Origin of the sequence: uncultured Algibacter sp. (genome assembly GCF_947495675.1) — a bacterium.
GTDB lineage: Bacteria > Bacteroidota > Bacteroidia > Flavobacteriales > Flavobacteriaceae > Algibacter_B.
On sequence record NZ_CANLZX010000012.1, the window covers coordinates 1 to 57671 of the forward strand.

Genomic DNA, 57671 nt, shown 5'->3' on the forward strand with positions numbered 1-57671 from the left:
CATCAACACCGTCATCGTTGGTATCAGTCATACCTGTACCATTACCACTTGGTGCAATATAGCCAACTGTTGGTTGAGCTTCTACATTATCGGGTATACCATCGTTATCACTATCTATATCTAGATGATCTGGCAATAAATCTCCATCAGTATCTTGAGTCTTTATTATACTTACCAAATCTATAGCTGCTCCACTATATGGATCAGTAGGTGTTGCATAAAAGCTTAATGTGGTTTGTGTAGTAGTTGCTACAAAAGTATTCTGATATTTATTCCAAATTTTTGGACCTATTATATTAGTAGCACTTGGGCCCTCTGCAACGAAATTTAACTTCTCACTTATTAAAGGCGTATTTGCAGAATCGAATACTAATAAATCTAAATCAACAATCCAACCAGATTGATAACCGATATCTTCACCCCAATAAAAAGTCAATGTATATGTCTCTCCTATATCAGTATTAATGGTTTGTGTTAATGTATTATTTATTCCCCCAACAGATGAATTACTACCTAAAACATCTACAAATTGCTTACCATCATATGCATTTGCAATAGTTCGCCCAGGAAAAAAAGAAGGATTACCACCAGCGACCCATCCATCACAATTTTGGTCGTAATTCCAACCATATAGTTGGTTTGAATTAATAGGCGCACCAATATAAGTACCCCATGAATCTGCATTTCCTGAAAATTCAGCATCATCAGTAAAATCTTGTGCCTCAAACGAACCATTAACAATAATGTTTGCTAGACCTTCATCTGTATCTAAAATTCCATCATTATCATCATCTAGGTCACATAAATCTCCAATACCATCGCCATCGCTATCTAAGTAATTAGGATTATTAATATTACAAGGGTTACATTCATCCGCTTGCTGTGAGTTATCTTGACTAGAACCAGCACCTTGACCGCCACTAGCTAAAACAGGAACCCCGTTAGCATCTTCTGCACCATTAATTTCATTATTAACATCTAAATTATCATAACCTATTTGGCTATTTGGTGCATCACCTTCAAGCGCATCAGGGCAGCCATCATTATCACTATCTAAATCAAATTTATTTGGAATACCATCAAAATCGGTATCACATTGAATAAGAATATCGTGAAATATTGCTCTTCCTGATGATGATGATGTAGTGTTGCTATCATTTAAACCAAACACATAATTACCCGTACTATAACTATCATGGTATTGAATAAACCAGTTTGAAGGTAATCCACTCGATACTAACCCCGCAGGGTTTGATGGACTATAAGTAACATAAGTATCTGAAGGTGTAAAATCTAACGAATTTGTTTTAATTATAGCGTTACCAGGGCTAATTTGATTATATGCTAGAGATGTTGAATACCCTTGTACATCATAAAAAGTACCAGACGAAGATCCGTCTATATCTCTTAATATAGTAACTACATATGGCAAAGTTGCTACGTTAGTAGTTCCAGATTCTACAATGGTTAAACTATATTCAATAAATGGGTTTTCTTGTGGGTTTGCTCCATTAAATCTTAATGCTCCATCTGAGGTTCTAATATGTAATGAACCTGTTGGGATATTTTCATTTAAAATTTCAACTAATACATCATAATTTTTACCAGCATAGCTTAAAGCATTTACTTTTCTAAGTATATCTCCAGTTTTTAAATCTGTGGCATTACCAGATTCTACGATAAGTTGATAAGATAAAACCCAAGTTGGAGAAAATGCACACTCTTCAGTATCTAAAATACCATCATTATCATCATCTAAATCGCAAAAATCTCCGAAACCATCATTATCGCTATCTAAATAGCTTGGATTATTTATATCACATGGGCTACATTCATTGGCTTGTTGTGTATTATCTATACTTGTACCAATACCTTGGCCCCCGCTGGCTAAAACAGGTACTCCATTAGCATCTTCTGTACCCAAAATTTCATTATTAACATCTAAATTGGCATAACCAATTTGACTATTTGGTGCATCTCCTTCTAAGGCATCTGGGCAACCATCATTATCGCTATCTCTATCAAAACGATCTGGAACACCATCAGAGTCTGTATCTTTATCAATACATTCTAAAAAAATTCCAAATGAAAGCCCTTGTTTTCCTGAAGGTTCGCTTTCTATAAAAACATCTAAAATACTTGCGTTTCTTGTTATAAACATTGGTGCAGTTACTGCACCATTAATTCCTTTTCCTACTACAGTATCTGTACCAAGCCCAGTAATAGGGTAATTAGAACCAACACCATAATATTCTAATAATGCCCAATTACCGCCATTAGTTGTTAAATGATATTCTTCATCATTCTCACTAGCTAACCCAGCATTATTAACATCTGTAGTTTCTGCATCAGCAACCACTAAATCAAGTTCCAGACCAGTAGAAGATGTTATTGTAACTGTAAAATTAGCTGATATGCCAGATTGAACATCATTATATATTGATAAGTTTCCTGCGGAATCGCTTGCATCGTAATATTGCCATAGTTGAGCACCTGTCCAGGTTCTCATGCTTTTAGCTAACATAAAATTTGCATCTGCATTTGCTGCAGAAAATGTTGCCGTTGCTATTGAGCCATCTGGTAATGTAAAGTTTTTTGTATCTCCGTCTTGAATTCCATCATTTAAAATGCCAGACCAATCTAACCAAAAGATATTATCTACATAAGTTCCTGGTCCATTTCCATTTCCATCATTTAAATGAGAACAATCCATTTCATCTTCATCTAAAATACCATCATCATCATCATCTAAATCATCTATATCGCTGTAACCATCATTATCATTATCATTAAGTGTAAGAATAAATACTTTCCCATCGCCATGATCGTTTGTAGAGCCTGTTAATCTAACCTTAGTTATAACTGAACCATTTGGAGCAATATCATCCAAATAAAACAAGGCAATTCCTATATTTGAACAATTAGTATTTACAACTCTGTCGCTTAACCAATAATCTGATCCAGAAGTTGGTGGGGTTATAGCACCCGGTGTTCCCATATTACCTGGGCTACCCGTACCTCCAAAACCCCATTGTGTTGTTGTTTCGTTTATAAAAGTCTGCCCTAACGATTGTTCTGCACCTCCTGATGCAGGAATTCCAAAGAGTTCTATGTGATAACAATTATTTGCATTTCGTTCTGTTATTGCTATTATACTACTAGAACTAGATATTACACCATTGCTATAAGATAAAGTTTGTCGTTGTGCGGTTGTAGTAGAAGAAACGGCTGTATAATTGTCACATACATTTGCGCCATTACCAGTAGCCCAGAAAAAATGATTTAAATTAAAGTCTTGAAATGCTGCTAAGGCTGACGCATCCCATGTTCCGCTAGCACTAGTAGTCTCAACAACTGCTGCATTTTTTTGTATTTTATTAAAACTATGCCCCGAAGACCCCAATTGTGTTAACTCATAACCTGATGGTAAATTATAATTATCATAAACCAAATCATTAATAACAATACTTTTTATTGTTGCTGGTTGAGTAGGACTTGTTTGAGAATCACTCCACCTAAAGTTTACGCCAGTTTGTATGCTTGGAGCATTTGTTTGACTAAAACTAATAGTTAACTGAAAGCATACTATTAAAACACTCAATAATAATTTAAACTTCATATTTAATATGATTTGGGATATCTAAATATTATATGTTCTTATTCTTATTTCTACTAAAAATATTTATTACAATAGTTTATTAATCGCCTTACACAATTAATAATCAATTATTTAACCATAAATATTACTTTGAAATAATGCTTGAGGGAAGAAAATTTCAATTAAAATACCGCAAAACAATGCGATATTAACAAATGTTAAAGACAAAACTAGAACAAAAAATCGATAAAAACAATAAAAAATCGGATAAAACACATAATAATATATAAATTGCGTACTTTTTGTATGCTTTAGACTACTTATAGAGATTTCTTTTAAATGAGAAAATTAAAACCTAAACAATTAAGCCAACTAAATCTTCAATTTTTGAAATTAACTGAATTTTAATAACGGTATTTTTTAAAGATATTTTATTGTATTTGGACACAAAAATGGTAGAAAACCCTAATTTTTCTGCTTCTAGAATTCGTTGTTCAACTCGCTGAACAGGACGAATTTCACCAGATAAACCAACTTCTGCAGCAAAGCAAAAATCTTTTTGAACTGCTACATCCTCATTTGAGGATAAAATAGAAGCTACAACAGCTAAATCTATAGCAGGATCATCTACAGTAATACCACCAGTAATGTTTAAAAATACATCTTTTGCACCTAGACGGAAACCTGCACGTTTTTCTAAAACTGCCAAAAGCATATTTAAGCGTTTTGCATTAAATCCTGTTGCACTTCTTTGAGGTGTACCATATACTGCGGTACTTACTAATGCTTGAACTTCAATCATAAGTGGACGCATACCTTCTAAGGTGGCTGCAATAGCATTTCCTGATAACTCTTCATCTTTTTTTGAGATCAATATCTCTGATGGGTTAGAAACTTCCCTTAAACCTGAACCTTGCATTTCATAAATACCTAATTCATTAGTAGAACCAAAACGGTTTTTGTGTGCTCTTAAAATTCTAAAAACATGGTTCCTATCGCCTTCAAACTGCAAAACAGTATCAACCATATGCTCTAATATTTTAGGCCCAGCAATATTTCCATCTTTAGTAATATGCCCAATTAACAATACAGGTGTTGCTGTCTCTTTAGCAAATTTAATAAGCTCGGTTGTACATTCTTTTATTTGTGAAATACTTCCAGAAGACGACTCTATATAATCACTATGCAAAGTTTGTATAGAATCAATTATAACTATATCTGGCTCTAAAGTCTCTATTTGTTTAAATATATTCTGCGTTTTGGTTTCGGTTAAAATATAGCAATTGTTATTTTCTGGATTAATTCGTTCTGCACGCATTTTTATTTGCTTTTGGCTTTCTTCTCCAGAAACATACAGCGTCTTATAAGGTAATTTTAATGAAATTTGAAGTAGTAATGTACTTTTACCTATTCCAGGCTCGCCTCCTAATAAAGTTAAAGAACCAGGTACAATTCCGCCACCTAAAACACGATTGAACTCTGCATCAAAAGTATCTAATCGAGGTTCTTTAGATGTATCAATTTCATTAATACGTAATGGAATAGATGCTTTTTTTACTTTGGTAGTTGGTGATTTCCAGTCACTCTTTTCAGGTTTTTGAATAAGCTCTTCAACAATGGTATTCCATTCTTTACAAGCATTGCATTGCCCTTGCCATTTTGCAAATTGTGTACCACAGTTTTGACAAAAAAAAGTTGTTTTTACTTTTGCCATTAATACCCAAAATCTTCTTTAATTAAATCTGCCTTTTCTAACATTAAATCTTTTGTAAGTCCTGCTATTTCACCTAATGTATAGCCAGATTGATATGTTCGCATAGCTTTTTTAGGTTCTCCAGTCTCCTCATAAAAACGAGCAATATAATAGGCTCCTAAAAGAGTTTCAGGATAGGCTTTTCTTGCCATTTTACCTAACTCTTCATAATATTCGTATAATTCATTTTTCTCTATTGCTGCAGATATAGCTTTAAAATCGTTTATTAGTACTTTTTTATCGATATTAAACAAATCTGAAATAGTTTGATATTTTTCTTGAAGATATAATACTGGCGAAATTTCTAATTCAAGAATAACATCTTTATACTCTTTTTTTGAAATAGGTTGAAAAACTTGGAAAATATTTTCAAGGGCACTAGGTATTGCATGAGCTGGGACTGAATAATGAGATGGACCATCGAAACTATCAAACTTAAATATTAAGCTTTCGTTTTCAATTGCAGAAATATCTGTATTTAATGCATCTGTCATTTGTTTTACAGATTTAGCATCATTATTTGTATTAGCTAAATAGTAAAATATTTTTGATTTAATTTTCCCTATAGCTTCTGGAATATATTCAATCATATTAGGTGCTAACTCTGGACTAATTGAAATATAGGCCTGAAACAAAGGTTGTGGTTTAAGTAAATAATAATTAATAAAATTTGCTGTTTCACCGTGGCCAACAGCTACTCTAAAATTTCCTGCCCTATATGTTTTTTCTATATATGGCATCAATTCTAAACCTATAAACTCAAAAAAAGCAGCACCGGTTTCTACTGGCAATGAATTTTGTTCTGAATACATACAATCATCAAAACGTTTGTCTATTTGATTAATACCAACAACAATACAGGCTGGCATATCTTCCCAATAGGAATAATAATCTACATTTCCAGCTACGGCTTCAAACATATAATCACCATCTAAAACTATAAAAATTGGATATGTTTTATCTATATCATTATTATAACCTCGGGGTAATTGAATTTTTATTTGACGCTCTTCTCCTAATTTTGAAGATTGAATTGTTTCGTATTTAACCTGTGCTTCTATAAAATTAAAACCTAAAAAAAGAAGCAAAAAGTAAACAAGAGTATTTTTCATTTTTTAAAGTGATTTGAGTTTTATTAATGGCAAGGTAAGAAATTAAGGTAGAGATTAAAAGCAAAGTTATTTTAAGCTAAAAACTTTTAATTGTCTTTTAAATTCTTGTTTCTATTAAATATTGGTAAATAAAGTAGTGATAATCCGCCAAAAATAACAATGAGTAATGTTTGCGACGACCAAATAATCCAACCAAATGCTCGACTTGGATCTTCTGGTATAAAAAATAAAGAAGTAAAAACTAACACAATCGCCTCTGGATAAGACCCAATCCCACCATTAGTTGCTGCAATACTAAAGCTAGCTGCAATAAAGCCAATTAAGATAGCTGAAAATGGAATATCACTAATCTCTTGTAGAGAATAAGTTGTAATATAAAACATGAGTACATACATAGCCCAAATAAAAAGGGTATGAAATATAAAAGCCCATTTCTTTTTCATTTTAAATATGCTTAAAGCACCTTCAATCAAACCACCCACAAAGCCTTTAATCTTTAAAGCTATTTTAGAATTACTAATTTTTATAAATCTTAAAAAGAAAAGAATTAAGACTGTTAAACCAAGTAATGCAATTCCTATTTTTAATGGGTCGAATTTTTCTACTAAAAAACCATAAATAAAATCGAATTGAAGAAAAAGTGTAACTGTTATTATACCCAACATAACAATCATGTCTGCAATACGTTCTGCTACTATTGTACCAAATCCTTTTTCAAAAGGCACACCTTCGTAATTTGTAAGAATTGAGGCTCTTGCTACTTCACCAGCTCTTGGTATGGTATAATTAATTAAATAAGTTGCAAAAACAGCCATAATACTATTGCCTAACTTAATGTTATAGCCCATAGGCTCTAACTGAAATTGCCAACGATATGCCCTAGACAAATGACTTAGCAAACCAAAAAACATTCCGAAAAATATATAAGTATAATCTGCTTTTTTAAAATATTTAACAAGCTGCTCGATTGAAATTTGAGATAGTGAATACCAAACTAAAAAAACTCCCAATAATAATGGGAGTGTAATTTTTAATATGTTTTTTGTCTTTTTATTCAACGTCTATAATAATAGATTAGTTGCTTCATCTGGGAAAACTAAAGATGGTTTAAAAACTTTCGCTTCTTCAATATCCATAAAAGCATACGTAATAAGAATCAAGGTGTCGCCAACCGAAACGCGTCTTGCTGCAGCCCCATTTAAAGTAATTTCACCACTTTTACGAGGTCCAGGAATACAATAAGTTTCCAGACGTTCTCCATTATCGTTATTAACAATTTGAACTTTTTCACCTTGTATAATATTGGCAGCTTCCATTAAGTCTTCGTCAATAGTTATACTACCTATATAATTGAGTTCTGCACCTGTGCATTTAACTCTGTGAATCTTAGATTTTACTACTTGAATTTGCATGTGGCAAAGATAATTAATTTAAAGCGATATTATCTATAAGTCTAATATCGTCTGCATATACAGCTATAAATGCTCTATATGTTTTTTTGTTTGATTTTCGTTTAATTGGCTTTAAGGTATTGGCGTCTGCAATAATGAAATATTCTAATTCTAGAATATCGTGTTTTGCAAACTGATTTTCAACCCATTCCATTACTTTATTAGCACTTTTTGTGCCAAATTTTTCTTTGGCTGTTTTTAATATTTTATAAATAAAAGGTGCTGCTATTTTATAATCTGGTTTAAGCCTCGTATTTCGGGAGCTCATAGCTAATCCATTAGCTTCACGATGAATTTTGCAACCCACAATTTTTACTGGTATATTATACTTTTCTACGAGTTTTTTGATAATGGCTAATTGTTGAAAATCTTTCTCACCAAAATAGGCCTTATGAGGCTTTACAATTTCAAAAAAACGTTTTACAATAGTTCCTACACCATCAAAATGACCGTGTCTAAATTTGCCTTCCATTTCAAACTCTAAACCATCAAAATCAAATTTTTGAGATATTGTCTTTCCTTCATAAATATCATTAACAGTAGGAGCATAAACCAAAATATTGTTTTTATTTACTGTTTTAAGTAACTCAACATCAACTTCTAAAGTTCTAGGATACTTCTCTAAATCTTCTTTGTTGTCAAACTGTGTTGGGTTTACAAAAATGCTAACCACAACTTTATCATTTTCCTCTAAAGCTTTTTTTACTAATTGTAAATGCCCTTGGTGTAACGCACCCATTGTAGGCACCATACCAATAGTTAGTTTTTTAGCTTTTAACTCATTAATAGCTAATGTAATTTGTTGTTTATCTGAGTAAATTTCCACTTTTTAATAAAAAATTAACGCTTGCAAACTTAAGATTTTACAATCAATTAGCATAAAATTTTGTACTTTTGCGTGTTTTTTATTTTGAAATTTTAAAAGTATTACTGCAATAAAGCAAGCTTTTTCAAAATTCCTTTTTTAAAAAGCATACCAATAATTGCTATTAAACAGCTTTATTTAAAGTCAACAAAATCAAACATATGAAAGATAAGAGGATATTATATGTATCATCTGAAGTAGTGCCTTATTTACCTGAAACTGAAATTTCTTCAGCTTCTTTTGAAGCACCAAGATTGGTTAATCAACAAGGTGGGCAGATAAGAATCTTTATGCCTCGATACGGGAATATTAATGAAAGAAGACATCAATTACATGAAGTTATAAGGTTGTCCGGAATAAATTTAGTGATTAATGACTTAGATATGCCTCTAATCATTAAAGTAGCCTCAATACCAAAAGAACGTATACAGGTTTATTTTATTGATAATGATGAATATTTTAAAAGAAAAGCCACATTAACAGATGAAGATGGAAAAATGTTTTCTGATAATGATGAACGTGCAATTTTCTTTGCCAAAGGTGTTATTGAAACTGTAAAAAAATTAAACTGGGCTCCAGACATTATTCACGTTCATGGCTGGTTGGCTTCATTATTACCACTTTACCTTAAAGAATATTACAAAGACGAACCATTATTTAACGAAAGCAAAATAGTTACTTCTATATACAATCAAAGCTTTGACGATACGTTAAACAAAGACTTGGTTAACAAAATTAAATTTGACAATATTGAAGAGGACGCCATTAAAACGCTTGAAGAGCCATCATACAACAATTTAATGAAAATTGCTATTGATTATTCTGATGCATTAATTGTTGGGTCTGAAAATATTCCAGAAGATTTAAATTCGTATTTAGAAGCAGCCAATAAACCTATTTTAGAATATAAAAGTAAAGACGAATTTGGTGAAGCTTATACAACATTTTTTAATGAGACTGTTTTAAGCTAAACTTTTTAAATTCGTTCAATATTATATGAAAAAGATATATAAAGCCCTCGAATTACCTGTAATTTTTATTCTAATTTTAATATCTTTTATTGCTTGCGATAAGGATTTTAATACTATAGATAGTGATGTTTTAGGAAATGAAAACGCGAATTTTTTTTCCGACTCCTCTGTTATAAAAATTTCGGCATACAATAAAAAATTAGAAGCACTTCAAATTAACAATTTAGCTTCAAATTTATTAGGCGTATTCAATGATCCTGAATATGGCAAAACTACAGCTAGCATTGTTACACAGGTAACACCAAATTCTTTTAATGAAAATTTTGATGTTAATCCTGTAATTGACTCTGTAGTTTTTAATATCCCCTATTTTAACACAGCAATAAGCATAGAAGATGATGGAACCACAACTTACCAATTAGATTCTATTTACGGGGATTTAGATTCAAAAATTAAACTTACAATTTATCAAAACAAATACTATTTAAGAGATTTTAATCCATCTGATATTAACACCTCTCAGAATTATTATTCAAAAACTGAAAATCTTTTAGATGCCACTCACAATTATGCTTTAAACGGCAGTCAAGAAATAGATTTTGACAATCATATAGGCGAAATTATTATTGACACAACATTTACCCCTTCTGCAAATGAAATAGTTTTAAAAACTGGTGAAAGTGATAATATTGTTTATACGAGATTAACACCTGCATTTAGGGTTAGTTTCAATGATTTAAATGATGATGAAGACGAAATAGCTTTTTGGCAACAAACTATCTTAGATAAAGCTGACGATGAAGTATTAAGCAACTCAAACAACTTCAGGAATTATTTTAGGGGCTTATATTTTAAAGTTCAAGAAGAAGATGATAATGGTAATATGTTTTTAATAAATTTAGAATCTAATGATGCTAACATTACTATCTATTACACAAAAGGTGAGGATGGAAGCAGAATTCAAGATGAATATGTTTTAAACTTTACTGGAAATAAGCTAAATACATTTATTAATGAATTCAATGTTCCATTTGCAAACGGTGACATGGATAATGGTGACGAAACTTTATACCTAAAAGGTTTAGAAGGCTCAATGGCTATAGTTGATTTATTTGGACCAGATTTAAATGGTGATATGGTACCTGATGAGTTAGACGAATTCTTAAAAGACTACAGAAAAACTGATGATATTACTGGAGAATATGTTTATGATGAAAATGGTGATTATGTTTTAAAGAGACTAATTAATGAAGCTCATTTAACAATTTACGAAGATGAGACTAAAGTAACAAACAGCATAAATGAGATTAATGGAGAGATTTATCATAAATATGATCGTATTTATGCTTATGATATTAAAAACAATTCAACAACAATTGACTATACAGTAGATCCTTTTGAAAATAATGTAGCCATTAGCTCAAGAATTTTTAGTCTTGGTCAAAGAGATAGTATTTCGCCAACAAAGGCAAAATATAAAATACGTTTAACAGAGCATCTTAATAATATTATTCAAAATGATTCTACAAACTATCAATTAGGATTGGTATTATCTACTAATGTTAACTATACAAGTAACTCTGAAGTTTTAAATAGTACTGATAATGTAACAGCAGTTCCTTCTGCATCTATAATATCTCCTAGAGGTACTATTTTGTATGGTAGTAATGAAAATGTTAATGATGATCGAAGGTTAAAATTAAAAATATTTTATACAGAATCTAAAGAAAATTAGACGATTACACATTTTTAGTTATATTAAATCATTAGTAAAATTAACTTTATCGTATAAATATTATAGTTCATATAATATTTAACTGTCATTAATATTTTTTTTTCATATTTGCTTTGAATTTAAAATAACCCCAAAATCAAAAACAAATAATTATGTGTGGAATTGTTGGATATATAGGACATAGAGAAGCATACCCAATTATAATAGAAGGTCTTAAACGACTTGAATACAGAGGTTATGATAGTGCTGGAATTGCTTTATTTGATGGTACAGACCTTAAAGTGTCTAAAACCAAGGGTAAAGTAGCCGATTTGGAAGCCCGTACTGAAAAAGAAATTTCTAAAATTGGAAATGTTGGTATTGGTCATACACGTTGGGCAACTCATGGTGTACCTAATGATATAAACTCTCATCCCCACCTTTCTAATTCAGGTGAATTAGTAATAATACATAATGGAATTATAGAAAATTACGATTCTCTTAAACAGGAACTTATATCTAGAGGTTATACATTTAAATCTGATACAGATACCGAAGTTTTAATTAATTTAATTGAAGACGTAAAAAAACAACAAAAGGTAAAACTTGGCAAGGCTGTTCAAATAGCCCTTAATCAAGTAATAGGTGCTTATGCTATTGCTGTATTCGACAAAAACAAACCAGAAGAAGTTGTTGTAGCTCGTCTTGGAAGCCCCTTAGCTATAGGTATTGGTGAAAACGAAGATGAATTTTTTATTGCAAGTGATGCTTCGCCTTTTTTAGAATATACAAAAAACGCCGTTTATCTTGAAGATGAAGAAATGGCAGTAATAAGATTTCATAAAGGTATAAAAGTTAGAAAAATTAAAGACGATTCATTAGTAGACACTTATGTTCAAGAACTTCAAATGAATTTGGAGCAAATAGAAAAAGGAGGTTACGATCATTTCATGCTTAAAGAAATACATGAGCAACCTAAAGCTATTACAGATACGTATAGAGGTAGATTATTAAGACAAGAAGCTATAATAAAAATGGCTGGTGTTGAAGATAACATGAAAAAGTTTCTTAATGCCAATCGTATTATAATTGTTGCTTGTGGTACATCATGGCATGCAGGTTTAGTGGCAGAATATATTTTTGAAGACTTAGCAAGAATACCTGTAGAAGTCGAATATGCTTCAGAATTTAGATATCGTAATCCTGTTATTACTGAAAATGATGTTGTCATTGCCATTTCTCAATCGGGTGAAACGGCAGATACATTAGCAGCTATCAAATTAGCAAAATCAAAAGGAGCTTTTGTATTTGGAGTATGTAATGTTGTAGGCTCATCTATAGCTAGAGAGTCAGATGCTGGTGCATATACTCACGCAGGACCAGAAATTGGTGTTGCTTCTACCAAAGCATTCACTACTCAAATAACTGTTTTAACGCTTATAGCATTAAGATTAGCAAGAGCAAAAGGCACTATTAGTAGTTCAGATTTCAGACAGCATTTACTAGAACTAGAAATGATTCCTGAAAAAGTAGAAAAAGCTTTAAAATCTGACAATAACATTAAAGCTATCGCAAATGTATATAAAGATGTAAGTAACTTTTTATATTTAGGAAGAGGATACAATTTCCCTGTAGCTCTTGAAGGCGCCTTAAAACTAAAAGAGATTTCATATATACATGCAGAAGGTTATCCAGCTGCAGAAATGAAACATGGCCCAATAGCTTTAATTGATGAAAACATGCCTATAGTTGTAATTGCAACTAAAAAAGGCCATTATGAGAAGGTAGTAAGTAACATTCAGGAAATTAAATCTAGAAAAGGAAAAATTATTGGAATCGTTACAGAAGGTGATGTTCAAGTAAAAGATCTTGCAGACCATGTTATTGAAGTTCCAGAAACTTTAGAGTCACTTTCACCACTTCTTACTACAATTCCATTACAATTATTATCATATCACATAGCAGTTCTGTTAAATAAAAATGTAGATCAACCAAGAAATTTGGCAAAATCTGTTACTGTTGAATAACTAATAACTTCTATTAAAATAAATAAGAATTGCGCGCAAATCCAAAACACGTAATTCTTATTTTTACCCCCTTTATTTTGATTATTTAACAATAAAATGCAATGTTTTTTGTTAAAATATACTATGCGCGCATAATTTTTTATATTTTTACTCACTAGGATAGTATAATTATTTTACATATTCTTGTTGTTAAACTAAAACTCTTATTACTAAATGAAGACAATTCTCCCCTTTTTAATGCTTTTGTTTTGTGGATTTTCTTTTTCACAATCAACCATCACAGGTACAGTAGTCGATGATAACAGTCAGCCCATTCCTGGCGCTAATGTCATTATTGTTGGAACATCAACTGGAACTGTAACTGATTTTGATGGTAACTTTACATTAACTACAAATTTAAATCCGCCGTTTGCTCTCCAAGCAAGTAGTGTTGGATTTGAAACAGTTATTGAAGACATAATATCAAAAAACCAAAAAATTAATTTTATTCTAAACGAAGGAACCTCACTTGATGAAGTAGTTATATCTGCATCAAGAACACCAGAGCGAATTTTTGAATCGCCTGTAACTGTAGAGCGATTTGGGCTTAAAGAAATTAAAAACACAGCATCTGCTGATTTTTATGGTGGATTAGAAAACTTAAAAGGTGTAGATGTTAACACTAACAGTTTAACATTTAAGTCTGTTAACACAAGAGGCTTTGCAACATTTGCTAATAATCGTTTTATGCAATTAGTTGACGGTATGGATAATTCTACTCCAGCACTTAACTTCCCTATAGGAAACTTAGTAGGTATGACAGAAACTGATGTTTTAAGTGTAGAATTACTACCTGGTGCTTCATCAGCATTATATGGTGCAAATGCATTTAATGGTATTTTATTTATGCGTAGTAAAAACCCATTTGACCATCAAGGTATAAGTACCTCTATCAAAAGAGGAATTACTTCACAAGAATCTGCTGGTGATAATGCCTATACGGATGTTAGCTTTAGAGCTGCTTACAAATTTAGCAACAAAATTGCTGCAAAAATTAACTTTGGGTACTTAAAAGGAACTGATTGGGCAGCTACAAGTGAAGTTGATAAAATTAATCCAGAAAACACAAGAGCTAACCTAGATTATGATGGTATTAATGTTTATGGTGATGAAGTTTCTGCGAACATTAGATCTGAAGCTCCTGCAAGTGTAAAGGGTATTATTCCAGATGTCGTAGTTAGTAGAACTGGATATAATGAACGTGATTTAACAAATTATAATGCTGAAAGCATTAAAACAGATTGGGGATTATATTACCGCCCTTGGGAAAACGATTTTGAAATCCAATATGTTGGAAAAGTTGGTACAGGTTCTACAATTTATCAAGGAACAAACAGATATAATATTGCTAACTTTTTTCAGCAACAACATAAATTAGAAATTAAAAATGATAATTTCTTTTTAAGAGGTTATATCGTTACGGATAAAGCTGGAGATTCTTACGACATGGTATTTACTGGTATAAATATTAACAGAGCCTGGAAAAGTGATGAAGATTGGTTTAAACAGTATATAGAAACTTATGCAGGTGCTACTTTAGGTGGTGCTTCAGAAACCGAAGCTCATGCAGCAGCTAGAGCACAATCGGAATCTGGTAGATATTTACCTGGTACTCCAGAATACCAAGCAGCGTTTAACAGAAGTATAAACGACCCCGATTTAAGTACTGGTTCTAAATTTCAAGATGCATCTAAATATTACCACTCAGATGCTAATTACAACTTTAGCCACTTAATTGATTTTGCTGAAATACAATTAGGAGGTTCTTATAGAAGATATAGCTTAAATTCTTCAGGAACTATTTATACCGATTTAGATGGACCTATAGATTATTCTGAATTTGGTATCTATACTCAAATTCAAAAAAATCTTGAATTAAACGAAGATTTAGATTTAAAATTAACTGGTTCTGTTCGTTATGACAAATCTGAGTTTTTTGATGGTTTCTTTTCTCCAAGAATATCAGCTGGATTAACAGTAAACAGAAATCATAATATTAGAGCTTCTGTTCAAACAGGATTTAGAAACCCAACTACTCAAGATTTATTTATTGGCTTAGATGCTGGTAGAGCTATTTTAGTTGGTTCTGCACCAGATAACTTAGATAGATATGTAAGAACTTTTGAGGTTAGTGACGAAGGGCGAGCTTTAGGTCAAGGTGCAACAGTAACACAAACAGGGCGTGTATCATATGAGAATTCATATACTGCAAGTTCAGTTCAAGAGTTAGCAGATACAGGAAACCCTGCTGTACTTGAAATTTCTAACCCCGATATTATAAAACCAGAGCAGGTATCTTCTGCAGAAGTTGGTTATCGTGGTAAATTCAAAAATTTAATTGTTGATTTTAGTGCTTATTATAACAAATATAAAGACTTCATATCACAAGAGGTTGTTGTATCTCCATATTACGGAACTGTAGGAGACAATTCATTATCTGTTGCTGCTATTGCAAATGATGATTATCAAGCCTGGAGTACTTATACAAACTCGCAAGCAGATGTAAACTCTTATGGTGCATCTATTGGATTATCAACTAAAGTGTTTGGAGATTTTGATTTAAGCGGAAGTTATACTTATGCAAAATTAGATTTTGATAGAGTTAAATACCCAGATTTTACAACAAACTTTAATACTCCAGAACACAAGTTTAAAGCCTCATTTGGAAATACCGAGTTATTTGAAAACTTTGGCTTTAACATTGCTTATAGATATAGCGATGATTATTTCTGGGAAGCAACATTTGGTAATGGTTTAGTACCAGAATACCATGTAGTTGATGCACAAATAAACTTAAAAGTACCTAGTTTTAAATCTACTTTCAAAGCAGGAGCAACAAATCTTTTAGGAGATGAGTACTTTACTGCTTTCGGAACTGGAAATATAGGCTCAATGTATTATATCTCTTGGACTATTAATAACCTATAAAAAAATAAGAATGAAAAATATAAAATACTTATCAGTACTTTTAGGTCTTGTCGCTTTTGTTGCGTGTAACGAACCAGAAGATGTACTTAAAGACACAAATATTGAACCAGAAGAAACGGTTATTTTACCTCAATTAGTAGCAGGATCTGCAGATTTCTCAACTTACGTTTCAATAGGAAACTCGCTTACCGCTGGTTTTACAGATAATGCTTTATTTAAAGCATCTCAAGAAAATTCCTTTCCAAATATATTATCTCAAAAGTTTTCCATGATTGGTGGAGGAAGTTTCAGTCAACCTTTAATGAATGATAATTTTGGAGGTCTAATATTAGGAGGTAACGTTATAATTAGTCCTGCTACAGGAGAACAACTTTTTAAACCAAGATTAGTTACTACTGGTGGAGCTCCTAAAGACTTAGCAGATGTTATTGGTCCAATTACTCCAACTACCGATTTTTTATTAAACAATCCAACAGGTCCTTTCAATAATATGGGAGTTCCTGGGGCTAGAAGTTTTCATATGATTGCTCCAGGGTATGGTAACATTGCAAACTTTCCAGTAGCAGCTAACCCTTACTTTGTTAGAATGACTGGTGCTTCACCAAATGCTAGTATTTTGGAATTAGCAATGGCACAATCCCCAACGTTTTTTACACTTTGGGCTGGAAATAATGACGTTTTAGGCTATGCAACTTCTGGTGGAGATGGATCGAGTCCTATTTCAGACAAACCAACTTTCGATTTTGCAATATCTACACTAATTACAAGTTTAACTTCTGGAGGAGCAAAAGGTGTTGTTGCTAATATTCCTTATGTAACAGATATTCCTCATTTTACAACAGTACCCTATAACGCTTTAGATCCAAATGATGAAGATACTGGTGCTACATTTAAAGCTCAAATCCCATTGTTAAATACAGTATATGGAGCAATAAATCAAGTATTTGCAGTATTAGATCCTTCTCGTACAATAACTTTTTCTGAAACAGAAGCGAACGGTGTTGTTATTTATGATGAAACTTTAGACGATTTATCTGCTCAAATTACAGGAGCTTTAGGAGCTAATCCGGCATTTCCTGTTTTTGTACAATCTCTTGGGTTGCCAGCAGAAGCTGCACCTCTAGTAGCTCTATTATTAGGTAACGCTTACGGTCAAGCAAGACAAGCCAACGAAAATGACTTACTAGTTTTACCTAGTAGTTCGGTTATAGGAGAAGTGAATAATTTTTCATATCTAGCACTATTAGATTATGGTTTATCACCTGCATTGGCGGCACAATTTTCAGTAGAAGGCATTACATTACCTTTAATTGATAAATGGGTTCTATTACCAAGTGAACAAGCAGAAATTAAAGTTGCAACAGATGCGTTTAATGCTACTATAGAAGCAACAGCTACTTCGGCTGGTTTAGCATTTGTTGATGCTAATGCTTTATTAACTAAATTAGCTACAACTGGTATAGAGTCTGGAAATTTCATTCTAACCTCTAACTTAGTAACTGGTGGAGCCTTTTCATTAGATGGTGTACACTTAACCTCTAGAGGTTATGCAATGGCTGCAAACGAATTTATGAAAGCCATTGACCTTACTTATGGAACAAATTTTGAAGCTTCGGGTAATTTAGTTGACATAGGAAACTACCCAACAAACTATTCGCCTTTATTACAATAATAAAGGTTTAAAAATAAAACTAAAAAAAACACCTTCAACTTGAGGGTGTTTTTTTATTACAAAAAAGCTATAAAAACAACTTTATTTTTAAATTAAAAAATATATCTTTGCACGCGAAAACTTTAAATGTTTTCATTGAATTAAAACGCATAATATTAAATACATAAGTAATGTCTAAAGTTACAGGTAAAGTTGCACAAATTGTAGGACCCGTTATCGATGTTGAATTCGCAGCAGGTTCAGAACTTCCAAAAATTTACGATTCATTAGAAATTAAGAAAGCAGATGGTTCGCTTTTAATACTAGAAGTACAATCTCATATTGGAGAAGATACTGTTCGTACTATCGCTATGGATTCTTCTGATGGTTTAAGTAGAGGAACTGAAGTAAACGCTACAGGTGCCCCTATTCAAATGCCGGTTGGTGATGATGTATACGGACGTTTATTTAATGTAATTGGAGATGCTATTGATGGTCTTGGAGATTTACCTAAAGCTGGAGAAGCTGGGTTACCAATTCACCGTCAAGCTCCTAAATTTGAAGATTTATCAACATCTACAGAAGTTTTATTTACTGGTATTAAAGTAATCGATTTAATTGAGCCTTATGCAAAAGGTGGTAAAATTGGTTTATTTGGTGGTGCTGGTGTAGGTAAAACAGTATTAATTCAGGAGTTGATTAATAATATAGCAAAAGGTCACGGTGGTTTATCAGTATTTGCTGGTGTAGGAGAAAGAACTCGTGAAGGAAATGACCTTTTAAGAGAAATGTTAGAATCTGGAATTATTCGTTATGGTGATGATTTTATGCATTCTATGGAAGATGGCGGATGGGATTTATCTAAAGTTGATAAATCAAAAATGAAAGAATCGAAAGCTACTTTCGTATTCGGACAAATGAATGAGCCTCCTGGAGCACGTGCACGTGTTGCCTTATCTGGTTTAACTATTGCTGAATATTTCCGTGATGGTGCTGGTGAAGGACAAGGAAAAGATGTATTATTTTTCGTAGATAATATTTTCCGTTTTACACAAGCTGGTTCTGAGGTATCTGCATTATTAGGTCGTATGCCTTCTGCGGTAGGTTACCAACCAACATTAGCAACAGAGATGGGTGCTATGCAAGAGCGTATTACTTCAACTAAAAGAGGTTCTATTACATCTGTACAAGCGGTTTACGTACCTGCGGATGATTTAACAGATCCTGCACCTGCTACAACCTTTGCTCACTTAGATGCAACTACAGTACTTTCTAGAAAAATTGCTGAGTTAGGTATTTATCCTGCGGTAGATCCATTAGATTCTACTTCAAGAATTTTAACAGCTGATATTTTAGGAGAAGAGCATTACGCTTGTGCTCAAAGAGTAAAAGAGTTATTACAACGTTACAAAGAATTACAAGATATTATTGCCATTCTTGGTATGGAAGAATTATCTGAAGAAGATAAATTGGCTGTAGGTAGAGCAAGACGTGTACAACGTTTCTTATCTCAACCTTTCCACGTAGCAGAACAGTTTACAGGTATTCCTGGTGTTTTAGTTGATATTAAAGAAACTATTAAAGGATTTAATATGATTATGGATGGTGAATTAGATCGCCTACCAGAAGCTGCTTTTAACCTTAAAGGAACTATTGAAGAAGCTATTGAAGCTGGAGATAAAATGCTTGCTGAAGCTTAATCTAAAACTAAAAAATTATGTATTTAGAAATTGTATCACCTGAAGCAACACTATTTAGCGGAGAAGTAACCAGTATAGTTGTTCCTGGCGCTAGTGGCGATTTTGAAATGCTAAATAATCATGCCCCTATTGTATCTATATTAAAAGAAGGGTTTGTAAAAATATCTGGAGATATTGTATTAAACGAAGATGTTCAAGACAAATTTACTAAAGGTGACAAGGGTAATACTTTGTTAAAAATAAATTCTGGAACTCTTGAAATGAAAGATAATAAGGTTATTGTTTTAGCTGATTAAGACATATAATTATTACATATAATAAAAAAAGCCAAACAAATATGTTTGGCTTTTTTTATAGTTATAATCAATATATATACGCTTTTATAATATTGATTATTATATTATTCTCTTCCAGTTTTTAATTAATAATAAACAACATAATACAGCTAAAATGGTTAAACCAAATGCCAGCATTATTTTGCCATATATAAAATAGCCTGTAGCAAACAAAACGCTATATGTTCCAATAACACCTAAAAAGAAGGCTACTATTTTATACCCTATATTTTTAAACTTACTTTCATTACCATAAACTAAAGCTTCAAATTTCTCTAAGGTTTCTGTATTGCTTTGTTTAGTTAAAAGAGTTACTACAATCCACCCAAGAGTAGTTATTACTACACCTAGTACTAATTGCATATAACCTGCTATTTCAAACCAAGGACTATCTAACTTACTGTTTATAAAAAACACCACAGCAATTACAAACGATATTACCATAGCCGCTATTTCGCTATATGGGTTAATACGTTTCCAAAACCACCTCATTATAAATAACAAACCTGTTCCGGCTCCTATTTGCAATAATAAATCAAATACATCTTTTGCAGATTTTATATAAAATGAAAATAAAGCAGCGCATACCATAAGTAAAACTGTTGAAACTCTACCAATAAACACTTTTTGTTTTTCTGTAGCATCTTTATTAATAAATCGTCCATAAAAATCGTTAACAATATAGGAGCTCCCCCAGTTTAATTGCGTTGAAATGGTACTCATAAATGCCGCAATTAAAGAGGTTAAAACGATGCCTATTAAGCCAGCTGGCAAATACGTCATCATAGCAGCATAAGCCACATCGTGACCTTGCATATCTTTATTTAAGGTAGGAAATGCTACATTAATACTTTCTAAGCTTGGAAAAATAACTAATGATGCTAAACCAACTACAATCCATGGCCATGGCCTAAGTGCATAATGTGCAAAATTGAAAAACAAAGTTGCCCAAGTAGCATTTTTTTCATCTTTTGCCGCAAGCATTCGTTGTGCTATATAACCGCCACCACCCGGCTCTGCGCCTGGGTACCAAGTGCTCCACCATTGTACAGCAAACGGAATAATAAATAAAGTAATTAAAGCTTCAGAGTTTGAAAAATCTGGAAGTATATTGAGTTTGCCTGCTACGTTTTGATGGGTTAATAGGTTTTGCATACCTCCTATTTCTGGAAGATTTACAATATATACTGTTGCCCAAACGGAACCTACCATAGCAATTATAAACTGAAGAAAATCGGTTATTAAAACCCCTTTTAAACCTCCTAAAGACGAATATATTACAACAATTATTGACGAATATAATAATGCTTCTTGCTGAGAGATACCTAATAGAATATTAGCTATTTTGGCTCCTGCCAAGCAAACGCCTGCCATGGTAATAATGTTAAATATAACCCCTAAATAGATAGCGCGAAACCCTCTTAAAAAACTGGCTGATTTTCCTGAATATCGTAGTTCATAAAACTCTAAATCGGTTGAAATACCTGATTTTCGCCAAAGTTTAGCATAAAAAAATACGGTAAGCATACCTGTTAATAACATAGCCCACCATACCCAGTTTCCTGATACGCCATTTTTTCTAACAAGTTCTGTTACTAAACCCGGAGTATCGGCAGCAAAGGTTGTTGCAACCATAGATACACCTAATAACCACCAAGGCATGTTTCTACCAGATAAGAAAAACTCTGTAGAACTTTTTCCTGCTTGTTTAGACACCCAAACACCTATAAAAAGTGTGATTACAAAAAATGCTATAATGATACCAATGTCTAAACTTGATAAGTTTACCATGAAAATAATTTAATTAGTAAATGACTAATATACCTTTTTAATTACATTGGTTACAATACCCCAAATAACAAAATCGTTTTCATTGGTTATTTTTATTATTGGATAATTTGGATTTTCTGGCTGTAACCAAACGCCTTCTTTATTTACTTTTAAGCGTTTTACAGTAAACTCACCATCTAAAAAGCAAACTGCTATTTTATTGTTTGATGGTTCTAGGCTTCTATCAATTACCAACAAATCATTATCATCGAGTCCTGCTCCTATCATAGATTGCCCGCTTACACGTGCATAAAAAGTTGCTTCTTTGTTTTTTACAAGTTCTTTGTCTAGAGAAAGGCGTTGTTCTTTAAAATCTTCGGCTGGCGATGGGAATCCGGCAGAAATGCCTGTATCGAAAAAAAGTGCTCCTAAAGCATTTGTAGGTTTTGGAGTAAAAAAAGTTAGGCTGTTAGATTTGTGTAATATCATGGGTTTTGCATTTTATTGGCCGTTACGTGCGTTAGGGATTAAGCGGTTTGTTTGAAATCCTTTTTGCTTTTTCGCAAAAAGATTGAGTAGCGAAAGCCCGACCCTTGTGGTAACGCCAAAATATTTTTTTTCTGTTTCTAAATTTAATTCAAATTTTTGAGATTATTGCTTTATTTAACGACTATAATATCGTTAATATTTGTTGTATACCTTGGAGATAGGCGCTCTTGGCGCATTTTCCAGGTACGTTTTAAATCTTGACTTGCTAATTTTATTTTATTATTAGCGTATTTAGAGTTTAAACCGTCTATGGCTTTCATTAAAGGTTTATGTTTTGGGTTTTCATGATCAAACATTTGTAGTTGGTAATTATTAGTAGGTACTAGGCCCATAACAATAACTCCTGCACGCTTATATTTTATGCCTTTTTTAAAAATTTGTTTTACAGCCCAAACGGCTTGCTGACTAATAATTAAGCTAGAATCTGTTGCATAGGGCAAACTAATTACACGACTTGCTCTGTGTTGTTCTAAATCTTTTTTGTGCCTATCGCTACTTATGGTAACGTAAATCATGTGGCAACTGGTACCTTGTTTACGTAGTTTTTCGGCACAACTTGTGGCAAACGTTGAGATTCGCTCTTTAATGTTATCAATATCTGAATAGGTATATTCGAAACTTCTTGTGGTGGCTATGGCGCGTTTGGTTTTTACTTCGTCTAGTTTTATTTTAGAAATACCTTCTAGATCTTTTTTAAGTTTCCATTCTGTTATTGAGAAGTTTTTGCGTACCCAAGTATCTGAGAGTTGTGTAAAATCATAAGCTGTGTTACATTTTTTTGCTTTTAATTGTTTTTGTAAAGCTCTGCCTATGCCCCAAACATCTTCTATTTTAATCCATTTTAAGGCCTTTATGCGTTTTTCTTCAGAATCTATAATATATACGCCTTTTGTTTGCTCTGGAAATTTACGTGCTATTTTATTAGCTACTTTACTTAAAGCTTTTGTTGGTGCAACACCTACACAAGTTGGAATACCTGTCCATTTTAAAATACATTGGCGCATTTGAATGCCATATTCTGTAAAATCGTAATTTTTAAAGCCTTTAAATTCTAGAAAAGCTTCATCAATACTATACACCTCAACATCTGGTGTAAATTGCTCTAAAATAGTCATAACCCGATGGCTCATATCGCCGTATAACGGATAGTTAGAAGACAGTACTTCTATATTGTTTGCTTTACAAAACCCTTCCCATTTAAAAATGGGCGCACCCATTGGTAGCCCAATAGTTTTAGCCTCATCACTTCGTGCAATAACGCACCCATCGTTATTACTTAAAATAGCAACGGGTTTATAGCGTAAGTTTGGATTAAAAACGCGTTCGCAAGACGCATAAAAATTATTACAATCTACTAGGGCATACATGCGTATAAAAGTAATATGATTTCTTAAGTTTTTGAAATAAAACTGTTTTTTATATTTGTTAAATGTTTAAAAGCGAACTTGTAATTAGAGAACCTGATAAACCACTTATTAATAAAATTATAACGGCGTTATTATATGCTAGTTTATTTAGTTATGTTGTATATCTATATAGATACAAAAACCTTTTAAATCATCCTGAGAGGTGGACTATTGTAATTTATTTAATTGTTTTATTACTCATATTATTTTTTTCATCGTTTATGGCTATTGCATCTCATAATGTGCATTTAAATTTCGAAAACAATAAAATACAACATCAATACAGAGTGGGCCTTTTTAATTACAAAGAAGTGTGGCAAGATTTAATAGACCTTAAGTATATTTCGGTTTATAAAACAGGTGACTATTTTCAAATAAATATGTGGTATAAAAAAAATGAAATTTTAAATTTAATGACTTTAGATAATTATGAAAAAGCCATAGAAAATGGTTTTTTAATATCTGAAAAATTACGTATTGATTTGCTTGATGCTAGTAAACCCGGACACCATAAATGGGTTAATAAACAGACGTATAAACAAACTAATAAAATTATTTAATTTAGATTAAAAAGACTGCTACTTCTCTACAATAGTATTTCCGATACGTTTATAAGTAACTTTTTTTCCGTTAGCACAAAAATTATAAACGGCTTTTGATTTATATTCTGTAACGGACAATAACAAAACATCTGCTACTTGGCAATTATAGTCTTTAGCCACTTTAGTTTTTACATGACTAATTGTAGCACGCCCTTTTTTTAATTGCGCTTGTATTTTTTTATTTAGTTTGGGCTCTGTAAAATCTTGAGTTAAATAACATGTTGTACTTTCTTCTGGTTTTAAAATACTAGTAACAGAAGTACTATCTGCGGCAATATATTCCCAAGTAAAATCGGACTTTAATAATACACGTTTCCCATCTTCTGTATTTACAATGTGATTGTTTTGGGCGAAACTAACTGAATATACAAGGCATAATAAAAGAATAACATATGATTTCATAGCAAAAATTGAAATATTAAAATATTTTTTAAAAATACAATTTTAATCTTCAACATATTCTAAAATATCGGCAGGCTGACAATCTAAAGCTTTACATATAGCTTCTAGAGTTGAGAAACGAACTGCTTTGGCTTTTCCAGATTTTAAAATAGAAAGGTTCGCAGTTGTAATACCAATAATTTCAGCTAACTCTTTGCTTTTCATGTTTCGTTTAGCTAACATGACATCTAGGTTTACAATTATTGGCATGTTTAGATTGTTAAGTCGTTTTCTTCTTGTATATGCTTCCCTCTTTTAAAAACATCTAAGTACAGATATATTAAAAAAGCGATAACTAAGTGTGCTAAAACAATAAAATAATCATCTTCAAAACGAATAGCTACGCTCTTTATTAGAAATGAAGCCGTAAAGAATATGATATAAACTACAGGAACAATATTTAATATTAAGAATAGGCGTAGTCGTTTTATCGATTTAGTTTCAAACATACTTTTTTCAACAAATACTTTTAGAAAATTTTTAAAGGCATAAAAATAAATAGCATAATATAACATTGCAGTCCACATAATAAGAATAGAGTAATTTAATGGAACGTTTATTCGCAAACCAAGTATTGGCACATGAATTTTTGGACGATTTTCAATAATCTCTACAAACGGAATTTGCATACCTAACTTTAATTCGAGAAATGATAGTATTGAAAACAGCATTACAAAGGCAAGTAAAGTTGAAATGCTATAGAAAAGAATTTTTGATGTTATATAGGCTAGGTTTTTCATTATATTATTGTTTAACAATAACAAACATATAAAAAATTATTGTTTTTCAATAATTTTTTATTTAAAAGGTGTATTTATATAACCCGCTTATATTATTTATCTTTACCTATATTAAATACTATTAATGATAGAAACCTTTACTACAATTGCCAAATACCAATATTCAAGCGAAGCTCAAATTATAAAAGGGCGGTTGGAGGCTGACGGTATTCAAGTGTTTCTTTCAGATAATTTAACTATTGATACCGATCCGTTAGTAAGTAATGCTATTGGTGGTGTGAAACTTAAAGTACTAACTGAAGATGCATTAAAGGCAAGACACATTTTAGATGGTATAGCAAAATACTCTATAGATGACGAAGGTAAACCAGTAGCATGTCCTAATTGCCATAAACAAGAGATTGAACTTTTTTCTACCATAACCAATTTAAAATCTCTTTTCGCTTTTATTGTTGCATTAATAACTAGTGTTTTAACCTTTGGCTCTATTTTGCCTATTTACACTAAACACAAATACAGGTGTAATAATTGCAAAACAGAGTTTGATATTGAAAAAAAGTAACCTAAGCTATTTAATTGAGCAGCATTTAAATTACCGCATTATAAGCCATTTTTAATTTTTTAACTACAAGTTCTATTTCATCTTCATTTAAATGCCCAAATCCAAAACGGATGGCACATGTATTTCTATCTTGATAAAGCGTAGTTTTTGGAAGATATAAATCGTTTCTTTCGGCTGCTTCTGCCAACTTAACTAATGAAATCTTAGTTTTAAACTCTAACCATAATGCAAGTCCGCCAGATGGCATTTTCCATGTAATAAGGTCTTGAAAATATGTTGCTAAACATTTACATAGGTAGTCGCGTCTTTTCTTATAAACTAAGATATTCTTTTTTATGAGGCGGTATATTTCTCCTTCAGAAATTAACTCAGAAAGCATCTGTTCTTGTAAGATATCGCCTTGTTTATCTAGTAATTGTAAATAGTTTTTTGCTTCAGAAATTAAATTTTCGGGAGCTACTACATATCCTGTTTGAAAACTAGGAAATAATGATTGCCCCAGTTTCCCTAAATAAATAACCATACCATTAGCATCGGCACTTGCCATTGGTAACATGGCAGAACCTTCAAACTGAAAATCGTAATCGTAATCGTCTTCAATTATAGCAAATTGATAAGCTTTGGCCAATTCTAATAATTTGAATCGTCGCTCTGCACTTAATGTTGCTGTTGTTGGATACTGCCTATGGGCACAAACATACACACAACGTATACTTCCTTTTACAAAATGTTTTGATATATAATCTACATCTAATCCATGTTTATCTACTGGAATAGTTTTAATAAAAGCACCAGCTTGCTGAAAAATCATGTTTGACGCATAGTTACTTAAATGCCCTACTAAAACAATGTCATTCTGTTTTATTAAAAGTTGAGAAACAATATATAAACTCATTTCTGTACTTCGAGTACTTATAAGGCTACTTGGGTTTATATGAAATCCTCTTGTGGCGTTTAAATAATTACAAAGCTGTGTTTCGTAAACTGAATAAGATAATTGTATTGGTTGATTCCATTTTTTAATTAAAGATTTTCGCTTCATTACCGCACTATACCATCTTGAAAATTGATGTACAGGGTGTAATCTTAAATCGGGGGTACCATCATTTATATAATACTTGGTTGTTGCTAACTGCAATGTAGAGGCCAAATTAAATGATGGTTGAAAAGAAAAACCTGTTGTTTTAGAATATTGATAAACCCTATCTATTTGTTGCGTAGTTGCTTTTATTGGAGCGTTAGTTTGTGCTGGCACTAAAACGAAAGTACCTTTATTGGGAATAATATCTACCCAACCCTGAGACGCTAACTCATCATAAACAGCTACAGCTGTATTTCTATGAACTTGTAATATTTGACTTAAAGAACGGGTTCCTGGCAATACAGTACCTTTTATTAAATACCCACGTTGAATAGCATTAACTATTTGTTCTGCTATTTGAATATAAACAGCTTTTGAACTTGATTTTTCAAAATGAATTAATTGATTTAAAAGATCACTAACCGGACTATTCATTGTTTTAAAACTGGACTATCTTAATCGTCCGGAAAGTTACGACTTTTGCGGCAGTTATTAAATTACAGATTTTATGAAACTAAAAATAGCTTTAACTACCTTACTATTATTATCAATTCTAATAGTAAATGCGCAAGAAGAACCTGTAAAAATAGATTCTTTAGAGCAAGTTGTCATTAATTCAACAAGAATAGCACTTCCGTTTAATGAAAATTCTAGAACTATTACTGTTATTTCTTCTGAAGACATAAAAAATAGTGCTTCAACAAATTTTGCCGATTTACTACAACAGGTAGCTGGTATAGACATAAGAAGGCGAGGAACTGCAGGTAGTCAAGCAGATTTATATATACGTGGCGGTAGTTTTGATCAAACACTTTTATTAATTGATGGTATAAAAATGGACGATGCACAAACTGGACACCACACCATGAATGCCGCTTTACCTATAGAGGTTATTGAGCGAATTGAAATTATAAAAGGTCCAGCAGCAAGGGTATTTGGACAAAATGCTTTTACTGGCGCTATAAATATTGTAACCAAAAAAACCTTAAATAATACCGTTTCTGTTAAAGCAGAAACTGGGTCTTTTGGTCAATTAAATGGTGGTGTAACGGTTGGATCTAATTTAAAAAACTCCTCTCATATAGTTCATGTTGATAAAATGACATCGGCAGGTTATCGTTATAATACAGATTATGATAACAGCAATTATTTTGTAAAAAGCGTTTTTAACAAAAACAAAAAAGCCATTGAAATGATTGCTACATTTCAAGAACGTAAATTTGGCGCAAATGGTTTTTATGCCCGAGAAAGTGCTACTGATCAATATGAAGAAACTCAAAATAGTTTAATCGGGTTTACAACTCAATTCAATACAGAAAAGCTATCTATTAAACCTCGTGTTTACTGGAAACGTAACCAAGATGAGTATGTGTATTTAAGAAATGACCCAACGGTTTATAGAAATTTACATATTACCAATAAAATTGGTGCAGAGGTAAATGCAACATACACATCTAAAGCTGGAATTACGGGTTTTGGTGTAGATCTTTCTAAAGTGTACATTAAAAGTAACAATTTAGGAAACCGAAATAGATTTATGACTACCCTATTTTTAGAGCATGAATTTAAATTTAGTAATTTTGATATTACTCCTGGAGTTGCGGTTACTTATTTTTCTGATTTTGATTTTTATGCCTTTCCTGGTTTAGATATTGGTTATAAAATAACTAACCAATTAAAAGCCTACGGAAACATTGGCTATACATACAGAATACCAACTTATACAGATTTATATTATAATGATTCTAGCACCGTTGGAAATCCAGATTTAGAGGTTGAAGAAGCTTTTGCACAAGAAATTGGATTAAAATACTTTTCACCAAAATTCTCTGGTTCTGCAGCTATTTATAACAGAGACGCAAAAAACTTAATTGATTACATTCGCCCAAATACTTCTGATGCTTTATTTACAGCTACAAACATTACAGAAGTTAACACCAAAGGGCTTGAAGTTGATGTAGCGTATCATTTTAAATATAACGATTACAAACAAACATTAGCGATTGGTTATAATTATTTAGACGATACTATTTTAGAACAAAACAAAGATCTTTCACGTTACTCATTAAACACCCTTAAACATCATTTTACAACCCGTTTTAGCTCTCAGTTATTTAAAAATGTAAGTCAGAATATTGTTTACAAGCATGCTGAACGTACTACGGGCGATAGTTATAACGTATGGGATGCATCAATGGTTATAAACTTAAAGCAATTGCAACTTACCCTAACCGCAAACAATATATTTAATGCAAATTATATTGAGGCAGGTTTTGTACCAATGCCTCCAAGTAATCTATTATTTGGTTTACGCTATAATTTTAACTAGAAGTGCTTTTTTTGCGTTAGGGATTGTAGTGGCATCCTTTTTTGTTTTTCACAAAAAAGATATAACAGAAAGCCCGACCCTTGGGTAACGCCCAAAATACTATTTTTGTTCTGGTAACGTTTGCTTAACTTTGTACTTCTAAATTAATTACAATTTGTCGTTAAACTTACAGGACATACCGCGTGTAAAAACAATTACTAAAGCAGATTTTTTAAAATATTATTTTAAGCCTCAAAAACCAGTAGTTATTGAGCATTTTATTGAAGATTGGCCTGCTTACACAAAATGGAATTTAGAGTACATGAAATCTATTGGTGGCCATTTAACCGTACCATTATACGACGACAGACCAGTTGATTATAAAGATGGTTTTAATGAACCACATGCTAAAATGAAACTAGCTGATTATGTAGATTTATTAAAAAGGGAGCCTACTAAATATCGTATTTTTTTATGGAATGCCTTAAAAGAAATTCCTGCATTACAAAAAGATTTTAGTTTTCCTGATTTTGGTTTACGCCTTATGAAAGGGATACCTATGCTATTTTTTGGAGGTAGTAATTCGCATACATTTATGCATTATGATATTGATTTAGCCAATATTTTTCATTTTCACTTTGAAGGTAAAAAGCAATGTATTTTGTTTGACCAGAAGCAAAATGAATACCTGTATAAAATTCCGCACGCTTTAATTACACGAGAAGATATTGATTTTAATAATCCCGATTTTAAAAAATGGCCCATGCTAAAAAAAGCTAAAGGGTATAAAACAGAACTTAATCATGGTGAAGTGCTTTATATGCCAGAAGGTTATTGGCATTATATGCGTTATATAACACCAGGGTTTTCTATGAGCTTAAGAGCCATTGCAAGAAACCCTAAAAATTTTAGTAAGGCAGTTTACAATGTAATTATTATGCGAAATTTTGATAATATTATGCGTCGTATAAAAGGGCAAGAATGGATTGATTGGAAAAATGAACAAGCCATTACTAGAACCCACAAGCAATTATAAATAAACCTTTGATATTAAAAAACTTGTAATATCTTTGCCCACTTAAATTTAAACTCAAATCATGAAAAATTTTATTTTATTACTAACAATGCTAAGCGTATCATTAGTTAGTGCTCAAGCTTTTAAAGGGAAAGATGATAACAAATTTCAAGTAGGTGTAAATTTACAAGAAAATGGTTCTGGTATTAATCTAAGTTACGATTATGGTATTGGAGAAAACATCTCTATAGGACTTTCTACAACGTATCTTTTAGGCGTTGATGAGGCATTAAAAGACAATCAAATTAATGATTTAAATGCTGACTTTGACAACCGTTTTGATTTAAGAGCTCGTTTTAATGCTAACTTAGGAAATGTTATCAATATTGATGAAAACTTTGATTTATATCCTGGTTTAAGTCTTGGACTTAAAAACTTTGGTGGACACTTAGGAGCACGTTACTTTTTTACTGATGGATTTGGTATATACACAGAATTAAATGTGCCTTTTGCAAAATATAAAACAGAAGATTTAACACCTGCTGAAACTTTACACAATCAATTTACTATAAACTTTGGGGCTACTTTTAACCTGTAAGTTACATTAATAAAAAATATAAAAAGCAGATTATATTTAGTGTATAATCTGCTTTTTTATGGGTTTACCCGAAAATTTCCTTAGCTTTTTCATACACTAAGTGTGTTTCCCAGCCTCTATATAGCAGATAATCGATTAATTTTTTCTTTTTCTTAAATTTATCGGTTCCTGTAATAGAATTAGCCTTCTTTTCGGCTAAACTATTGAAAACCTCGATATATTCCGTATTTTCTATTTCTGCAAGTGCTTGATTTATATTAACTTTGCCTATGTCTTTTTTCTTAAGTTCAAAAGATAATCGACGTCGGCCCCAAGCCTTAATTCTGAACTTACCGCTTACAAATGTTTTGGCAAAACGTGCTTCATTAAGAAAGTTATGATCCAAAAGATGAACCATTATCACATCGATAGCTTCGGGTATCATGTGCATAGTTTCTAATTTTTGTTTTACTTCTTTATGACAACGTTCTTGATACGCGCAATAATGCTCTAGTTTTCTAGTAGCTTCTTGTACTGTATATGTTTTTTTAGTTTGCATACGCATCAAAAATAACAATTGTTTTATTTGCAATGAGAATTTAAAATTACAAATAACCAAATTTACTATACCGAGCCAAATCTAGGTATTGTTTTAAACTTAACAATTATGAAAAAGATTACCCTAACAAAATTCTTTTCTTTAATTATCACACTACTTACCGTAATCTCGTTTGGGTATGGGCAAAGCATATTCACAAACCCAATAACCGGTTCGAATGTAGGATATATAAGCCCTTATACTGCAGATCAGGTTGTAGATGCTAATATTACTGTAACTGGTATTTCTAGAGGCCCTGACATTGCTGGAAATAATGCTACCAATAGATATAATACTCGTGGATGGAATTCAGGATCTTTTAACAACAACGATTATTTTGAATTTACACTTATTCCTAATGCTGGTTACGAAATTAATTTTGTGAATTTTGAATATACCGGCCAAGCTTCAGGCACAGGACCTTCAAATTTTTTATTTAGAAGCAGTATAGATGGTTATACATCTAATATTGGGGTTCCAACAGAAAGTGGAACAACTATCGATTTATCTGATGCAGCTTATCAAAGCATTACAAGTTCAATAACATTTAGAATTTATGCTTGGGGTGCAACTTCGGGATTAGGAACATATAGTATCAATGATTTTACATTTAATGGTATTGTAAATGCACTTGGTTCTTGTACATCTGTTTCAACTTGGGATGGAACATCTTGGGATACTGTGCCAACTTTAACAGCCGTAGCTGTTATAGATGGAAATTTTAATGCGAATTTAGCAAATAGTTTTTCTGCTTGTAGTTTACAAATAAATGCTGGAAACACATTAACTGTTAGTAATGGTGGGTTTATTGATATTGAATATGATATAACTAATAATGGAACTATACTAGTTGAAACTGAAGGAAACTTTGTTCAAAATGATGATGCAGGAACATTTACTAATAATGGTATTTCTAGGGTAACCAAACAAACCGCATCAAAAGCAGATTGGTTTTATTACACCTATTGGAGTTCGCCAGTTGCAGATGAAACAATAGGTAGTGTTTTTCCAGATGTTGATGGCGATAGACGTTTTTCATTTAATGCTGCAAATTTTGTGGATACTAATGGTGATGATATTGATGATAATGGTGACGATTGGCAAGCAGCTGGTGCTGGAGACACTATGATTCCCGGAGTTGGTTATGCCGCAACAGAAGCGCGATTATTTTTAGGAGGTTCCGGTACTGCAACTTTCGAAGGAACATTTAATACTGGAGATATAAATACTACTATTGCAATTAATCCTGCAAATACAGGAATAAACTGGAATTTTATTGGCAACCCATACCCTTCTGCTATAGATTTTGATGCTTTTTATACAGCAAACTCATCAGTAGTTGATGGTACAGCATATTTTTGGTCGCAAGCTACACCTCATGCCGAATCAAACCCTGGTAGCGAACAAAGTAATTTTAGTAAAAATGATTATGCCATGTATGCTTCTGGAAGTGGTGGTGGTACTGCTGGTGCTAGCGGTGTTACCCCTACACAATATATTCCTTCTGGTCAAGGCTTTTTTATTGCAGGTTTAACCCCAGGTACGGCTACATTTACTAATGCTATGCGAATGGCAGATAATTCAAGTAATAACTTATTCTTTAAAAATTCTAAGAGTAAAAAAATAACTAATAATGCAAATAGGATTTGGATTAATTTAACATCAGACAATGGTGTGTTTAATCAAATTCTTTTAGCATATGTAGATGGAGCAACTAGCGGTATTGATGGATTAGCTTATGATGCCCCTAGACTTTTAACTGAAGACTATTATACTACTTTATATTCAACTATTGAATCTTCTAATAAAAAATATGCCATACAAGGTAAGTCTATCAATAATTTAGATGAATCTGAAATTGTTAAACTTGGATTTGCTACAAATATTAATGATGCAACGTTATACAAATTATCTATAGCGCAATTTGAAGGTGATTTTTTATCAAGTAATTCTGTTTACTTGAAAGATAACCTATTAAATATAGTACATAATCTAACAGATTCTGATTACACATTTACATCTGAAACTGGTGAGTTTAATGATCGTTTTGAAATTCGATTTAACGCCACATCTTTATCGACTGTAGATTTAGAATCAAATACTAACACATTAAAAATTGTTGAATTAAATGATGATAATGTGCAATTTACAGCATCTAAAAATATTGAAACTATTAGAATTTATGATTTATTAGGAAGACAATTATATCAGTTTGAAGGTAAAAACACTTCTGAAACTTATAGATTATCAAGTTTAAGTGGTAGTATCTATATTGCTGAAGTTACCCTTTTAAACGGTGTAACTATTACTAAAAAAGCATTCAAAAAATAATAGTATAACATTTCAAAACATAAGGCTCTAGTCAAAAACTAGGGCTTTATTTTTTTACAAACTATACTTTAATGATAATATAAGATTCCTTCCTGCTGCAGTAATACCCGAAGAATAGGTTTTGTAACGTTGGTCTGTAATATTCTCAAGACTCCCTGTTAACGACACCGATTTATTAATTTGGTATTGTGCTCTAAAATTTAGCGTATACCAAGACGGGCTGTAAGGGTTTCCATTAGCATCTAAAGCATAAATATAGTCCTTTTCAATTTCAGATGGTGCTAATTGATAAAATGATAAACCTCCATTGTAATTGGCAAAAAAGTCTAATTTTAAATTGTTTGAATTCCATGTTAAGTGGGTATTTCCAAAACTTGGTGCCACATGTCTAATAGGAACTTCTGTATTATCTTCTTCCTCTTCAGTTCCTCCAATTATAGAATACTGTGAAGTTAAATTTAATTGATTTGTAATAGGCGTTTTCAAGCCCACTTCAAAACCATAAATCCATGCTTTTGATGCATTTTGTATCGCTTGTACATTACTTAATTCGCCATCGTAAATAATTTCTGTTTCACCATTTATACTATAATCCCTTCTTACTAATGCGTTATCTAAATACGTGTAATATGTACTCATATCTAGAATTAATTTGTCATTAAAGTTTAGTTTCAACCCTAATTCTCCTCCATAAGCATATTCTGGCCTTAAAGCCTCATTAGGAACTACTACAGAGCCAGGTTCAGAATCAAATACTTTACCAATATCATCAATATTAGGAGCTCTAAACGCAGACGAAGCATTAAGTTTCCATTGTATAATTTGGTTTGGCGACCAACTAATACCAGCGGTACCAGTTAAGGCTTCCGATTCGTTTTTGGCGGCATCAAATGGTAAATTTAAATAAACGTTGTTTTCAGTAAAATCAGCATCAGAAGCTACATAATTAAATCGTAAACCAGACTGGAATACAAACTTTGCATTTGGTTTATACTTAATACTAGTATAAGCTGCCGCAGATTGCCAACTGGAACCATTTGGATACCTAGAAACCGTTTCTATTTTGGTGTTTTCTAAAATATTTTCATCTATACCAAAAGATTTTACTTTATTGTACACATATTCTACACCATAAAAAAACTGTGTTTTAGATGAAAACCTTTTTTCAAAATCTAAATTAAATGAATAAGCATCAACAGCTTCTTCGCGAATATTTCTTGTTGATGATTGAAAATCTCTATCTCTCCTACTTTCTTTAAAATTTTGATATGCAAAAGTCGTCTTTATTTTATTGTATAAATTTGATTTGCTACTTAATTTTGTAATCTGGAAATTAGACATAAACCATTGTTGTGGTCCATAATTCCATTCTGCAGAGCGTAATTGATCATTTCTGTATCTAACTAAACGATCGTAACGAGGTATATCAGATGTTGTTGTATAATATAAGCCTAAGTCAAAACTTAAGTCTTCATAAGGCTCAAAATGCGCTTTTTGCATTAAATTCAATTGATTATAACCAGAGAATTTTTGAACTAATGGGTTTTCATTTTGTATTACTATATCACCAGTAGAAGTTGTTGCAACAAACTCTGGTCTTAAATATTCTTCGGGTCCATGACTACCCATCCTTAAGTCATCAAAATCTGTATAACTAGCACTTGTTATAAAAGCCCATTTTTTATATCCTAAATTAAAATCAAAATGTCCTGTCCTTTCATTACTGGCAGAGGCATACCTAACAACTGCATTTGCATTAAACATTAATGAATCGTTATAAGATAATTTAGGTTTTTGAGTGTAAAAACTCATAACACCCCCAATGGCATCACTTCCATATATTACAGATCCAGAGCCTAAAGTAACTTCTGTATTTTGAACTGCAAAAGGATCGATTGAAATTACATTTTGCAGATTACCACCTCTAAAAATAGCATTATTCATTCTTACGCCATCTACTGTGATTAACAATCTATTTGTTGAAAAACCTCTAATCATTGGGCTACCACCACCCAACTGGCTTTTTTGAATATAAACTTGCCCTGTGCTTTCTAATAAATCTGCACTTGTTTGTGGATTTATAAATTGAATATTTTTCGCATCAACACTTACTATTTTTTGAGGAATATCTTTTTTGTTTTGCTGGAATTTTGATGCAGAAATTACAATTTGTTCTAAACCTTGCGTATTAGAAACTAAAAATATTTTATTTGATTTATCAATTTGATTTTTTGTTATAGCTAGTAAAATATGAGATAAATGCTTTAAATAAATTGTTTCATTATCTAAAAAATCATCTAACTCTGCCTCTCCTCTAAAGTTAGTAATTACACTTTTAGATTTATCTGCATTATAAATAGCAACACCAAAAATAGGCTCTTTAGTTATTTTATTAAGAACTTTTATATTTTGAGCTCGAGAATATGTAGATATTAGTATAAAGAAGAAAAAAAAATAGAGCGACTTCATAGTTTTAGCTAAAAACTTGATTAAATATCTGTAAAGATTTAGGGGTTTTAAAACTCCCCAAATGTAGTTCAAAATAAAGCAAAATCATACTTAAAAAAGATTGTCTTTGCTTTGCATTAATTTTTATACTTGGTAAAGCATCAAATGTTATGCCTAACAGCTGTTTTAGCAATGTTAAATTTTCACCTGAAATAGCGTATTTATTACTTTGTTTCATTTCAAACTTACCTTCATACAAATTAAAATAAGCTGCATCAATATTGGTAGTATCTGGATAAAACCCTAAATATTTTGTTAGTTTTAATAAAAATAATAAATGAAAGTTAGCATATTCAGATTGCGAATCTAACCATAAAAGTGTGTTTTCTAAATAACTGTAAAGGGTTTCATTTTGTTCTTCTTCTTGCAATGTGTTTGATAACACTTCAGACAAAAACATTACTATTGATCCTTTTAAAATATTGGTATGCAAACTTGAGTATAAGTAATCTAATTTTGTTTCTTTAATACTTTGAAGAGACCGCCCATTTTTATGAGTAAATACAATTTGTAATTGTGATAATAATTGAAAATATGCTACTTTAGAGTTTCCTTTTTTGCTTTTTAACACACCTCTTAATAAAAAACTAACTATACCTTTTTCTTGAGTGTAGCACTTTACAATTAAATCGTTATCTCTATATTTTAATTTGGATAAAACAATTGCGTTTGTAGTAATAAGCATTATCTAACTACCATTAATTTTAAAACTTTGGTTTCGAAGGAATCTAAATCTGAAAGCATAACTAAATAGACTCCAGATGCAACAACGTTATTTGCTAAATTTTTACCGTTCCAATAGGCAACTCCACCATCAATTTCTAAATTAAACCCTTCATACCTTTGATTTACTCTAGATTGTGCTTCTGCAACTAGATTTCCTTCAATATCGGTAATTTTTATATTTACGTTTTCAGATATCCCTTTAATTTTTACTTTTTCTTCAACAATATTAAATCCAGGTCTTACTGGGTTTGGGTAAGTGTAAGCACTTTCTAAATTCTCAAAAGTTGCAGAACCGCCAGAATTAAATGACAAAAGTCCTTTACTTGTTGCTATATATACCACCCCATTTGCATCATCTATAGAGATATCGTTTATGTTATTGGTTGGTAACGGTGAGTTGTCTTTTGTAAAATGAAAAATTGTGTTTTGTCCATCTGAAGACAGATAAAACAGGCCAGAATCTGTTGTGCTTATCCATTTATTATTTGAACCATCAACTTCAATATCTGTTACATATTGCTCGAATAATAATTCTTTTGCAATACCATCCTCTTCTATTATAATTTCATTGACAGTAACATTTTCATCAGTAAAAAAATTAGAGGTATTGTATAAAACCCTTAAGCCTCTGTAGGTACCTATCCATAATTGATTTCTGTTATCTAATGCTACAGCTGTTGCTAAATCGGTAGGCATATTATCTGCTTCGGTATAAATACTTTTAATTAATGGGCTACTTCCGTTTTCATTAAACCCAATAAGCCCGAATTTATAAGAAGCAATCCATTTAGTGTTATCATTACCAATTACCATATCACCATAACCTAAATTTCCACCTAAAAAACCATCACCCGTAACAGCAGTAAAATCATAAGACTTCCATTGTCCTGTTGATGGGTTATATGATTTTAATGCATTATCGACAAGAGTACTTAAAGTCCAAAGCACTCCATTCTCATCAAAAAGGGGGTTTAAAACCCTTACACTTATAAAAGTAGGACTGGTTGGAACAACTAAAGATTCTAAACCACTATTGCTTTGATCGAATAAATTAATTGGCTCGTTATCAGTTAACTCTAATAAGCCATTATGAAATGAGCTTAAAAATACTTGACTAGTATTAAAAGGGTTTATTGCTATACCATTAATATCTCTTACTTGAAATGCTTCATCGTTACTTACGTTTACCCAGCTATCGTTATTAAAATGACTAAACCCATGTCTTCTACCAAATGGCACATAAAATAAACTATACCCACCATAAGTAACCCAAACACCATTGTTTTCTGCCTGTATTGAAAAAGGTATGTTTAAAAGTGGTCCATCTGGATGTACTTCTTCTAAGATTGATGTATTATTGAAAGTTGTTTTTAAAATTCCAAAATCTTTGGTGCCTATAAAAATACTTTCTGTATCAATTATAGCCGATGTGAACTGTGTGTTAAAATCAGTATTTACAGGAATTTGTTCAACAATTGAAAAGTTTGTATCATATACATACACTTCACTTCTTGTAGTAACAACTAAATTTGAGTTAACCGATCTTAAATCAAGCGGTAAGCTTGGATAATAAAATAACTCATTTATTGATCCTCCAATAACTTCATATAATTTTCGATTAGTATTTACAGCGAAAAGTCTATCTTCATTAGATTCTATTGACTGCCAACTACTAGCCCATACAACCTCCCAATTTTGGTAATCTATTAAATTAGAGCTTGTAACTGGAGCTTTACGTATCCCATTATTTTCTAAACAAGATGCATAAATAAAATCTTCAAAAATTGTGGTTTGAGTAACGGGTACCTGACTACCTCCATTACCAATAAAATAAGTATCACCAAACTCAAGTCGTTCTAAATCATAAACTGAAATACCATAATTTGTTGATATATAAATAAAGTTTTGATATGGACTAAAATGATTGATTTTTTTATCTGAAGCTGATATTGTTGGCTTATCAATAATATCAACAATAGTTAGAATTTCAGTATCATTATCAAACACTATTTCAATGAGTCCATTTTCATAACCAACCACAAGTAACTCATACTCAACACTATAATGAATGGTAGATATACTTTCTCCAGATAACCCATTTACAGTAGTTATCTCTTTCATTTCATTGGTTTGAGTGTCTAAGCTAAAAATAGCATTATCTGCGGCTGCATATATAACATTGTTACCTTTAGTAACATCTTTAATTTCATTGTATGAAAAATGGCCTTTCCAAAGTGCTGAAAAATCTTGAGAAAATTGAAATAAAGGAAATAGAAAAATTATAATGACTATTACTCTTCTATACATAGTTGCTTTTTGAGAATTCAAATATATTTATAACTAACGAGTTTTGCTTGAAAATAATATATTTTAAACAAAAAAGCCTCCTAAATTATTTAGGAAGCTCTTTTTTTAACAATTAAAAATTCACTTATACTATTCCTTGTGCCAACATAGCATCGGCTACTTTTACAAATCCTGCAATATTTGCACCTCTAACATAATCAACATATCCGTCATCATCCTTACCGTATTCTAAACAAGATTTATGAATATCTGACATGATGTCTTTTAATTTATTATCAACCTCTTCTCTAGACCATTTAAATCGCAATGAATTCTGTGTCATTTCTAAACCAGAAGTAGCAACACCACCAGCATTAGAAGCTTTTCCGGGTGCAAATAATATTTTTGCTTCATGAAAGGCAGCAATGGCATCTTTTGTAGATGGCATATTAGCACCTTCGCTTACACAAATACAACCATTATCTAAAAGCTTTTTCGCGTCTTCTTCAAAAAGTTCATTTTGTGTTGCACAAGGAAGTGCTACATCACATTTAACACCCCAAGGTGTTTTTCCTTTTTCGAATTTTGCATCAGGATAAACTTCCAAATACTCACTTATTCTGCCTCTTTTTACGTTTTTAAGCTCCATTACATAAGCTAACTTTTCTTCGTCTATACCGGCTTCATCATAAATATATCCAGAAGAATCTGAAAGTGTTAAAACTTTACCTCCTAATTGTAATACTTTTTCTGCAGCATACTGTGCTACATTTCCAGAACCAGAAATAACAACATCCTTTCCTTTTATGGTATCATTTTTAGTTTCAAGCATTTTTTGAGCAAAATATACATTGCCATACCCAGTTGCCTCGGGTCTAATTAATGAACCTCCCCAAGACATTCCTTTTCCTGTTAAAACTCCTGTAAACTCATTTTGTAGTTTCTTATACATACCGAATAAAAAACCAATTTCTCTTGTTCCTACACCAATATCACCAGCAGGCACATCTGTATTAGGGCCTATATATCTAAATAATTCACTCATAAAAGCATGGCAAAAACGCATGATTTCATTATCCGATTTTCCTTTTGGATCAAAATCGCTTCCACCTTTTCCGCCACCCATTGGTAGGGTTGTTAATGAATTTTTAAACACTTGCTCAAAAGCTAAAAACTTTAAAATGCTAGCGTTTACTGTTGGATGGAAACGCAGACCTCCTTTGTATGGACCAATGGCCGAATTCATTTGAACTCTGTAACCTCTATTTACTTGTATTTCACCATCATCATCTACCCAAGAGACTCTAAAAGAAATTAATCGTTCTGGCTCAACCATCCTTAAAAGAATATTTTTACCATAATAAATATCATGTTTAACTATGTAAGGAATTACAGTTTCTGCAACTTCCTCTACAGCTTGTAAAAACTCTGGTTCATGACCATTTCTTTCTTTTACAAGGTCTAAAAATGCTTCAATTTTTTGTTTCATATATATAATTATTGCATCGTAATTTATTGAATATGTAATTTATTGGTACAAATATACGTTATCTTCAAAAATATCCGCATTTTTTATTGAATTTCGTAACAAATATTCTTTGTGGTTTTTGCACCATTTTTTAATATTTGTTTGTTTTGCTAGTTTTTATATATTTGTTATTAATAATGCCCTTTATAAAACAAACCCTTTATGCTTAACTTGAAACATTTAGCTTCAGTTTTTTGCTTATTTTTTATCATTAAAACTGCAAATGCTCAACTAGGCTTCTCTCACGAAATTGGTGTTATCGCAGGCCCTCTTCAATTTAGATCAGATTTTGGTAGCCGTGAAGATTCAAAAACAAATTTTGGTAATTCTGGTTTTGGAATAGGAGTTGTTCATTATTTAAACTTCTCTTACAGAGCCGACTGTAATTGTTATACTACAGATACTTATTTTAATGATCATTTTAAATTAAGAAATGAGATTTCATACAACAAAACCAATTTAGAGCACATAGGAAAATGGGTAGCTGCAGATAAAACTACCGAAGAAGCAAAACAACTAAGAGGACATAAAGGTGTGGCAAAAAATCTTGATATTGGTACTCAAATTGAATTTTTTCCTTTAAGTATTCGAGATTTTCAAGGTTTTGCTTATAGTTTTGCGCCATTTGTTAGTTTTGGGGTTCATTACACAGCATTTACTCCAGAGGTTAGTACAAATTATGCAAACCCAGACCCAACTGCTGTAGGTGATGTTACCGACCCAAGTAACTTTTATTCTTTTTGGGACGCCGGTTCTGTTGATGCATCACCAGGTAGCACATGGTCTATAGTTTCTAGTGTTGGTGTTAGATACAAACTAAATAAATTGTCTGACTTAATGTTAGATTTAAGATGGCAATATTATTTCAATGACCGTGTTGATGGATTAGACCATCAATTAAGTTACAATAAATATGATGACTGGTTGGTTTGGCTAAATGTTGGATACATTTTTTACCTAGATTAAATTACCAAATTACCCTATTGCCTGTTTTAAATCTGCAATCAAATCATCTATATCTTCAATACCTACACTAAGTCTTATTAGAGAATCTACAACGCCTGTTTTTTCTCTCTCGTGTTTTGGTATACTAGCATGAGTCATACTTGCAGGATGTCCTGAAAGCGATTCTACGCCACCTAAAGACTCTGCCAATGTAAATACTTTAAGTTTTTCGACAATCTTTATTGCTTCCTCATAATTATTTCCTTTAGTTGTAAAGGATATCATTCCACCAAAATCTTTCATTTGACTTTTTGCAATTTCATGATTTGGATGATTTTTAAAACCTGGCCAATACACATTTTCAATTTTTGGGTGATTAGCCAAATATTCTGCAACAGCTTTACCGTTTTCACAATGGCGTTGCATTCTAACATGCAAAGTTTTTATTCCTCTCAATACTAAAAAACTGTCTTGAGGTCCACAAATTGCTCCGCTTGCATTTTGTATAAAGTATAGTTTTTCTGCTAAATCTTTGTCTTTAACAACTAATGCCCCCATAACAACATCACTATGACCACCTAAATATTTTGTAGCAGAATGCATAACAATATCGGCTCCCAAATCAAGTGGTTGTTGTAAATATGGTGTGGCAAAAGTATTATCAACAGCTAATAATATATTATTGCTTTTTGCAATTTTAGAAACCGCTTTTATATCAATAATATTCATCATTGGGTTAGTTGGTGTTTCTACCCAAATAAGTTTTGTGTTCTGGTTTACATAAGCTTCAATATTTGATGCATTTTGCATTCCAATAAAATGAAATTTAATTCCGAAATCCTGAAAAATCTTAGTAAATAATCGAAAAGAACCACCATACAAATCATTTGTAGAAACAACTTCATCACCGGGCTTTAACATTTTAATAATTGCATCTATGGCTGCTAAACCAGAACCAAATGCTAGTCCATATTTTCCGTTTTCAATACTAGCAAATGCATTTTCTAGGGCATTTCGGGTTGGGTTGTGGGTTCTAGAATACTCATAACCCTTATGACCTCCGGGTGTGGTTTGAGCATATGTTGATGTTTGATAAATAGGCGGCATTACTGCTCCATAAGCTTTATCATGCTCTTGCCCACCGTGAATTGCTTTAGTATTAAATTTCATAATATATATTCTTTTACACAAATGTAAGTTTTAATTCGGTGTAACCAAATGCAATAATTATCTTTAGTCTTAGATTTAATTTTTACTCATGAAGTTTAAACATGTACTACTAATATTTTCTTGTGCGCTAACCTTTTTTAATTGCAAAGAAGAACAAAAACTTATTTTTTCGGATATTAATATTACTACCAAAAGTAATTCTATTGTTGAAGTTAATATTCCTGAAATAATTGGTAATGAAACTATTTCAAATAAAATAAATTCTGAAATACAAAAAATAGTCATTACTGCTTTACACATAGGAAACCCAGATGAAATTACATCAACCTCTATAAAAGAAAGTATCGAACTTTTTAATAGTGAATACAATACCTTTAAAAACGATTTTCCAGATTCTTTTCAACCATGGGAAGCTCAAATTGATGGTGAAGTTATGTATCAAACCACTAATATTATTAGCATAGCATTGACATCTTACGCTAATACAGGAGGAGCTCATGGTATTTTAAATATTTCATTTTTGAATTTTGATATAAAAACCGGACAAAAAATTGAAAATAAAGCACTTTTTAATGATGTTGAGGCAGTAAAAAAAATTGTGAAATCATATTTGATTGATAACACAATAGAAAAAAATATATTTTTAGAGGATAACGAATTTAAATTGCCTGAAAATATTGGCTATAGTGAAAATGGAATTATTATACTTTACAATACGTATGAAGTTGCGCCTTACGTTTCAGAAATAATTGAATTTGCTGTACCATACAACTCTATTGAATCTTATTTAATTTACAATAGCTTTTAAAAAGTATAAAACTAGTTAAAACATGAAAAAAGTATATTATTTAAAAACATGCAATACATGCACCAGAATTTTAAAGGAACTGAATTTATCTCCTGAATTTGTACTTCAAGATATAAAATCTGAGCCCATTACTGTTAAGCAAATTGAAGATATGAATGCATTAGCAGGAAGTTATGAAGCGCTTTTTAGTAAACGCGCAAAATTGTACAAGGAAATGGATTTAAAAAATCAAAACTTAACAGAGCGTGATTACAAACACTATATTTTAGACCATTATACTTTTTTAAGTAGACCTGTAATAATAATTGATGACAAAATTTTTGTTGGAAATTCTAAAAAAGTGATTGAAGCTGCAAAATCTGCGTTAATCTAAAAAATTTACCAATAATTTTTATTGTTTACTAAATCCCTTTTTTTTGATATTACTGGAAGAACGCCTTTCGTATATTAAAAATTGATGGTTTTTAATTAAAACAAATGCAATAACTCTAAAATCTCAGACTATAACTTAATCTGGGATTTTTTATTTAAGTCAATATCTAAATCTAATGCGTTAATAAACATCCTTTCTTAATAATATATTTGAATAACGTTTAATAAAATTATGATATTAATAAGGATTAATAAACGCATCAATATCAGAACTGGATATTTCAGGATTAGCACCTTCACTTTGAGCCACTAAAGCACCAACTGCACAAGCAAAATCTATCGCTTCTTGTGGATTTACTTTATTTAGTAATTGGCTTATTAGAGTTCCTAAAAAAGAATCACCTGCACCAACAGTATCAATCACTTTTATTAGAAAACCACTATTGTAATATAGCTTACCATCATAAAGTAAAACGGCACCATGTGAGCCTTTAGTTACACATATATGTTTTGTGTTTGTTTTTTCTGAGATAAACATAAGATTTTGCTCTAACGATTTATATTTAGACCCCATATATTCACTTACCTCGTAGAGTTCTTCATCATTAAATTTTATAAAATTGGCTTTATCCATTAAATAAAACAAAACCTCTTTAGTGTAATAGGGAGGCCTTAAATTGAGGTCGAAAATTTTATATTTTGCAAGCTCAATTAATTCATATAATGTATTTCTAGAATTGTCATCTCTAGCCACCAAACTACCAAAAACAAAAGCATCAGAACCTTTAACAGCTTTTTTATTTACTTCTGTTAGCCTTATTTTATCCCAAGCTCTAGGATATTTAATATCGTAAGATGCAGAACCTTGGGCATTAAGCATGACTTTTACCTTACCTGTTTTGTACTCATAATGCACCTGTACACAAGAAGTATTAACACCCTGCTCTTTAAGATATTGCATAATGTCAGCACCGCTTTTACCTTTTCCAATAGCACTAACCATAGTAACATCATGATTAAATGATTGCAACCTGCTTGCTACGTTTAAAGGTGCACCACCTATTTTTTTATGAGTAGGAAACACATCCCATAATACTTCTCCAAAACAAACTATTTTAGACATATTTATTCTTTTTAAAATTAAAAAAGAGGGAGTTTTGTAAAACTCCCTCTAAAATCAAAAACTGATTAAAACAAAATTAACTAAATAAAGAATCAACCAAATTAATGACTTAAACTAACTCAAACTAATAAACAATTTATTAATATCCAGGGTTTTGTTCATATAACCCACCTGTAAAATCAATTTCTCTTTGTGGTATTGGATAATACTCATCTCTACCAGCTGTAAATTCTGCATTTGCAAGAAAATCTTTTCTTGTGCTCTCAACTGCTAAATAAGCATTAAGAACAGGCTCTGCAATTCCCCAACGAACTAAGTCAAAAAACCTAGGGCCTTCCATACCAAATTCTAAACGTCTTTCAAACATTAAAGCTTTAAGTGCTTCTGGTTGAGACATTCCCATAGGGTACATCCCCACATTATATAAATTTGATGCGCCTGCATCAATTTGTCTTTGTGTACTAGCTGCTGCACGAGTTCTTATTTGATTAATAATAGTTACTCCTGGATCAACTTGCCCCATTTGAATTAAAGCTTCTGCTTTAAATAAAAGTACATCAGCATATCTAATAAATTCTATATTTTTCGATGTACCAACAAAAGGTCCTTCTTTAACATAACATGAACAATCAGGAGCTTGTTGTTCTTTCATGTTTCCAAAATAACCATAAACACCTGGGTCTCTTGCCCAACTAAAGTTATAAATCATATCACCAGCAACATTCATGGTATTACGGTATTTAAATGGACGTCCAGGTATTCCAACAGTATGATCAATTCTTGGATCTAAAGTTATACCTGGAGCTAAGGCAGTTTCTCCATTACCATCAACTACATCAAAAATATTTGTATCATTAAAAGTATCTAATAAAGGTAATCCAGATGCATCAGTTTTAAACGCATTTACCATATTGTGGCTCGCTAAATGAAAACCACAACATCCATATAAACCTGTACCATGAGGTGAATTTAATCCTGTCACAAAACTAACTCTACCAACTGTTGTTCCATCATTTATCGAAAATTGTGCAGCCCAAATTGATTCTGAACCATTGTCAAATCCATCAAGATAATTATTTCCGTAATCTGCTTCTAAAGCACCAGTAACATCATCTGCATAATCTACAACCTCTTGTAAACGCGACATGTTAATATTAGTAACTTGATGTGTGTCATTTTGCTCGTAAGCTTGATACAAACGTAATTTAGCTAAATAAGCTGCTGCTGCATTTCTATCTGCTCTACCTACCTGATCTTGTGATTGAGGTAGGTTATTATATGCAAATAAGAAATCGTCTGCTATTGTATTCCATAATACATCATTATCTATAACATTTGAAATTTCTAAAATTTCTTCCTGTTTTAAGCCCTCTGTTATATAAGGGATTTTTTTGAATAATGTTTTTAAAACAAAATGAGAGTGCGCTCTTAAGAATCTAAGCTCAGCTTGTCTTGTTGTTTTATCTGCATAATCTGCATCAGGAATCTGATTAATTACATCCAAAGCAAAATTAGCTCTTGAAATAGCTGCGTAATAGTTAGTCCATGTTCTTGGTGCCATCCAGTCTAACGGATCATCAGCAATGGTTAAGTTATATTGCTCATATCTATCTACAACATCAACATCTCCACGTCCACCGCCGCCTTTATAGGCGTCATCAGAACGTACACTACCATAAACCCACATACTTGTTAACGGCCCAACCATGTCATCATTAGCAATTCCAGCATAAGCTGCTACCACTAAAGCTTCAGCATTTTCTGCAGTAGCTACATTTTCGTTAGATAATACGCCTTCTGGTTCGTATTCTAAAAAGTCATCGGAACAGGCAAACAAAACCAATGTTGCCATAATTCCAGTAAATATTGTTTTTATATATTTTTTCATGTTTACCATTTTTAAAAGTTAATATTAAGTCCTAATGAAAGTGTTGTAGGTACAGGAATTCTATTCACATCTGTACGCTCTGGATCAGCACCTATATAATCATTTGGAGTAAACCAGAAAAGATTTTCTCCTTGGAAATAAATTCTACAGCTAGTCATTCCTCCCAGTTTACTGGTAAGTTCTTCAGGAAGAGAATAACCAAATTGAAGGTTTCTTAATTTGAAATAAGAGTTGTTTCTAAATAAATAATCAGAAGTTCTTGTGTCGTTATTTGCAAGTGTTAATGAAGGAATACTTGAACCTGTATTACTAGGCGTCCAAGCATCTAAAACACCAAGCCCTGCATTTTCTCTACCTTGCACAAAATTATTCCAGAAAACATAAGGATCTTGTCCTATCCTTCCTGCTACTCCAGAGCCAAATAATGAAAGGTCAAAGTTTTTGTATGCCACATCAATTCTAATACCATACTCAAGGTCTGGTAAAGTTGTTCCAAGGAAATCTCTATCCTCTACACCTACACTTCCATTACCATCTAAATCTTTAAATTTAATTCCTCCTGGTCTTCCTGCTGGTACTTGTGTTGGACTATTATCTACATCTGCTTGACTTTGAAATAATCCGTCTGATTTATAACCAAAAATTGAAAATTGAGAGTGACCAATTATAGAATTATCAACGGTTCCTGGAAAAGCAGATACAACTTCTGCTGGTAATTCGGTAATCTCATCTTTAAAAGCACCAAAATTGGTTGCTACAGTAAATGATAAACCGCTATCGAATGATTTAGAATAACCTAAAGATAACTCCCAACCTTTTACTTCGGTAGTTGCTCCATTTAATGTTCTTTTTTGACCTTCGCCAATTGCCGATGCAATTGGAGGTATAGTTAAAATATCTGAAGTTTCTCTTGTATAATAGTCAAAAGATCCAACTACATTATTATTAAATAATGTAAAATCTATACCAAGGTTAATTTCTTTAGTAGTTTCCCATTTCAAACCAGAGTTGGCAGCCTGAATAGACGCAAATCCAGAAGGTAAATTACCTGTATTATTTCCATTTAAATCATAAGCAGTACCAACATTATAAAAGGTATTAAAGAAGAATGTATCTCCTGTAGCTTGTAACTGATTAGGGCCATATCTAGATTCAAATAAACCAAAACGTGCTACATCTCCAATTGTTTGATTACCTACTTCTCCATAACCAGCTCTAAATTTTAATGAATTTACAATTTCATTTTCTTTCCAAAATTCTTCATTACTAATTCTCCATCCTACAGTTGCAGCTGGGAACACACCATATCTATTATCTGCACCAAATCTTGAAGACCCATCACGACGCAATGTAAAAGATGCTAAGTATCTGTCGTCGTATCCATAATTAATTTTTCCAAATTGAGATAATAAACGACTTCCTGTTGAAGATCCTGTATTAGTTCTAGCTCCAGTTGCAGCATCGAGTTGAAAAAAAGATTCATTTTCAACTGCAAAACCATCAGCTTGAGCAGTTACACTTTGAAAATCATCAGTTATTGATTCTGTTCCTAATAAAACACCAATTTTATGCTTTTCATTGATATCCAATTGGTAACTTAATGTATTTGAAAAAACTAAGCTTGTAAACTTACTAGTACTATGAATCAGCCTATTATTACCTCTTGTAATAAAACCATTATTCACTTTAGTTTCAATATCTCTACTGTGAAAATCACTATAATCTAAACCTAAACTTGTTCTAAAAGTTAAATTTTCAATAATATCAAATTCACCCCATATATTTCCAAATAAAGTAGTTCTATCAGTATTATCCCAACGGTTTATATATTGCATTAAAATAGGATTATTTCTATCAGAATAACCTGAACCTAAAGGGCCAGCAAAATTGCCATTAGTATCATAAACTGGTAATGTTGGCGCTAAAGTAATAGCTAAACCTGGTGTAGGTGCGCTACCAACATCTGGAGATGCCAAGGTTTCATCAGATGTAAACATTTGCGTATTAACACCAATTCTTAATCTATTATTAAATAGTTTAAAGTTAGAATTTAATTTTGCCGATATTCTTTCGTAGCCTGTATATTTTAAAATACCAGTATTTTTTAAGTGTCCGATATTCAATAAATGAAAAGAGTTATCAGTACCTCCAGAAACAGATATTTCATTATTATATACATAACCTGTCTCATAGGTTTCATCTTGCCAATCAGTATCACCTACAGGAACTGTAGAATCACCGCCTACAAATGGTTGTACAGTTACACTATTTAAAATTGGATTATTAAAATCTCCATTCCAATCAAAATTATATATTTCGCCATATCCACTATTAGGATCTGAATTGTCATTTACTGAAGCTTGCCATAATGCTTCACCTCTTTGAACCGCATTAAGCATATCATATCGTTGTTTCTTCTCAGAAAGTACAGATATATTTGAATTTATACTTACTTTAAATTTTTCACCACCGGCAGCTTTTGCACTATTTTTGGTTGTAACAATTATTACCCCATTACCAGCACGTGCGCCATAAAGTGAAGATGCCGATGCATCTTTAAGCACTTGTACTGACTCAATTGTACTTGGGTTAATACTCGAAAAAACATCTTGTCTTACTGTTGGAACACCATCGATAACAAACAAAGGATCATTGTTTCCTAAAGTGGTAGCACCACGAATTAAAATATTGCTACTAGCACCTGTTGGATCTCCTGATTTTTCGATAAATACCCCAGGAACTCTACCTTGTAATCCCTGAATAGCACTACCAGAACTCATACTAACACCTTCTGTAGGCCCTAGTTCTACAACCGTAATTGCTCCTGTTACGTCTACCTTTCTTTCTCTTGCATATCCAGTAACAATAATTTCGTCAAGTGAAGCTGTATCTCCTTCCAGTACAACGTTAATTACAGAACGACCATTAATTTGAATTTCTTGAGTTTTATATCCTATATATCTAAAAACTAATGTCGCATTTGAGTCAACATCATTCAATATATAGTTTCCATCAAAATCTGTAGCAGCACCTTGAGTTGTGCCACTTACAATTACAGATACACCCGGCAAAGGCATACCATCTTCCAGCGAGGTAACAGTACCTGTAACCTGTGCTTGTACCCATAAGCTCATTAAAGCGAAAACAGGTATAAAAAATAGTTGTTTTAATTTCATAATTAATTAGAATTAGTTAATGTTTAGTTTATTCATTTCAATATTGCCAAGAATAAATTCTTGGTCTTCGGGCTTAATACTTAGTTTAGTATATGGTTTATTGGGAAAGAATATTTCAGTCATTACTGTTTCGCCATTATCAAAAAACAACTCTATAGATGTTTTATCTAAAATGATTTTACCAGATATCTCTGGACTAAGCGATGTTCTTTTAGCTACAGAAACGCCTTTTGCAAAATTTTCTGAGAAGTCTATTTTTCCAGATTTTGTTCTATCTACAAAAAATATTTTATCTGCATTGTTGTATCCAAAGCTTAGCGTATCTCCTAGTTTATTTGTTAAATTGAAAGTAAATCCTTTATCTATAACATCTGAAATATTAAATTGAATCTCGGCACTAGCTAAATCAATGGAAGACGCATCAATAATTTTAGTATCTTCTTTAATAGTTATATTTTCTTTTCTATATTTTGTGCTTCTGTAATTGGTAAGCTCCTTTACCGGTTGAAATAATAGCTTATAACCATTATCATTCTTTTGAAGGTTTACCTCTCTGGCAATGGTCATAGCACTTCTCCAAGTTTCGGTGGGAACTTTAATAGCATAATCCCAGTTAGACATCCATCCTAACATGAGTTTGCTACCGTCTTTCCTTTTTGCATTAGACCATGTAACACCAGCGTAATTATCTCTTCCAAAATCTATCCAAAAATGGTTTTCTTTTTTTCTGGCTGTTTCAAAATCCTTGTCCATTACAAATGAAGTTCCATCAAAATCTCCAATAAAATATTGGGTTGCGCTACCTCCATTTGGACCACCTTTACCTATACTTACTATTAGCACCCACTTAGATTCACCTGTGCCCAATACGGGTAGTTTAAATAAATCTGGACATTCCCAAACGCCATCTTTAGAGCCTTCTTCTCTTTGAAAATCTGAAAGTAAATTCCATTTTTTCAAATCTTTAGAATCGTAAAACATAATTTTATCATCGGCTGCAAGTACCATAACCCATTTATTTCTATCGGAATCCCAGGTTACTTTAGGATCTCTAAAATCTTTTAAATTAGCGTCTATTACTGGGTTATTTTCATACTTGGTAAAGGTTTTACCTTCATCATGACTGTAGGCAACACTTTGAGTTTGGTTAATATTACCCTCACCTTTATCTAAATGATTGGTGTACATAGCCACAATTGGCGCTGCATTTTCTACTTTACCAAAACCTGATGTATTTCCTATATCTACTACAGCACTTCCGGAGAAGATAGTTCCCAAACTATCTGGATATATAGCTATAGGCTGTTCAGTCCATGAAATCATATCTGTACTTACTGCATGCCCCCAATGCATTGGCCCCCAAACATTACTATCTGGATGGTACTGAAAGTACAAATGATAATAACCATTATAAAAAAACATGCCGTTAGGGTCATTCATCCAAGCCTTTTTTGGCGTAAAATGAAAGTTAGGACGATATAGATCTTCTTCTGATAACGCATCACCAATTAATTCCTTTTCATTTTCATTGGCGTCTACTTTACCTTTACAGGCAACAACAAATGTTAACATTAATAACATTAAAACTATATTGACTTTATGTACTGTTTTCATATTATTAAATTATTTAGTTAATTTTTTACTTAAGTCTTCTAAACTTATTCCTTTGGTTTCTGGCATCATAAAAATCACAAATAGCAACTGGAATCCCATCATTATTGCAAAGATTAAAAATACCATACCTGCTCCTATTGTAGAAAATAATACCGGAATTAATGACGGTACAATTGCTGCCAGTACCCAGTGTACTGAACTACCAAATGATTGTCCAGAACCTCTTAAATGATTTGGAAAAATCTCAGAAATAAACACCCATATTACAGTACCTTGACCTATAGCATGTGCTGCTATAAACATAAATAAAAATATGGGCATTACACTACCTTCCCAACTCAAAAAGAAGGCTGCTGATACTAAGCTCAAAGAAATAATATAACCAAATGAGCATATGTACATAAGTTGCTTTCTACCTAATCTATCAATTAGAAAAATACCTAAAAGTGTAAAAAGTAGATTTGTAACACCTACACCTATACTACTTAAAAGTGCAGAACTTTCTTCTAAACCTGCTTCGGCTAGAATTCTTGGTGCATAATATAATAATGCATTGATACCTGATAATTGATTAAAAAATGCAATTAAAAAAGCCAAGGTTAATGGAAACCTATATTTCTTTAAAAAAATGTTTTCATTTGGCACGGTATTCTCCATTTCTTGCTTAATCTCCATCATCAACTTTTCTGGATTTTGAGCTGGATTAATAATTTTGAGTACACTTACGGCTTCACTATTTCTTAATTTAGTTAACAACCATCTTGGACTTTTTGGAACAGTTAATACAAAAAGTGTATAAATTGCTGCTGGGATTGCTTCAATACCTACCATCCATCTCCATGCATTTTCTCCTATATTATTAAGTAAGTAATTAGATAAAAAAGCAACTAGAATACCAAAGACTATATTAAATTGGTATAAGCCAACCAATTTACCTCGATCTTTTGCAGGTGCTATTTCAGAGATATAAGCTGGTGCAGCAATAGTTGATGCTCCAACTCCTAAACCTCCAATAAATCTAAAAATTGCAAAAGTTATGGGATCGTTAGCTAGGGCAGAACCTATTGCAGAAATGGTATATAAAACACCTATCCAGATTAATGTGTTTTTTCGACCTAATTTGTTTGTTGGAATTCCGCCAAAGAATGCGCCAATTACAGTTCCCCATAGCGCCATACCAATAACTACAACACCATGAAACACATCTGAAGATCCCCATAATAATTGTAATTTCTTTTCTGCGCCAGAGATAACCACAGTATCAAATCCAAAAAGAAAACCAGCCAAAGCAGCTGTAATAGACCATATTAGTATCTTCTTATTCATGTGGTGATGTTTAGTTAGTTATCTAGTGAGTGCAAATTACATGGAAAGGCTATTTTAGCTTGTTACATTTGTATCAAAAAATAATGAAATTGTTCATTCTAAATTTACAAACACCTAATTAATTGATTATTAATTAATTAGGTATTTAAGTTTCTTGTTTTAAAAAACCAAAACTCTAATATTGTTACATCATTATTTCAAAATTGATACTTATTTTACTCTATAGTAATGTCAATTTGATAAATAAAACATATATTTTTTATCATTTTACCTAAATATGGACACACAATTACATAGGTGTGTAAAAAAATATTGATTTTTTTATGAAAATCGTAAACTGATAGCTAGTAAATTAAAAAGTGATTACAGATTAAGACGCTCTATAAGCTTTTGGTGAATTATCAAATTTGTTCTTAAAACTTGTTGAAAAGTAATTGGGGGAAGAAAATCCTGTTGCATATGCAATCTCAGAAATTGTTAATTGGGTTTCTTGAAGAAGTGTTTTTGCTCTTTCTAAGCGTATATTTTGAATATAATCACTAATTGAAACGCCTAAAATGGCTTTTGTTTTTCGGTATAACTGGACTCTTGATATATTTAGTGCAGTAGCCAAGTTTTCAACTGAAAATTTAGAGTTATCTAAATTCTCGTTTATTATTTGATTTACTTTAGATAAAAAGTCCTGCTCAATAGAACCAAAACTATGCTCTGTATTTATTTTATGAATGTTATTTATAAAGTAATAACGGAGCTTTTCGCGATTATAAATCATGGTTTTAACCGACTGCTGAAGAACAGCAAAACTAAATGGCTTAGTTAAATATAAATCTGCGCCAGATTCTAAACCTTTAATATAAGACTCTTTGTTATTTAATGCTGTAAGCATAATTGTAGGGATATGCGATGTTCTTAAGTCTTTCTTTAAAATTTCACATATTTCAAAACCTGTTTTTTCTGGTAAATTAATATCACAAATAATAACATCTGGTATTAATTCAAAAGCTTTTTCAACACCATCAGAACCATCAGATAAATGAACATGATATTCACCAATTAATTTATTTTTTAAATATTTAATTAAATCTGAATTGTCTTCTATAATAAGTACTGAATAACGCTCCTCATCATTTAGAACACTAACCTCAACAAACTCATTATCTTCAAAATCTGAATTAAAGTTTAAAATTGAATTATCAATTAAATCGGGTTCATAAACAATCTCATCAGAACTTAAATGTGCATTTCCTTTGTAAAGTGTTAAAGTAAATTCTGTGCCATGTTTGCTTGAAACATCAATGGTTCCTTTATGCATTTCTACAAACTCTCTTGATAAATGTAAACCAATACCTGAACTTACTTTATTATTATTGGATGCCTGAAAAAATGCTTGAAAAACACTAGGTAAATCTTTTTTTGGTATACCAATTCCACTATCTTTAAAATAGATTTTCACAAAGTTACTATCAACTTCATTTACAATATTAATATGTATGCTACCATTATCTGGTGTAAATTTAAAAGCGTTTGATAATAAATTAAAATAGACTTTATCCATTAAATTTCTATCAATGAATATTTTTAAATTTTCGTCGTTAGTTTTAATTAAGAAATCTATATTTCGTTTTTGTGCTTCACGTTCAAAATCTTTAAAAATTCCAGTTGAAAACTCGTATAAATTAGTTTCTGAAGCTTTTAAAATAAATTTCCGGTCTTCAATTTTTCTAAAATCAAGTAGTTGGTTTATCAACCTTAATAAACGCTTAGAGTTATTGTAAATCAAGCCAACTTCTCTTAAAAAATTATTATCTTTAATAGTATTATTTTCACTTAAAGATTCAATTGAAGATAAAATAAGTGTTATTGGTGTTTTAAATTCGTGTGAAAGTCCTGTAAAAAAGTTCACTTTAGCATCATTGCTTATTTTAACTTCTTTGGCAATTTTTTCAATTTGATTACGCTGAATAGTAATTTTTCTGTTTTGTAATTCTAGCTCTCTTTTTTTCTTTTTAATACTATTTGCTGAATAAATGCTGTAAGTAGCTAAAAGTAAACTTGTAATTAACAAACCTAACAGAACTTTTAATCTATTACTTTGTGTTGAATATGTTTTATCCTGTACTTGAATTTTATCTTGTTGCTTTTCTATATTTTTTTGTTGTTGAGTAATTTTATCAAACTGATTCTTCATGATATCAGCATTTCTAGAATCTATTACCGTAGTTCCTAGAATATTTTTTTTAGCTACAGTTTCGCCATTTAAAATTTTTACTGCAAGCTTAATGGCTTCTTCACCTCCTGTAGGATATAGTATAGTAGCCATAAAAACTTGGTCTTGCACATGTTTAATTCCACCATTTGGCCCATTTAAACCATCAACACCAATTATTTTAATAGATTTCTCGAGTCCCTTTTCTTTTAAAACTTCCCATGCCCCTAAAGCCATTCTATCATTATGTGCAAATATGTAATCGACATCCTTAATACTATCTAAACTTTTAGATAAGTTATCTTTTATTGAATAACCTTCCCAATTTCCTTGAATTCTATTGACCACTCTTAAATTTGGAATACCATTAATAAGGTTATTAAACCCAGAGCTTCTCTCTGTTGCTGGTGAAGATCCTAACAAACCTTTAATTTCAATAATGTTTTTAGGGTTAGTAGTTATAGAAGCTAAATAGTTTGCAGCATTTGTACCAACTTGATAATTATCTGCGCCTATATAAGATGTGTAATTTTCTCCATTTATTTTTCTGTCTACAATTAAAACAGGAATACCTTTTTCAAAAGCTTTTTCTACAATGGGTGTTATAGGTGTTGCTTGTACTGGCGAAACAATTAAAATATCCACATTTTCAGCTATTAATGCTTCTATATCTTCAATTTGATTATTAACATCATCTTGTCCTTCTAAGATTATCAATTCAATCTCTGGGTAAAAGGCTGTTTGAATTTTCATGGCTTGATTCATGGATTTACGCCATTCATCGTTAATACCTGTTTGAGAGAAACCTATAGTATGTTTTTTTGTTTCAGATTTATTTACACACCCAAAAACAAAAAATAAACATATAAAAATAATTGGTTTTAAAATATTGGATACACGAATCCCCATAATTTATAAATGTATTGACAGTTTTCTAAATTATAAATTTTAAATTAAATTTAAGTCTTAGTTATAATAACAATGAAGATAAGTAATTTTATCTTTTCTTAGTTTTTACGATTATTAAAAATTAAGGATTTTAAGTAATAGGATTAGGTTTGGGAAATGCTCGAATTTTAATAATCCTAGTTTAATATGGCGATTGAAGATTATAATCAATTTGCCTATTGATTTAATGCTTAAATGCTACCCTCAGGTACAGATAATAGTATTTTAGGTACTCAATCTAGTGTTTTTATAAAAAACTATCAAATTCATGACATATAGCATCTAATTTTTAGCTTTAATAAGCTAATTTTGTTTTAGACATAGATTATTTATGAAAAACTTTACATTTTTATTATTTGGACTTCTTTTAATAGGGTCTTCAAATTACAGTCATTCTCAAACACCTCTTACAGACGCAAATATTAGAGAAGCTATTAATTCATGGAGTAATCCAGAAACTAGAGCAGATGCCGAAACAACTTATGGTGGTCATATTAGTGATTGGGATGTGAGTCGTGTTACTAATATGTATAGTTTATTTAGTCTCTCAGAATTCAATGAAGATATAGGAAATTGGGATGTGAGTAATGTTACTAATATGCAAAGGATGTTTTCGTCTTCACCTTTCAACCAAGATATAAGTAGTTGGAATGTGAGTAAAGTTACCAATATGACTGAAATGTTTCATTATAACATAGTTTTCAACCAAGATATTGGGAATTGGGATGTGAGTAATGTTACTACTATGCATACTATGTTTGGAAGTTCATCCTTCAATCAAGATATAAGTACTTGGGATGTGAGTAATGTTACCAATATGGTACAGATGTTTGCAGATGCTGCTTTTAATCAAGATATAGGAAATTGGGATGTGAGTAATGTTACCGATATGAGTTTAATGTTTTATAATAGCACAGTTTTCA

General features: G+C 31.6%; 42 protein-coding genes (1 of these 42 running past the window's edge). 17 read left to right on the plus strand and 25 right to left on the minus strand.

What is annotated here, in order from left to right:
* The 6 genes from Q0842_RS09510 to panC all read right to left on the minus strand — a co-directional run.
* Positions 1 to 3619 (minus strand): CshA/CshB family fibrillar adhesin-related protein (locus Q0842_RS09510; protein ID WP_298497387.1); only part of this gene is annotated, 3619 nt, incomplete at its 3' end.
* A gap of 334 nt (positions 3620 to 3953) precedes the next feature.
* Positions 3954 to 5312: a DNA repair protein RadA gene (gene radA, locus Q0842_RS09515; RefSeq protein WP_298497389.1), complete on the minus strand. Its 1359-nt coding sequence runs from the start codon at positions 5310 to 5312 to the stop codon at positions 3954 to 3956.
* Positions 5312 to 6463, minus strand: coding sequence for an alpha/beta hydrolase-fold protein (locus Q0842_RS09520; protein ID WP_298497391.1), 1152 nt, complete (start codon positions 6461 to 6463; stop codon positions 5312 to 5314). Before Q0842_RS09520 ends, radA begins: the two co-directional genes overlap by 1 nt.
* Before the next feature lie 86 nt (positions 6464 to 6549).
* On the minus strand, positions 6550 to 7521 hold the full coding sequence (locus Q0842_RS09525) for a lysylphosphatidylglycerol synthase transmembrane domain-containing protein (protein ID WP_298497393.1): 972 nt from the start codon (positions 7519 to 7521) through the stop codon (positions 6550 to 6552).
* A gap of 3 nt (positions 7522 to 7524) precedes the next feature.
* Positions 7525 to 7875 carry an aspartate 1-decarboxylase gene (panD, locus tag Q0842_RS09530; RefSeq protein ID WP_298497396.1) on the minus strand — a complete coding sequence of 117 codons (351 nt, stop codon included), beginning with the start codon at positions 7873 to 7875 and terminating at the stop codon, positions 7525 to 7527.
* Between the two features lie 13 nt (positions 7876 to 7888).
* Positions 7889 to 8740: a pantoate--beta-alanine ligase gene (gene panC / locus Q0842_RS09535; protein ID WP_298497399.1), complete on the minus strand. Its 852-nt coding sequence runs from the start codon at positions 8738 to 8740 to the stop codon at positions 7889 to 7891.
* Positions 8741 to 8940: 200 nt separating this feature from the next.
* Between panC and Q0842_RS09540 the strand changes: the two genes are divergently transcribed.
* From Q0842_RS09540 to Q0842_RS09570, 7 genes are all read left to right on the plus strand, one after another.
* The gene (locus Q0842_RS09540; protein WP_298497402.1) at positions 8941 to 9750 is read left to right on the plus strand and encodes a glycogen/starch synthase; all 810 of its coding nucleotides are present in this window, start codon (positions 8941 to 8943) and stop codon (positions 9748 to 9750) included.
* Positions 9751 to 9775: 25 nt separating this feature from the next.
* Positions 9776 to 11485: a DUF4270 domain-containing protein gene (locus tag Q0842_RS09545; RefSeq protein WP_298497405.1), complete on the plus strand. Its 1710-nt coding sequence runs from the start codon at positions 9776 to 9778 to the stop codon at positions 11483 to 11485.
* A 152-nt stretch (positions 11486 to 11637) separates the two neighbouring features.
* Positions 11638 to 13491 (plus strand): glutamine--fructose-6-phosphate transaminase (isomerizing), encoded by a 1854-nt coding sequence (gene glmS / locus Q0842_RS09550; RefSeq protein WP_298497407.1) that lies wholly within the window; start codon positions 11638 to 11640, stop codon positions 13489 to 13491.
* A 213-nt stretch (positions 13492 to 13704) separates the two neighbouring features.
* Positions 13705 to 16458: a TonB-dependent receptor gene (locus Q0842_RS09555; protein ID WP_298497409.1), complete on the plus strand. Its 2754-nt coding sequence runs from the start codon at positions 13705 to 13707 to the stop codon at positions 16456 to 16458.
* A gap of 10 nt (positions 16459 to 16468) precedes the next feature.
* Complete coding sequence (locus tag Q0842_RS09560; protein ID WP_298497411.1) at positions 16469 to 18130, plus strand: G-D-S-L family lipolytic protein; 1662 nt, start codon at positions 16469 to 16471, stop codon at positions 18128 to 18130.
* Between the two features lie 170 nt (positions 18131 to 18300).
* Positions 18301 to 19809 (plus strand): F0F1 ATP synthase subunit beta, encoded by a 1509-nt coding sequence (gene atpD / locus Q0842_RS09565; protein WP_298497413.1) that lies wholly within the window; start codon positions 18301 to 18303, stop codon positions 19807 to 19809.
* A 17-nt stretch (positions 19810 to 19826) separates the two neighbouring features.
* Entirely contained in the window at positions 19827 to 20105 is a 279-nt protein-coding gene (locus Q0842_RS09570) for a F0F1 ATP synthase subunit epsilon (protein WP_298497415.1), read from the plus strand.
* Positions 20106 to 20204: 99 nt separating this feature from the next.
* Here Q0842_RS09570 and Q0842_RS09575 read toward each other — a convergent pair whose 3' ends face one another.
* From Q0842_RS09575 to Q0842_RS09585, 3 genes are all read right to left on the minus strand, one after another.
* Positions 20205 to 21935, minus strand: a complete 1731-nt coding sequence (locus tag Q0842_RS09575; protein ID WP_298497417.1) for a sodium:solute symporter family protein — start codon at positions 21933 to 21935, stop codon at positions 20205 to 20207.
* Positions 21936 to 21959: 24 nt separating this feature from the next.
* Entirely contained in the window at positions 21960 to 22403 is a 444-nt protein-coding gene (gene umuD, locus Q0842_RS09580; RefSeq protein WP_298497419.1) for a translesion error-prone DNA polymerase V autoproteolytic subunit, read from the minus strand.
* Positions 22404 to 22573: 170 nt separating this feature from the next.
* Positions 22574 to 23830, minus strand: a complete 1257-nt coding sequence (locus Q0842_RS09585; RefSeq protein ID WP_298497421.1) for a Y-family DNA polymerase — start codon at positions 23828 to 23830, stop codon at positions 22574 to 22576.
* A 62-nt stretch (positions 23831 to 23892) separates the two neighbouring features.
* On the opposite strand from Q0842_RS09585, the gene Q0842_RS09590 reads away from it, so the two are divergent.
* Positions 23893 to 24429: a hypothetical protein gene (locus Q0842_RS09590; protein WP_298497423.1), complete on the plus strand. Its 537-nt coding sequence runs from the start codon at positions 23893 to 23895 to the stop codon at positions 24427 to 24429.
* An 18-nt stretch (positions 24430 to 24447) separates the two neighbouring features.
* On the opposite strand, the gene Q0842_RS09595 is transcribed toward Q0842_RS09590, so the two are convergent.
* From Q0842_RS09595 to Q0842_RS09605, 3 genes are read right to left on the minus strand one after another with little or no spacing between them, the layout of a single operon-like run.
* Positions 24448 to 24873: a DUF3157 family protein gene (locus Q0842_RS09595; protein ID WP_298497425.1), complete on the minus strand. Its 426-nt coding sequence runs from the start codon at positions 24871 to 24873 to the stop codon at positions 24448 to 24450.
* 42 nt (positions 24874 to 24915) lie between these two features.
* The gene (locus tag Q0842_RS09600) at positions 24916 to 25122 is read right to left on the minus strand and encodes a helix-turn-helix transcriptional regulator (protein WP_298497427.1); all 207 of its coding nucleotides are present in this window, start codon (positions 25120 to 25122) and stop codon (positions 24916 to 24918) included.
* A 2-nt stretch (positions 25123 to 25124) separates the two neighbouring features.
* The gene (locus Q0842_RS09605; protein WP_298497430.1) at positions 25125 to 25652 is read right to left on the minus strand and encodes a DUF2975 domain-containing protein; all 528 of its coding nucleotides are present in this window, start codon (positions 25650 to 25652) and stop codon (positions 25125 to 25127) included.
* A 124-nt stretch (positions 25653 to 25776) separates the two neighbouring features.
* Here Q0842_RS09605 and Q0842_RS09610 point away from each other — a divergent pair, with 124 nt between their 5' ends.
* Entirely contained in the window at positions 25777 to 26214 is a 438-nt protein-coding gene (locus tag Q0842_RS09610) for a DUF2007 domain-containing protein (protein WP_298497432.1), read from the plus strand.
* A gap of 25 nt (positions 26215 to 26239) precedes the next feature.
* On the opposite strand, the gene Q0842_RS09615 is transcribed toward Q0842_RS09610, so the two are convergent.
* Entirely contained in the window at positions 26240 to 27730 is a 1491-nt protein-coding gene (locus Q0842_RS09615) for a PLP-dependent aminotransferase family protein (protein WP_298497434.1), read from the minus strand.
* Positions 27731 to 27803: 73 nt separating this feature from the next.
* Here Q0842_RS09615 and Q0842_RS09620 point away from each other — a divergent pair, with 73 nt between their 5' ends.
* The 3 genes from Q0842_RS09620 to Q0842_RS09630 all read left to right on the plus strand — a co-directional run bounded on the left by Q0842_RS09620 (position 27804) and on the right by Q0842_RS09630 (position 31216).
* Positions 27804 to 29624 (plus strand): TonB-dependent siderophore receptor, encoded by a 1821-nt coding sequence (locus Q0842_RS09620; protein ID WP_298497437.1) that lies wholly within the window; start codon positions 27804 to 27806, stop codon positions 29622 to 29624.
* Between the two features lie 154 nt (positions 29625 to 29778).
* Positions 29779 to 30639 carry a cupin-like domain-containing protein gene (locus Q0842_RS09625; protein WP_298497439.1) on the plus strand — a complete coding sequence of 287 codons (861 nt, stop codon included), beginning with the start codon at positions 29779 to 29781 and terminating at the stop codon, positions 30637 to 30639.
* Positions 30640 to 30700: 61 nt separating this feature from the next.
* Positions 30701 to 31216, plus strand: coding sequence for a DUF6646 family protein (locus Q0842_RS09630; RefSeq protein ID WP_298497441.1), 516 nt, complete (start codon positions 30701 to 30703; stop codon positions 31214 to 31216).
* Positions 31217 to 31280: 64 nt separating this feature from the next.
* Here the strand turns inward: Q0842_RS09630 and Q0842_RS09635 are convergent, their stop codons facing one another.
* Positions 31281 to 31754: a regulatory protein RecX gene (locus Q0842_RS09635; RefSeq protein WP_298497443.1), complete on the minus strand. Its 474-nt coding sequence runs from the start codon at positions 31752 to 31754 to the stop codon at positions 31281 to 31283.
* Positions 31755 to 31862: 108 nt separating this feature from the next.
* On the opposite strand from Q0842_RS09635, the gene Q0842_RS09640 reads away from it, so the two are divergent.
* Positions 31863 to 34124 carry a T9SS type A sorting domain-containing protein gene (locus Q0842_RS09640; RefSeq protein WP_298497445.1) on the plus strand — a complete coding sequence of 754 codons (2262 nt, stop codon included), beginning with the start codon at positions 31863 to 31865 and terminating at the stop codon, positions 34122 to 34124.
* 54 nt (positions 34125 to 34178) lie between these two features.
* Here the strand turns inward: Q0842_RS09640 and Q0842_RS09645 are convergent, their stop codons facing one another.
* From Q0842_RS09645 to gdhA, 4 genes are all read right to left on the minus strand, one after another.
* A complete protein-coding gene (locus tag Q0842_RS09645; protein ID WP_298497447.1) occupies positions 34179 to 36593 on the minus strand; it encodes a TonB-dependent siderophore receptor in 2415 nt (804 codons plus the stop codon).
* 4 nt (positions 36594 to 36597) lie between these two features.
* Positions 36598 to 37317, minus strand: a complete 720-nt coding sequence (gene recO / locus Q0842_RS09650; protein ID WP_298497449.1) for a DNA repair protein RecO — start codon at positions 37315 to 37317, stop codon at positions 36598 to 36600.
* On the minus strand, positions 37317 to 39665 hold the full coding sequence (locus Q0842_RS09655) for an ABC transporter substrate-binding protein (RefSeq protein WP_298497451.1): 2349 nt from the start codon (positions 39663 to 39665) through the stop codon (positions 37317 to 37319). The genes recO and Q0842_RS09655 overlap by 1 nt, the downstream gene beginning before the upstream one ends.
* A gap of 124 nt (positions 39666 to 39789) precedes the next feature.
* A complete protein-coding gene (gdhA, locus tag Q0842_RS09660) occupies positions 39790 to 41133 on the minus strand; it encodes an NADP-specific glutamate dehydrogenase (protein ID WP_298497453.1) in 1344 nt (447 codons plus the stop codon).
* Between the two features lie 201 nt (positions 41134 to 41334).
* On the opposite strand from gdhA, the gene Q0842_RS09665 reads away from it, so the two are divergent.
* Positions 41335 to 42138 (plus strand): glutamate dehydrogenase, encoded by an 804-nt coding sequence (locus Q0842_RS09665; protein ID WP_298497455.1) that lies wholly within the window; start codon positions 41335 to 41337, stop codon positions 42136 to 42138.
* 9 nt (positions 42139 to 42147) lie between these two features.
* On the opposite strand, the gene Q0842_RS09670 is transcribed toward Q0842_RS09665, so the two are convergent.
* A complete protein-coding gene (locus tag Q0842_RS09670) occupies positions 42148 to 43287 on the minus strand; it encodes a cystathionine gamma-synthase (protein ID WP_298497457.1) in 1140 nt (379 codons plus the stop codon).
* A gap of 88 nt (positions 43288 to 43375) precedes the next feature.
* Between Q0842_RS09670 and Q0842_RS09675 the strand changes: the two genes are divergently transcribed.
* Together Q0842_RS09675 and Q0842_RS09680 are read left to right on the plus strand one after the other, a co-directional pair.
* Complete coding sequence (locus tag Q0842_RS09675; protein ID WP_298497459.1) at positions 43376 to 44095, plus strand: DUF3298 and DUF4163 domain-containing protein; 720 nt, start codon at positions 43376 to 43378, stop codon at positions 44093 to 44095.
* A gap of 22 nt (positions 44096 to 44117) precedes the next feature.
* Positions 44118 to 44468 carry an ArsC/Spx/MgsR family protein gene (locus Q0842_RS09680; protein ID WP_298497461.1) on the plus strand — a complete coding sequence of 117 codons (351 nt, stop codon included), beginning with the start codon at positions 44118 to 44120 and terminating at the stop codon, positions 44466 to 44468.
* A gap of 237 nt (positions 44469 to 44705) precedes the next feature.
* On the opposite strand, the gene Q0842_RS09685 is transcribed toward Q0842_RS09680, so the two are convergent.
* The 6 genes from Q0842_RS09685 to Q0842_RS09710 all read right to left on the minus strand — a co-directional run bounded on the left by Q0842_RS09685 (position 44706) and on the right by Q0842_RS09710 (position 56709).
* Positions 44706 to 45590, minus strand: a complete 885-nt coding sequence (locus tag Q0842_RS09685; protein ID WP_298497463.1) for a carbohydrate kinase — start codon at positions 45588 to 45590, stop codon at positions 44706 to 44708.
* A 139-nt stretch (positions 45591 to 45729) separates the two neighbouring features.
* Positions 45730 to 47478 carry a RagB/SusD family nutrient uptake outer membrane protein gene (locus Q0842_RS09690; RefSeq protein WP_298497465.1) on the minus strand — a complete coding sequence of 583 codons (1749 nt, stop codon included), beginning with the start codon at positions 47476 to 47478 and terminating at the stop codon, positions 45730 to 45732.
* A gap of 11 nt (positions 47479 to 47489) precedes the next feature.
* Positions 47490 to 50654 carry a TonB-dependent receptor gene (locus tag Q0842_RS09695; RefSeq protein ID WP_298497467.1) on the minus strand — a complete coding sequence of 1055 codons (3165 nt, stop codon included), beginning with the start codon at positions 50652 to 50654 and terminating at the stop codon, positions 47490 to 47492.
* 12 nt (positions 50655 to 50666) lie between these two features.
* The gene (locus Q0842_RS09700) at positions 50667 to 52268 is read right to left on the minus strand and encodes a glycoside hydrolase family 32 protein (RefSeq protein WP_298497469.1); all 1602 of its coding nucleotides are present in this window, start codon (positions 52266 to 52268) and stop codon (positions 50667 to 50669) included.
* 9 nt (positions 52269 to 52277) lie between these two features.
* The gene (locus Q0842_RS09705) at positions 52278 to 53594 is read right to left on the minus strand and encodes a sugar porter family MFS transporter (protein ID WP_298497471.1); all 1317 of its coding nucleotides are present in this window, start codon (positions 53592 to 53594) and stop codon (positions 52278 to 52280) included.
* Between the two features lie 370 nt (positions 53595 to 53964).
* Positions 53965 to 56709, minus strand: coding sequence for a substrate-binding domain-containing protein (locus Q0842_RS09710; RefSeq protein ID WP_298497474.1), 2745 nt, complete (start codon positions 56707 to 56709; stop codon positions 53965 to 53967).
* A gap of 370 nt (positions 56710 to 57079) precedes the next feature.
* Between Q0842_RS09710 and Q0842_RS09715 the strand changes: the two genes are divergently transcribed.
* Positions 57080 to 57671: the 5' portion of a BspA family leucine-rich repeat surface protein gene (locus Q0842_RS09715; RefSeq protein ID WP_298497476.1), read on the plus strand. 1604 nt of this gene lie beyond the right edge of the window; the window shows 592 of its 2196 coding nt (coding positions 1-592); the start codon lies at positions 57080 to 57082; its stop codon lies beyond the right edge, outside the window.

Coding starts and splice junctions, on each gene's coding strand:
- Q0842_RS09570 (WP_298497415.1), top strand. CDS start 19,827: ATGTATTTAGAAATTGTATCACCTGAAGCAACACTATTTAGCGGAGAA.
- Q0842_RS09520 (WP_298497391.1), bottom strand. CDS start 6,463: ATGAAAAATACTCTTGTTTACTTTTTGCTTCTTTTTTTAGGTTTTAAT.
- Q0842_RS09675 (WP_298497459.1), top strand. CDS start 43,376: ATGAAGTTTAAACATGTACTACTAATATTTTCTTGTGCGCTAACCTTT.
- Q0842_RS09680 (WP_298497461.1), top strand. CDS start 44,118: ATGAAAAAAGTATATTATTTAAAAACATGCAATACATGCACCAGAATT.
- Q0842_RS09560 (WP_298497411.1), top strand. CDS start 16,469: ATGAAAAATATAAAATACTTATCAGTACTTTTAGGTCTTGTCGCTTTT.
- recO (WP_298497449.1), bottom strand. CDS start 37,317: ATGCTTATTACTACAAACGCAATTGTTTTATCCAAATTAAAATATAGA.
- Q0842_RS09700 (WP_298497469.1), bottom strand. CDS start 52,268: ATGAAAACAGTACATAAAGTCAATATAGTTTTAATGTTATTAATGTTA.
- Q0842_RS09665 (WP_298497455.1), top strand. CDS start 41,335: ATGCTTAACTTGAAACATTTAGCTTCAGTTTTTTGCTTATTTTTTATC.
- Q0842_RS09630 (WP_298497441.1), top strand. CDS start 30,701: ATGAAAAATTTTATTTTATTACTAACAATGCTAAGCGTATCATTAGTT.
- radA (WP_298497389.1), bottom strand. CDS start 5,312: ATGGCAAAAGTAAAAACAACTTTTTTTTGTCAAAACTGTGGTACACAA.
- Q0842_RS09585 (WP_298497421.1), bottom strand. CDS start 23,830: ATGTATGCCCTAGTAGATTGTAATAATTTTTATGCGTCTTGCGAACGC.
- Q0842_RS09600 (WP_298497427.1), bottom strand. CDS start 25,122: ATGCCAATAATTGTAAACCTAGATGTCATGTTAGCTAAACGAAACATG.
- Q0842_RS09540 (WP_298497402.1), top strand. CDS start 8,941: ATGAAAGATAAGAGGATATTATATGTATCATCTGAAGTAGTGCCTTAT.
- Q0842_RS09695 (WP_298497467.1), bottom strand. CDS start 50,654: ATGAAATTAAAACAACTATTTTTTATACCTGTTTTCGCTTTAATGAGC.
- Q0842_RS09710 (WP_298497474.1), bottom strand. CDS start 56,709: ATGGGGATTCGTGTATCCAATATTTTAAAACCAATTATTTTTATATGT.
- Q0842_RS09595 (WP_298497425.1), bottom strand. CDS start 24,873: ATGAAATCATATGTTATTCTTTTATTATGCCTTGTATATTCAGTTAGT.
- Q0842_RS09615 (WP_298497434.1), bottom strand. CDS start 27,730: ATGAATAGTCCGGTTAGTGATCTTTTAAATCAATTAATTCATTTTGAA.
- gdhA (WP_298497453.1), bottom strand. CDS start 41,133: ATGAAACAAAAAATTGAAGCATTTTTAGACCTTGTAAAAGAAAGAAAT.
- Q0842_RS09655 (WP_298497451.1), bottom strand. CDS start 39,665: ATGTATAGAAGAGTAATAGTCATTATAATTTTTCTATTTCCTTTATTT.
- Q0842_RS09605 (WP_298497430.1), bottom strand. CDS start 25,652: ATGAAAAACCTAGCCTATATAACATCAAAAATTCTTTTCTATAGCATT.
- Q0842_RS09555 (WP_298497409.1), top strand. CDS start 13,705: ATGAAGACAATTCTCCCCTTTTTAATGCTTTTGTTTTGTGGATTTTCT.
- Q0842_RS09610 (WP_298497432.1), top strand. CDS start 25,777: ATGATAGAAACCTTTACTACAATTGCCAAATACCAATATTCAAGCGAA.
- Q0842_RS09575 (WP_298497417.1), bottom strand. CDS start 21,935: ATGGTAAACTTATCAAGTTTAGACATTGGTATCATTATAGCATTTTTT.
- Q0842_RS09640 (WP_298497445.1), top strand. CDS start 31,863: ATGAAAAAGATTACCCTAACAAAATTCTTTTCTTTAATTATCACACTA.
- panD (WP_298497396.1), bottom strand. CDS start 7,875: ATGCAAATTCAAGTAGTAAAATCTAAGATTCACAGAGTTAAATGCACA.
- Q0842_RS09620 (WP_298497437.1), top strand. CDS start 27,804: ATGAAACTAAAAATAGCTTTAACTACCTTACTATTATTATCAATTCTA.
- Q0842_RS09705 (WP_298497471.1), bottom strand. CDS start 53,594: ATGAATAAGAAGATACTAATATGGTCTATTACAGCTGCTTTGGCTGGT.
- Q0842_RS09690 (WP_298497465.1), bottom strand. CDS start 47,478: ATGAAAAAATATATAAAAACAATATTTACTGGAATTATGGCAACATTG.
- umuD (WP_298497419.1), bottom strand. CDS start 22,403: ATGATATTACACAAATCTAACAGCCTAACTTTTTTTACTCCAAAACCT.
- Q0842_RS09635 (WP_298497443.1), bottom strand. CDS start 31,754: ATGCAAACTAAAAAAACATATACAGTACAAGAAGCTACTAGAAAACTA.
- Q0842_RS09670 (WP_298497457.1), bottom strand. CDS start 43,287: ATGAAATTTAATACTAAAGCAATTCACGGTGGGCAAGAGCATGATAAA.
- glmS (WP_298497407.1), top strand. CDS start 11,638: ATGTGTGGAATTGTTGGATATATAGGACATAGAGAAGCATACCCAATT.
- Q0842_RS09685 (WP_298497463.1), bottom strand. CDS start 45,590: ATGTCTAAAATAGTTTGTTTTGGAGAAGTATTATGGGATGTGTTTCCT.
- Q0842_RS09590 (WP_298497423.1), top strand. CDS start 23,893: ATGTTTAAAAGCGAACTTGTAATTAGAGAACCTGATAAACCACTTATT.
- Q0842_RS09645 (WP_298497447.1), bottom strand. CDS start 36,593: ATGAAGTCGCTCTATTTTTTTTTCTTCTTTATACTAATATCTACATAT.
- atpD (WP_298497413.1), top strand. CDS start 18,301: ATGTCTAAAGTTACAGGTAAAGTTGCACAAATTGTAGGACCCGTTATC.
- Q0842_RS09545 (WP_298497405.1), top strand. CDS start 9,776: ATGAAAAAGATATATAAAGCCCTCGAATTACCTGTAATTTTTATTCTA.